We start from the raw sequence: 54,555 nt of genomic DNA, 5'->3' as shown, positions 1-54,555 counted from the left end.
TACGTCTGACGCGACCTGTCCGAAGGTCTCATTAGGGTCTGTGATCGCTTCAAAGAGTCCGTCTACGAACGATCTATCCCCGTTATCCGCGACCACGTGGCCGCGCTCTCCGAGCATCGACGTAACCTGATCCAGATCGCTCATCACAATCTCCAGTCCGCTCGCCATCGCCTCCAACACTGTTCGCGGCACCCCCTCTGCCCGACTCGGCAACACCAGCACGTCCCCGCTCCGGTACACCTTCGGCATCTCGTCGTAGGGCACGTGCCCGAGGAACGTCACCGCCTCTTCGATCCCCAACTCCGCCACTTGCGCCTCCAGGCCCTCGCGTAACGCGCCGTCGCCACACAGGTACAGCTCTGCGTCCGGGTACTCCGCGAACACCCCCGCGAACGCCTCGACCGCAAGCCACGGCCGCTTCCCATCCGCGAACCGCCCGACGAACAACACGACCGGCCCCTCCGCGTCGATCAGATCGCTCTCTGGGCCCTCCGGCGTGAATCGCTCCGTGTCGATCCCGTTCGCAACGACCTCGATCCGCGAACTCACGCCCAAGTCTCGCACGCGCTCTTTGTCCACGTCGGTGTAACAGAACACCACGTCCGCCTGATTGAACGTCCATCGCCCAAGCATCTTCAGGTAGATCGAGAACAGTCGCTCCGGCGCATTCTGACTGTACAGGCCGTGGTTCGTGATCGCCAGCGGAATGTCGCCGAGCCGCCGCTTCAGCGCCGCGAAATTTGTCACGAAGTAGCAGTGCGAGTGCGCGTGCATCACGTCGAAGTCGTCGGCGTCCGCATGCCAGAGGTACCGCCCTACCGCCGGTGAGACGTCGTTCCCGAGCAGCGTCACGCCCGGGGAGACGCGCAGGATGGTGTACCCGTGCGTCTCCTCGATCCGCGGCAGCGACTCGTCCTCCCGCGTCGTGAGTACCGTCACGTCATGGCCCATCGCGGCTTGGTCTCGCGACATCGCGTGAACGTGGTAGTCACCGCCGCCCTTCGTGTCGGGGTAGATCCACGGGGCGACACGGAAAATTCGCATTACCGACTCGTACCCGACGGCCGGGTACAAACGTACCGGTTCGGACTGCTCGCGTTTCGTCCGCCTCCGGCGTCGGTACCTCCGTCTCCGAATCACACAGACACACCACTATTTCGAGTGAAGCTCGGGGAGGAGGCGGGGCGTCACGGAGCGCGTCGGTGGTCGGGCCGCCAAAGGCGACATTTCACTTGAAACGGTGGTGTGTCTATAGCGTTCACTTGAACCATTTGAAAGGGTAGTTTTATAAACACAGTCGAGAGACGATGCCCTATGCATCGGTTCGAGCGGAAGGGGACCGTCTTCCGAAACAAGGACGCGCTGGGGGAGTCCTACCGGCCGGAGACGATCGAGGAGCGCGACGAGGAGATCGAGGAGTACATGGAGGCGCTCCAGCCGGTCGTCGACGGCTGGGAGCCGAACAACGTCTTCCTCTACGGGAACACCGGCGTCGGCAAGACGGCGGTCACCGACTACCTCCTCGGCCGACTTCAGGAGGACGTCGAGGCGTACGACGACGTCGACCTCTCCGTCGTCTCGCTGAACTGCAAGACGCTGAACTCCTCGTATCAAGTCGCCGTCGAGCTCGTGAACGAACTCCGGCCGGTCGGTGAAGAGATCAGTTCGACTGGGTATCCACAGCAGACGGTGTTCAACAAGCTCTATCAGGAGCTCGAAGCCCTCGCCGGGACGGTCTTGGTCGTCTTGGACGAGGTCGACTCGATCGGCGACCGCGACGAACTGCTGTACGAACTCCCCCGGGCGCGGGCGAACGGGAACCTCGAAGACACCGCCGTGGGGCTCATCGGCATCAGCAACGACTTCACCTTTCGCGAGCAGTTGGACCCGCGCGTTCAGGACACGCTCTGTGAGCGGGAACTTCAGTTCCCGCCGTACGATGCGCCCGAACTCGAGAACATCCTCCGGTCGCGCGCCGAGGTCGCGATCGTCGACGACGCGGTCGGCGCGGGCGTGCTGGAGTTCTGCGCCGCGCTCGCGGCCCGCGACAGCGGGAGCGCTCGACAGGCCCTCGATCTGCTCCGCCTCGCCGGCGAGATCGCGGAGAACGAAGATCGCGACGTGATCGAGCAGGACCACGTCGAACGCGCTCGCTCCCGGCTCGAACAGGAGCGGGTCCAGGAGGGGATGCGCGACCTGACCACGCACGGTCGGCTCGCGCTGCTCGCGGTCATCTCGAAGGCCGCCAAACGGGAGACGCCGTGCCGCACGCGGGAACTGTACGAGGAGTACACCGCGCTCTGTGACTCCTCGGGGGTCGACACGCTCTCACAGCGGTCGGTTCACAGCCATCTCTCGGACCTCCGGATGCTCGGGATCCTCTCCGCCGAGGAGAACCGAAGCGGGTCGCGGGGAAACTACTACAGCTACGAGCTGGACGTGCCCTTCGAGAGCGCGATCGAGGCGATGGAGGACGCCCTCCGACTCGACGCCGAGACGAACGCGATCCGCGAGATCGCGTCGATGAACGGGCTGTGACCCGGTCGGTTAAACGCGCCGATAAGTCGTTCCGACGGGGAAGGAGACACCCCGAGTAACGAGACGGGCGAGCGAGCGGGAAAGCGATACGTACGCCGAGAGAGGGACACACCACCCTTTCGAGTGAAGATCGCTAGAGCGAACACGGCGAGACGCGAACGCGAGCGATCCGGGTGTCTCGTGACCGAACACGACCGAGGGCTCACTGGCTCGCTTCACGTGAAATAGTGGTGTGTGACTCTCCCGAGACGTGACCTGAACCGCACTCAGTTCCGGAGAACCGATCGGGGTTTCACTTGAAACGATGGAGTGTCAGTGGCGCACCTCCACAGTTCCGAGCCACCCTGATCAACCGACCCGCGGCGACCGGAGTGAATCTGATCCGTCGTAACTCACGGTTCGGGATTCACGGTACCCACAACAGCTTCGCTCTGCTCTGTTGAATAGCGGTGTTGACCGAGGAGGTCAAAATTTGAGTCGGTTTGTTAACGGTTGACGCTAGTGGTCTCAAGATCGGCATCGTCTCACCATGGCTCAGAGGTCGCTATTCAACAGAGCACTTCGCTCTTGTGTAGAGCCGGGGAAAGACGATTTGCTATTTTGAACACCTGCCGCAGTCCGGCGATCTGAGCCCCAGTTGGCTATTCAATTCGCTGCTGGGTACGAATCAACGATCCCGTTCCGCGTTCTACAGAAGAGCGACGCAGATCGGCTCGATTCGACGGCCATCACGGGAGGGCTTCTGTCACGTCGACGAGCTCCCCGTCGGTCTGCCAGCGATAGAGGCGTTCTTCCCGGTCGAACAGCTCGAAGACGCCGTCTTGCATCCAGCCGAAGGGGTGGTCTTCGTCCTCGTACTCCCGCTTGAGGACGTGGCTCTTTGAGAAAAACTCCGTCGTCCCGACGAGCAGCCCCTGCTCGACGAGGAAGTCACTCGGCTCTTTTTCGGCGACGCCGACGAGATAGGTCACGATATCGGCGATCAGGCAGAACTTCTGGATGCTGTTGTCCCACTCCCCGCGGATGTCGACCATCCGGAACGCGTAGGCGTCCTGCCGGCGGTTGAGCCGGTCGACGACGAGATTTAGCCGCCGAATCGGCTCTCGGTCGTAGTTGCCCAGCACGAAGTACGATCGGTCGTTCTCGTAGACGGGCGTTAGCTCGCTCAGGGCGTGAAGGATCTCCTCGTTGTCCGCCAGCGAGATTGCTTCCTCGTCGAGTTGGTCCTTCGCACTCTTGAGGACCTCCTCGGAGACGGGCGGCTTCTCGTCGGACATGTACGAATCACCGCACCACCGTGCGATATGGTTTATGAAGTAAACCACCAACTCAATCGAGTGTTGTTTACCCTTCAGTGATTCACCCGAGAGTAAATTACTTATCGACAGAATGTGTACCGTGTCGTATGAGCACCGAACTTGGGACCAGTGATGAACTGGAGTCTCGTGAACTCGTCCACTTCGTCACCCAGCAGACGCGATTCTCCCTCATCAACAACATCCTTCAACACCCCGACCAGCTCCCGTCGATGTACGAACTCGAGGAGCTCAACCCCAGTGTGAGCGACGCGACCGTCTACAAGCATATCCAGAAGCTCATCGACGTTGGTATCGTCAAAGAAGTCGCCCTAGACGATGCCCAGCGTCGACAGGGCCACCCATGGAAATTCTACGGAATCACCGAAACGGGTCGGGAGTTCCTCGACGACCACAACCTGCTCGCCGCGGAGAAGACTCTCCAGCAGATCTACGATACTATCTCCGACAAGCCCGAGAAGATGGTCAAGTACGAGAACGCTCCACGTCCGAAAGACGCATGAAATTTTTGAGTAGTGTTACAGCCAGCAATCGCGAGAACCGTTTCTATCGTCTCACTCTTGTCTAGAACCGCGGGAAAACTGTTTGGATATTTGACACCTGTCGCCGTCCGACGGTCTGACTCGCAGTTGACGTACGCAGTTCGGTGTTGGGTACAGTTCAACGATCCCTTTCCGCGTTTCTACAGAAGAGTGACGATGTTTCTTGTAGAACCATCGTGAGCATCCTAATCAGTCCCTTCGTCAATATATTTCCAATCTTCGGTGTCTAGACGACCTTCGAGATATGCCTCGCCGTCTTCGGTGATCATGTAGACACCGTTTCCGAGATGATTAATAAGGCCCTTCTCAGCCAGTATTTTACACCGACGATGGACCTGTTGACGAGAGTATCTGATTGGACCTTCCCGCTTCATTTTGGTAGGGGAGCCAGATTCGTGTTCAGAGAGATACTCCAGAATACGGTCATCTACTGCAGTCATCCAGTTGCCCGCATATCTCATACGTGTGTTTCATACACCACAGTCTATATTACGGTCGTTTGTCTGTCTTGTACACCTCCGTTACACTAAAGTAACTGTGGTGTTTTAGAATAACCACGGAACCCGAGTGACGAACCCTCGGCTCGTGAGAAAGTGTAGAAACCCCGGCCGCGGTGTTCCAGCACCCGGCCGGGACGGGTTCTGTGTCCACTCACAGAACCATGCTAATGCTGGCAAGTGCGGGGCTTAAGCCCTACGAGACGACCGACGGATCGAACAGTACCAACTCCGGCTGCCGACTCTGTCCCAACCCGGCCGACGGCTACGACGCTGCCTTCGACGGCCCACTCTGTCGCACGTGCGCTGCGACACGCAACGTCGACGAGAACAGCCTGGAGGGCCACAATGCGTAGCCACACCACCCCGCTCGCCGATCTCTCAGCCACCCACCGCGACCTACTCTGGCTACTCTCACAGACCGGCCCCAGCGAGAGCGGTCCACTCCACCGCGCGCTCATCGACTACTACACCAACGAAATCGACCACACCCGCGTCTGTACCATCCTCGAGGAGCTCATCGAACGCGACTACGTCACCGTACACACCACCGACTCCCAGTACCGACTCACCGAATCGGGCCGTCGCGCACTTGCCGCGCGCCAGGCGTGGCAAGCTGCCACCAACACGGAGGGCGGCCGCGAATGACACGATCCGACGACCCCCACGCCGCAGCCCTTGCCCAACTCACCCGCATCACACTCGATACCGCGGACCCGATCTGTCAAGTCTGTGGCCACCCCCTCCACGACGGCGACGACATCACCGCCTACGCCTACCGCGCGGCCGGCGAACCCGTGTACGCGATCGGCTACGTCATGTGCGGATCGGATACCCACGAACACCCGACCGTCTTCACCCGCGGCGTTCGCGAGTACGTCCTCACGGGCCACATCGGGACCTGTTCGAACACCCGAACGCAGTCCACGACGTTCGTCCTCCTCGATCCGACCCCAGTCGTCACGAGTCCGACGACGACCGCCGAGCCACACGTCCACCCGGACGCCCCGACACCACGGGATCCAACCCAACCGACACGCCAGAAGCCAACCCCACTGCTCACGGCGGTTCGAGACCACGCCCGCTCTGACGGTGGCTCCCCACAGGAGGGGTCAGAGTGATGCTGGCCGCTGGAACCCACCGGCCCACCACCAGCAGGTGATCGGCTGTGCGAACACGCCAGCCTGCGGCCCGCAAGCGAGGAGTCCGACTCGTCAGCCACACCACAGAGATCTCCACTGCGGGGATCACCTGTCCAGGGGTCTCGCCCCGATTGACAGAATGGATTCCGGCGCTCCTCGCCGACCTCCGGCCCCACACCGAGCAAACCATCCGCGAGTATGCCACCGCCGATCCGTGGCACACGAGCTCCCAGCTCCTCGATGAAATCCTGCCAGCGTGGCAAGACACGGACACCCCCTGGACCGACGACATCGCCGAAGCCGTCGCGTACACCCGCGCGATCACGACGCTCGCGCTCACCTATCGCGACGAACCCACGGGTACACGTAGCAAGTACCACCAACAGCGACACGCAGACCTCACCGACACCGTCACCAGCATCGGGACGGGGCGCGGGCCAGTCAACGCCGACCTCGGCGCGCTCGCGAAAGGGCCGGTCGCACTCCATCGCGAGCTCGACGCCCACCCGACCACCTTCACCCTCTTGCTAGACGGCGACGCGTGGACCAGTCTCACGGACCGCCGCACGGGCGTCCGCGCGCTCGCGGCGATCGCCGTGCTCGCCGACGGGTTCGACGTGAGAGTCGTCGCTTCCCCCAGAGTCCAGCGACACCTCTCGAAGCGGTATCCGGACTGGACCGAATGCCATCTCGATCTTACTGTGAGCCGGGATCGGTCCCCCCACACCAACCACGCCACCCGAACTGTCGAGTCCGCCTGGAAGGCCATCTGGGATCTCGACACCGAACCCGGGAAACGCCGGCTCCTCGGGAACCTCGACGCCGAGTACGCCCGGAGCTACCGGGATCTCACCACCGATCACGCGATCGACGTCGCTGAGGGAACTATTAGCAGATACGTCCTCGATCTCGAAGCTCGCGAACTGGTCACTGTCGACCGTCGTGGCAAGCACAACACCGTCCAGCTCACCGACCGCGGCGAGCTGGCCGTTCAAGCGTGTCTCGACGACACGTATGAACTCGTCCATCCGGATCAGCGCCGACTCAAAGAGAGTCTTACTGCGACCCCTCACCGTTCCACAAGTACAGTGTCGCCCCACCGGGCGGGCGGGGAGACACCCACCATCGACGAGTGGGTGGCAACGACCGGCGATCCAGATGAAGACGCCGACTACGTCCAGTGGCTCACCGACCCGAAGAACGCTCCACCCCAGCTCCACGAGCGATTCGGCACCGTCGCCCACGACGATGCTATCACGCTCGTCGATGATCACCCACACTCGTTCGACGACGGCCGCGTCGCGTACCTCAGCCACGCCGATGATGAAACGCTCGTCGTCCTCCAGTGGGGTGGCCCAGTAGCCACCTTGGGACGTCTCGCGGGTGCCTTACTCAGCGAGAAGGCGCTCTCGAACATTCTCACCCCCTCCCGACTCGGCCGGGAGTTCGAAGCGATCGATGCGCCCGGCCAGGCGTATCCAACAGCCCGTATCCTCCGTCGTGGCCACCAAGTCGGCTGGTACAGCGACGACGAAACCACCTACGACGCGTGGCGGGAGCGAATCACAACGGTTCGAGACCGCCTCCTCGCACGGGTCGCGGAACTCACGCACAGCAACGACACCGCGGCCCGCGCCAACCTCCTCAGAGATCTCCACGGGCTGATCGCTTCTGCGACCCAGCTGTATCACGCCGTCGGGATCGATCTCACGACCACGCTTAGAGTGCCCGACACCGACGCACTCGCACGCAACACCACCCAACTACAGAATCTCTGTGGGTTCCTCGCCAAAACCGCGCCCAAACAGTCCGTCTACGGGATCCATTCGGGCTACCGCATGCTGTTCGAAGACCGGCCCGCAAAGCTGTGCCGGCGACTCCCCGCCGACACGGACCGCGACGCGACGATGGATCTCACGATGTCGTGGGTGGTTGCCGGCCCGACGATCACGGCACTCCGCGACGAGATCACGACCGCCCTCTCAGCAGAACTCACAACGGTCCGCGAGGCGATCGCCGACGGCACCGAACACGCACCGACACTCGAAATCCCGGTCGTCGACGGGACGACCTACCCCGCCATCCGGCGGGTGATCGACGAGGTCGCGATGACCCACGACGTACAGTGGACACCCCGCGAGCGCCAGCGGCTCGTGCGGCGCTGTCTGCGCTCGTTCGGCCCGGCGGACACCCACACGGCGTGTCCGTACGACGTCGTGGTGAGCCTGCTGCGAGCGCTGAACGAGTCTCGGACGCCGACGCTGGCCGCGGTCGAGCGCGCAGCGGCCACACTCCCACCGGAGCGCTTCCGGCCCGATCTCACGCCGACGGCCACGAAGCTGTACGCCACGCTGCTGCGAGCAGATCTGCCACTCGGCCGCTCGGAACTCATCGAGCGGGCGGGCATCTCCGCGAGCAGCTACGACCGTCGCCTGAGCGATGTGCGCGATCTCGATCGTGTCACGCCCGTCCAGCAAGGGGGCCACCGCCGGTGGGACACGACAGACCCGACACCACACCAGAAGACACCGCCGGTGACGGCGTGGCTTCCGCCGGACAGCGATCAGCCCGCGCCGCTGCTGGTGACGTATCGACACCCAACTACACCCGCCGGGCCGAACACCCCGGCTCTCGACCGCACGGGGAGAGCCGATCGCAGCGGATGGGACAAACGGCCACCGATCTCGATCCCCACCGAACCCGGCGGCGACGCCACTCTCACCATCCGTTCAATGACGACCACCAACCAGAGCCGACAGCCGAACAGCGACGCCCACCAGCACTCAGACGCCGGAGACCACCCAACCGACACTATGGAATCAACGACCCATCCGACGACAGCAGTCGCAACGCCACAAACAACGCTCCCCGATGGAGGTGAACAGCAATGAGCGACTCGACACTCGATCTCGAGACCGCCATCAGATGCGATCGCCCGACAGCGACCGAGGGGACCATCCAGGTCAGCACCAGCAGCACTGACGTCACTGAGGGGTCGCGTGTCCTCCTCAGCTTCGGCGATGATCGCGAGGTCACCTACACCGTGCTCACGCCAGGCGAGGCCCAAACGATCGCAACAGCGCTCGAAGCGGCAGCCAAGCAGGTAGACGACGCCGACACGCTCGAGGACCCAACCGATGAGTGACGATATCACCGATTTCACAGACGAAATCGACACCGTCGGCACACCCGACGACGCAGAGCCGGACCACGACCCAACCAACGGCCGCTGGTTCGAAACCGAAGTCGCCGACACCCTCGAGGAGTGGGGGTACACCACCGCCCGCAACGAGCAGCTCTTCGGGCTCGAGACCGACGTCATCGCGCGCCGCGACGAGTTCCGTGGTGATCCCACGGATTTCCTCGTCGTCGAATGTAAAGACTGGCACACGACACCCGTCCAGCGTGATGCCGTCGAAGCGATCGCCCTCCGGGCTGCCCTCGCGAGAGCGATGCCTGTCCTCGCTATCGCTCGCCACGTGACCGCGGGCGCGTGGCAGTTAGCCCAACTACTCGACGTCCGGATCGTCACCGAACAGGACCTCTGGAACGATCGCCTCCGACCGTTGACCAAGTGCCGACCACCACGGGACACACTCTACGCGCGGCGGGAACCGCCCATTCGGGAGCTGCGCGACCGGTTGCCGCTCCTGCTCCATCGGAAAACCAGCCTTGACATTGAAGCGCCTGTATTCCATACTGCTGGCTACGGCCCATGTTACGTCCCTGATCGCGAGGGCAACACGACGTACGTCAACGCTCGCGATAGCGAGTACGAATTCACGGAGTGAACTGCCTCGGGGTCAGGCCCCGGGGCACTCTGCCTCGAACTCTGTAGAGGTTCCAGTGGGGAGAGCCGAATACTATCGGTCACGCGGCATAACAGTTTTATATATCAGTATAGTAGTGGGTATCAAGTGAGAAAAAATGGGAAACACATCAGTCGATGAAACCCACGGAAAGGAACTGACGCTCACGGTCGATGATAGAGGGCGCGTTACCCTCCCAAAAGACGTTCGGGAGCAGTTAGGAATCGAATCGAACGATGAGCTCCCAGCGACACTTGTTGGCTCCGTCCTTGAGGTCAACCCCAAGCCGAGTTCGAAATTAGAGCTCGCAACGGCTGGCCGAGATGACTGGACGCACACGACGCCAACCGATGCAGGAGAGACGCTCTTTGGACCGATAAATAAGTGATCGACACTGATGGCTGACTTACTTCCGACAGAAGTGACGGTACTCACGGACGTGAATATACTTGCGATCGGACTCACCGAAGATCATCCAGCACACGACCATGTGTATCCGTGGATTCAACAGGCCCTCGACGGGCCAAACGTCTTGCTGGTCTTTGACTACTATCCGCTTCGAGCACAGTATCTCATGACAAACAAGTTCGGGGTGGATGCTGTAACGGCCCGAAACGCAGTCCAATCGCTTGTTCGGAGCCCAGTACGGATTATTAGTGCGACTGAGACAACCCTGTTAGAAGCGTATGAGATCAGTGCTGAACAGAACCACGACGTGTATGATTCATTTATTATGGCGCTTGCGCGAGCATACAGTGCTGACTACCTGATCACGACTGATGATGATTTCAACGAGCTATGTGAGGGTGAGGACATTACCTATACGAACCCGATTCCAAGCGAAGAGCGAGAGAAACTGACGTTCATTCAGGGATGATCGCACGGCGGGACGAGTTCCGTGGAGACCCTGACGATTTCCTCGTCGTCGAGTGTAAAGACTGGCACCAAACCCCGGGCCAGCGGGACGCAGTCGAGACGATCGCACTCCGGGCTGCCCTCGCGCGAGCAATGCCCGTGCTGGCTGTCGCGCGCTGCGTCACTGAGAGTGCCTAGCAGTTAGCGCAATTGCTCGACGTGCGGATCGTCACTGTCGACGACCTCACCAAGAAGTCGCTCCCACTACTGACCGAACGTCGACTGCCACGGGGAACGTTCTGAACCCGCCGAGAGCTGTACGTGAGCGAACTCCGAGATTCTGTTCCGCCGCTGTTGGACCGACGGAGTGATCTCGACATCGGGGCGCCAGTATTCTCCGGGGCACGCCACGGCCCGTGTTACATGCCTGATCGGACGGGTAACGATGAGTACGTCGACGCTTGCGATACTGACTACGAGTTCGGATAGCAGCGAACGCTGATGACATCCCCATCGGTGCCATAGACTTATCTAATTGTAGTACGATGGTACTACCATGAAGTACGCAAGCGTCAGTGTCAAATTCCCGGTTGAGCTGGACGCTGAGATTAAGCGGTTCCTTGATGAGACGGGTATTTACACCAATAAAAGCGAGTTCATCAAGGAAGCCTGCCGGTCGCATCTTCGCGAACTAAATGACGACACAGCGATCACCGCCCTTCGACTAGAGCAACTGCTCGCGCAGGCTGAGCAGAGCCGCCAATCAGATGGTGATATCGACGCCGAGCTCACGGCACTCGGCGAGAAAGTCGATGCAGACGATCTTGAGCAGGCTGTCGACGAGGCTCGTGAAGAAACGGCCACACAAGTGTACAGATCTGATTCGTGAAAATCCTCGATACGAATCTGTGGGTATTCGGTACACTGCGAACCAACGAACAGGCAACCGAATTACTCACGCACAAAGACATTCATGAGATTGTCCAACGAGGTTGATAATCTGTGTGTGAATATCGCCCGCAAGCGCAAGCATCGCATTCGCTCGTTCTTTTGTCGCCATCCCGTCCTGATAGTACGTATGAGCGCGATTTTCGTTCCAAAGATCTTCGAGCTCCATCGCAACCTCCTCGGTGATGAATCCAACATCTGCGCTTCGATTGATTGCGGTCGTGTGCGACTGTGGCGGCTGGGACGGATCGTGGTGACCCTCCGTGATCAACCAGAACAACAGTGTGCGTTCGATAGAGGTGAACGCAGCCTCGATTGTGAGTGTATAGTACCCGTCTTCACACAATTGTTCTGCCCCAGAGAGCAGTCGGCACGCCTTTCGGAGCTGGACGAGATCGGCACTAGCGACATCCAATCCCTCTTCGGATATCTGCCCACCGCGGCGGAAGGCGTCCTGTGCATTCGACAACCGCGGTTCAATGTCGTCGTGATCGATCGGCATCTCTACGCACCTCCGTGAGACTGAGCATAGATATCTTGCCGTAGCTCCTGAAGTTGGGGAGACGTGGTGAGAACTAGCCCTTCATCGAAAAGATCTGCGAGTTCAGATCCGTGTGAGACCGCTGTTTCTGGCGTCTCAACGAGAACCTCGAACTCGTACCGATGGCCGTCAAACGATTCGTCTTCAATATCTCGTGCAAGAGACGTACAGATGCGTCGTCCGTAGGTGAGGTCCCCATCAACGATGAAAAGAAGATCAATATCACTTCGACGGTCTGCTGTTCCGCGAGCGACACTCCCGAAGAGAATGACACCAATGAGTTCGGTAATTTCTTCGCTCTCTTGAATACGGGTCTCAAGCTCGTCGAGATAGGCCCTGACTGGCTTACGGAACTTCGACTGTGGTATCAAAAAAACTGGATCTGGTCGCTGAAGATGTTCGGTATCGATCGAAATTCGAGCAGGTCTGTGGTCACTCACAGCAATCACACCGAGTTTCTTAAGCAGTGTAAGTGAGCGCGAAACAGACGAGATATCTGCGCCCGTGATTGACGCGAGTTCCTGCTGTGTGAACTCCTCGAATGGGTTGTTCACGAGGTGGTGGAGGATATCCTGCATTGCCTGATAGCGGAAGACCCGCTCCTCTGGAAATGGAAAATCGAGGAGTACGCTCGTATTTTTCATAATACGCAATTAATTGTATGGTATGAAAACTCTTTGGGTGGCCTTCCGAGTCGGCTATCTTGAACTCACTCGTTCATCTAGGAGTTGCGTGACCGACTACCGCTTCTGAGACTATTACCCATATTTCGTGACCACACTAGCGTGGTATCTCGCCCAGCTGCTCGATGTGCGGATCGTCACCATCGACGACCTCATCAAGGAGTCACTCCCTCCACTGACCGAACATCGACCGCCACGAGGCACGTTCCACACTCTCCGCGAACCACGGGTGAGCGAACTCCGAGATACCGTACCACAGCTGTTGGATCGACGGAGTGATCTCGGCATCGAGTCGCCGGTGTTCTTCGCTAGTGGACGATGTCCGTGTTACGTGCCGGACCGAAAGGGCAACGACGAGTACGTCGACGTTCGCGACAACAACTACGAGTTCGGGTGAACTGCCTCGGATCAAGTCCCGGGGCAGTCGCCTCGAACCGCCTGTACAGTTCAGTTAAACGGGTTGTCAGCTGTCTCCAACCGCGTGATGCTGTCGATAAGGTCAAAGTCGTCGTCAAATGAATACAGGTACTCGATATTCACCCGCTCCATGTGGGCGACGATGGTCGCGTCTCCGAACGCGAGCCCTTCATAGGTCTCGAAGAGTTCCACTGCGCGATGGAAGTCTGTCTGCGCGGAGTGGACGAGTTCGAAGCCGGCCGAATTTGAGAGCCGATTGCGGAGATCAACTGCGATGTCGTGGCGCTGTCGTTCGTGAATCCAGTTCAGCGATTCTGACAACACATAGTTCGTGACCCGGGCAGTGGGAAGGTCACCTCGATCGATTGCCCGGACGATCCCTGCTGCCAGTTCGTGGCGACTGTCGGGACTTGTGTCCTTGTATTCGATGAGGATGTTCGAATCGATGAGAGCGGCCGGCATTTAGGCGTTCTCGGTGAACGCGGGATCGTCCTCGGACCCAGCGAGGTCGTGGGTTTCGAGGCCATCACCACCCATCGGGGCCTGAAGATCGTCATCTTCGAACGCGCCGTAGCGCTGTCGGACAACCTCAACCGTGAGATCCCCGCTGTCGGTGACGGTCCAGCGGAGCTTATCGCCAGCCTCAATATCAAGCCGCCGGCGGAGCGCTGCGGGGATCGTGACCATCCCTTGATCGCTGACTTTGGTTTCTTCGGGCGGACTGTCGGCTGCCATACGAACTAGTACACGCCTTGTCGTGTTACATGTTGCGCCACATGTCCAATCGGGTAGCGCCGTTTCATACAGCCTGTCGATTTTGTTCGCTAGCACGACGCGTTCGTAGATTGCCTTGACGGTGAACCGAACGGACGGGCGTCCCCACCGAACGCTTTTATCTAAGATTGATTTACAAACGTGTATGACTTCGCCGGACAGCGATGAGACGACGCTCCGAGACAAGGTGGCCGCCACGCTGGCAGATCATCCCGTTCGCGTCGGATTCCTGTTCGGCTCACAGGCACGTGGCGATTTCCATGATAAAAGTGATGTTGACGTGGCCGTCGTCTTTGAAAACACAGCCCCCGGTGACCCGAACCAGATGGACAAGCGTCTGGCACTCGGGAGTGACCTCGCACTCGCGCTTCAGACCGACGACGTTGACTTAGTGGACCTTCGGTCAGCGCCATCATCGCTCATCCGCGCAGCTTTCCGCGACGGCGACCGTCTCGTTGGTAGCGATGTCGACGCACGCCGACTTCGTGATGAGTTGCTCGCTGACGCGGACGAGGATCCGCGTTCACCGGCCAAGCGGTTCGATGACGCACTCTCGGCCATCGACGACCACCTCGCATGACACTGTCGGAAGACGATCTCGAACGGATCGTGAGTGCCGTCGAGACGATAGAGGAGAGCCTCTCGGTCCTTGTGGCGAAGCAGTCGCTCTCCCGTGAGACGTATCGGTCCGATCGAGAGCAACGCGACGTGGTTGAACGCCGCTTCGTCAAACTGACTGAAGCAACGCTTGACATCGCGAAGACACTCGTTGTTTTTGAACGGGGAGCACCGCCGGAAAGTAATCCAGCGGCGATGGTGGAACTAGACGCCGCAGGAGTTTTTCACAGGGCGACGACAACAGAGATGGTCCAAGCCGCTCGTTTTCGGAACGTCCTCGCCCACACCTACGGTAACGCCATCGATCACGACAATGTCTACGCCGCACTACAAGATCTTGAACGCTATCGGGACTTCCTACACGACGTACGTTCGTATCTCAACGAGATCGATGCGCTGTAGTCGATGAGCTATTCTGCGACCCAATTGGCGAGTTCGGGAAAACACTCGGGACAGTATTCGACCACGATCCCACGCTCGATCACGTCCGAGACAGTCTGGGCATCACGCTGTAGTTGGTCTCGCAGGTCCTCGTCGGCCTCACCGAACACATCGAATCCCAATTCACGCTCGTAGCCACAGGGAGCATTTTCGGCTCGGTGGACGATCGACGGTCCTGACTTCTGTGCCGCAGTATACTGACTATCGATCTCTACCGGTGTCGAAAGGACTTCTTCACCAACAGACTCACGTACGGCCGGTAGTTCCTCGGGCTGAATTTCACGAAGCTCCGAGACGTGATCCATCGCGGGCTCGAAACCCATCGCGTCATCGAACGATCCATAGTCACACCGCCGCACGGGCATATACGAGAGCCGAAGACGATCCGCCGCAGACCCGACTTGTTGGCGAATGGCGCGTGCCCGATACAGCATCGACGTGTACGTCTCGTGGACAGAGTCGACATTCCAGGACGCGCTCATATCGCGCCGTATCTGGACGAGAAACACCGCACCTTCGACACCGGATTCGGTCAACAGCCCACCGTCCCCCCGTTCTTTCGACAGGCGCATTTCTGTCGCGTACGCTGGGAAACACTCAGAACACGGAGACAGGTCTCGGTTAAGTGCCTCCTCATGTGTCAGATAGAGATAACGAGACTCCGTCGAGACATCAGAGTGCTGTGCTGTCGTCACTTGTATTCCGGATTCGGTGACAAGTTCGCCCGTCTCCACGGCTGGCAGATCCCCGTCTGTAATCCGCGTAGCATTGTGGAACCCATGGAACGTGTCCAACTCCGGGGATCCATCGTCATCGCACCTGTGCCACCACTCAACGGCTACAGGGTCATCCGGTGCGGGCGTGTCCTCGTTCAACGATGGCAATTCAGCCGGTTCAGGGGTATTACGTGTCATTATTGTGGGCCTCGTTCGCGGGAACTTTGAAGAGCGTCACTCGGGCTATCTGATTCACGAGCCACGCTCCGAGTGCGCGAGGGGCGATTCGAACGCCGGAGGAGGAAACCTCCTCCGAGCTCACGGCACTGTAGGAGCCGTGAACGCCCGTCTCGGTCGTGGCACGACCGCGTGATACCGAATTACACTACTCGCGCTTGACGGAAAAAGATGAGAGAACAAGGCTATACAGACTCGAAGGCCTCGATTTCATTGATGACCTGCTTCGGGTTCTCGGCGTGTTCGATGAACGAGAAGACGGTCTCTGACCACCCGGAGACGTTGTAGACGTTCTCGTAGCCTTCCGGGGTCACGAGGTCGCCGTAGGACGCAAGATCGACGAGATACAACGCGGTGTCCGTGGAGACCTCGTTCTGATACGCATCGAACGCCGCCTTCACCGTCTGGGTATCGCGCGCCGTGAATGGTGTGCTGTTCCAGATCTGCATGTCGGTGAAGACGACGATTCGCTCAACCGGCTCGCCTCGGTCACGGAGATACTCCAGTGCCTTCCAGCCGTTCGTCGAGTTCCCGACATCCTCGTCGATGGCCAGCACCGCATCTTGGCGCTGCAGTACTGGTGTGTCGACGTGCATTGGAACGGTCTGGAAGTCGTCACCGAACCCGCCAACCTCGGCACCTTGATCGGCCAGGATCGCACCAAATAACGCACCGATCTCTTTCAAGCGGAGCGTGCTATTCCTGGACAGCGCCATGTCCATCGATCCCGAGAGGTCCACAGCGACGAATGTATCTCCGAGTCCGTCGGGCACCGTCTCGACAGCGACGTCAATTGCGTCCTCCAGCCACCGTTCGACTGCTGGTGCTTGGACGTCCGCGTTCTGAAGCGCGGTGTACGCCTGATAGTACCGGAACGGGTACAGCGGCGCGTACCGGACTGCCTCCAGGTCGAGGTGATCCACGATGGTGTCTTCGTCAACGCCGGCTTCGAGCATGTTCCGGAGGTTCCGGATCGACGCGAAGATCGGCAGCGAGTACGTGTCGTCCTCGATGAGCGTCTCCCACGCGGCTCGGGTGTTGCCGCGCTCGGAGATAACCGTCTCCCACGTGTTCGGCGACGGCAACGGGTCGACGTCTGGATAGTCGTCGAGGCCGCCGCGCATGAATCGCTCGAACAGCACCTCTTGGTCGGTGTCGACGGGCGTGGGGTGGACGCGGTTGAACACGTCGTGTAGCGTCACCTCACGCCGCGACAGTTCATACTTGCCCAGCGTGTAGGCGTCGGCCATCGAGACGAGCGCGTCTTCGATGCCGCGTCGAAGCGGCCACGGGGCAGTCCCGCCAAGGAGTTGGTCGTGGACCGCGAGCGCGGTGGCCGTCTCGTCCATCCGCTGGATGATCGCCGGCGCCCATTCGCGGATGAGCGATTCGGGGGAGTCGTCCTTGAATCGCTCGTCGTTGGCTGCCAGCACGAGCAGGACCTGTGGAATGTCCCGCAGGTAGAGTTCCTGACGCGCGTACGCGGCGAGCTTCAGGACGAATTTCGGATCCTCGTCTGCCGCGGCGTCGAACCGCCGGACGACAGCAGCGAGCTGCTCGTCATCGGTTTCGTAGAACGAGTCCTCCAACAGCTGGTTGATCGTGCGCTTGTACAGTGCGAGTCGTGGGTCGGCAGGCTCGAACGCTTCTCCACCTTCGTAGTTGGTGGTTCGCGTCGCCTCCGCGACCGTTTGTTTTGGCGTGTTGAATTCCATCCTATCACTCGGAGCCGCAACAGGCGACTCCGATACCGGTGCTGCTCACACGTGCTGCGAGCAGCGAACGTCCCCGGCACGATTCGAACGTGCGACACCCGGCTTCGAAGGCCGGTGCTCTGTCCTGGCTGAGCTACGGAGACAAAGTCGTGGCCGGGAAACTGTTGCAGCCGGAACAGCGTGCTACCTGGTTACACTACGGTGGAACAGTGGGATTCCACCGCCGGGATTCGAACCCGGACTTCCGGCTCCTGAGGCGAAGGATGACTCCAACTCGACGGCCACGAGATGAGTGATGGCGACCGGGAAACTGTCGGGGCGGGACCGGTGTCAAGAGCACTCTCGTACTCTCTTTGTCCGGGATGTTCTCGATGGGTTGTGCCACCGACAGGATTTGAACCTGCGAGTTCCTGGCGAAGCAACGCCCCGACTCGACGGTCGCCACGTGCGGCCGGGCAACCGGTGGTGCGACGGGCTATGACTCCCGTTGGTGTGCTTTGCGGGCGAAGAAACGCACCACCTCGACGACCACACGCTTGGGGAACGCTGACCGTGACAGCGTCACGAATCCGTGGCTGCCCGCTATATCAGACACGGAAAAACGCTGTCAGGGCCAGCCCCCCGAGTGCTCCCGAGGGGAATCGAACCCCTGGCCTCCAGTTTGAAAAACTGGCGTCTCTCGCCAACGGAGACTCCGGGAGCGCTGTAGGGACGAAATCAAGCGCTGAGGTGCGGCGGACACGCAAAGATTATCGCCGGCGTTCGAAGCCCTCGAGTTGCCCGTGCGTGAGCGTCACTTGATACGTGACGAGTGTCTCGAGATTCTCGAAGGAGTGTTTGATCTTGAAGCGGCCGTGGTAGTCGTCTCGTTCGATCCAGCCGTCGTGGACTCGATTCAGACTGCCGGCCATGTAGCGGAGATCTTCCTCGTTGACGTCGTCTCGGCTCGCGTATGGTCTGTCTTCCGGCGGGACCGCTTCGGTGTGCCACTCCTCTTCTAAGAGATGACCATCCACCGTAATCTGAAATGTGGTCATAGTCGGTCGGTCAATACCTTTCGTCTGCCAGTCGACGTCCTCGGCAGGAGCAATGCCTTCGGGGTACTCCGGTAGGTGGACGTCGTCGTAGAGTTCGACTGTATCGAATAGTCCCATCGTTGTCCTCCATTGCGGGACCAGGAGTCGAACCCGGACCTCGGGGATATGAGCCCCGTGGACTGCCATTACCCTATCCCGCAGCACCGCAATTCGGAACTCACTCATGGATATCTCTCAGTTCTCCACAGCTGTCCGTCCCTCAGTCTCGTCGGCTGGAAGTGAGAGGTCTCGGACTGTTGGAGAATGCTCCAGCCCGGATTCGAACCGGGGGCTCGGCCGTGAGAGGGCCGTGAGTTTGGCCGCTACTCCACTGGAGCAGGGTGGCCTCTCCTGGAAGGGGTCATCGGCCAGTGGGACGGGCAGGATTCGAACCTGCGTGTTCTCATTACAGGTGAGACGAAGGAACTCTCACCGTCGCACCGGCTCTCCGGTGAAAACTCGGCGAGAGTGTGTGAATGCCAGGCTCTTCCACCGTCCCGTAGTCTCCCTGGCACGACTCGAACGTGCGTCTCCTCCTCTACAGGGAGGCGTCGTGACCGCTCGACCACGGAGAGAAATGTCGCCGCGAGGATTCGAACCTCGGAAGGACCTACGCCAGCGGGCCTGAGCCGCTTCTCGTTGACCACTTGAGTACGGCGACAGAGAATACAGGGAATCGTCTACCGGTACAGTAACCGGCATGCCGCCACCAGGACTCGAACCTGGGAAGGACTAACCACACGGTCCTCGACCGTGTCCGTTTGACCACTCTGGCATGGCGGCGCGATTCGAGAATCGCCAGCGACTCTGCGAACCACTTCGGCACGCAGCGGCCGGAGAGCGATTTGAACACTCGTGTCCTCGCGGACGCCGCGCTTCCAACGCGGTCCCTTGGCCGGGGTGGGGAAATCCCGCCAACAGTGAGACGGAGAGTCGAACTCCGAAGCCTCGCAGCTCTCGGTTTTACACCGAGCGCAGTCACCAATCTGCTTGTCTCACCACACGCCGTCGGAGCAAGCTCCAACGAGCCCCCTTCGCGTTTCTCACCGGATGCCGGAAGACGCGCCTTACTCTGCTTCTAACCCTCGCTTTCGGGGCGAGTGAGTTCACCAGCACCCAGTCACGGCAGGGGCAAATGGCGGTCACCTCGTTCCGTGAAAGTACGTGCCTTCGTCGGTGACGCAGATTCTCACACTTCCAATCGTGTCGATGGACGTTGTCTCACCGAGTGGAACGTGGCGGAACGCTTCTTCCTCGCAGTCAGGGCAGACCTTCTTTGACATCACGCCGTGTCCCGGATTCGAACCGGGAACCCGTCGCCGGGGCTGGCGTAGCAGGCCAGTGGGGTCACCATTCCCCAGACACGGCACACTGAGCCGACGAGGATTCGAACCTCGGTCCTGTGCGCCCAAGGCACAGATCGTCGTCCGCTGGACCATCGGCTCACTGGACTGCCGAGCGTTCGGCAGTCGATTCGCTATCTGTACGACTGTTTCCAACTGCGCAACCGCGACCGAGTAGTCGTGGTTGCGCGTCTCATCGCGGGGGCGTACTTCGGGAGGTTCCCGGGAATACCACACCGGCTCATGTAGGTTGCAGACCCTGCTGGGCCCAGCATCGTCGGAACGATCCAGCTGATCGCACCAACGGGCTGCCTACCTCGATGGGTATCCCCACGTGGTTTGTCCACGCGTCCACGCCGACGCCGGGATTTGAACCCGGATCACGGCCGTGACAGGACCGTATGATCGCCGGATTACACCACGTCGGCATGTCGCCCCGGCCGGAATCGAACCGGCGACTTCCGGATTCAAAGTCCGGCGTCCCTCGCCAGCGGAGACTCCGGGGCTCGACGTAGCCGCAGCTAACGCTACGGGAAAGCGTACCAGCGACTCATGATGCGTTCAGCACGCACAGAATCGCTCGTTCGTCCTACAGTCAGGAACGAACGCAGACCAAACTGCCGCGAGCCTCGTCCCCCGTGCTCGTCCGTGGCTGTGAGCCAAGCGAGTACGAGACGAAAGCAGGCGGCAATCCCGTGTTCCCCAGCCCCTGACGGGTAGTCCGCGTGGGAGCCGGGTTATGCGGGTGAGAGTGTCCGGAGAGCGCCGGAGTGCGTCGCGCTCTCGTATTCGATGGCGACGCAGGCCCGACGATTTTCGTCCGGTCTCTCCACACGCTGGTCTTGTAGGTACCCGCCGAACACGCGACCCGCGGCTAAACAAGAGCGAGCACGCCGCGGTTTGAAGCGAGTATCGACCATGTTGCGGGATTCTCCGTTTACGAGGTTTGTTTCGGACGTCTGTTACGAATTACTGTGGGAACTGTATTAAACTTAGTCAGGGTGTGGTAACTATAGACACTGTTTTGACGAATCTAGTTCGCGGTCCGATCAATTAACTACCCCACCCTACTTGACTCAATCTGACAGGTTCGCTCGTTGAGGGTGTCGCTAGAACTCGAAGAGTTCTGGCTGCTAACCAGAAGTCACAGACTTCTGGTGATGGGGCTTGTCCGTGAACTCGGCCTCGAACCCGTCCGGGTGGGCGGTGAATCCACCACTCGGCGTCACAGTTCCAGACTTTAGGGCGAGTTGACTGTCGCCCGTCCGCCGAGACGACTGTTGGCCTCGACGGACGTACCGCATCCCGATGTTTTTCGCCGCATTGTAGTCCGCGTTGGCTTCCGACTCACACTTTACGCACCGGAAGTCGATCCGAGTCGTGCGATTCTCCTCAGCTGTGAATCCCCACTCGGCACACCGCTGTGACGTGTACGCCGACCCGACTTGCTTCACCGAGACGCCGACCGCTTCGGGTTTGTATTCTACCTGCTCGTACAGGGTTCGGAACGCCCACTTGTGACCCCACGACGCACCCGTTCGGTTGCGGATGTCTGTCAAGTCCTCAGACGCAGTCACGAACCCGCTATCGACGGTGGGGCCGTTGTGGCTCAGCCTGAAACACAGGTCGTACTCGAAGAGATCAACCGTGGAGATACTCTTGGCGCAATTGCGCCACATATTGTATGTCCCAGCCTTTGGTTTCGACGTAGTAGCTGAGCACTGCGTCGACGTATTCTATGGGCAGGATCTTGTGAGTTGCGAGGATACAGAGCATGTGTGGTGTCGTGAAGAGTGTGTTGCGGTCGTCAAGAGCGAGATTGATGAAAAGGTAGTTGGTGGTGTTGAATTCGTCCGTGATGAAGAGCTCTGCCTCCAACTCGTTAGCCAGCCAGACACCTTCGGCTTCCCCCTGATCAAGCCCATAGTCGATCGGCTCGTCGGCTCGGTTGTCGACATCGTGTGTTGTGATATGACGGGCAGCTTGGAGGACGAGATCGGCGGCGGCAGCTAGGAGGTCATCATCCCCCGTGGCATCGGCAACCTCGCCAAGGACACTCGCTGGTACGTGGATGTCGTACCCGGTGAGGAGTGTTTTGAGCGGGTCCCCGCCAGAGGGAGCCTTCGGCCGCCCGTCAACGACCGGCGTAGCGAGATTCAACAGTACATTCGTATCGACGACGGCAACGGCGTGCTCCGACATCGTCAGGGATGCGACTCGTCATCAGAATCAGCCGAATTTGAGTCCGTCCATTCGGAGATCTCGCCGTCGTAGAAGGTATCGTCACTCGGGAGCCCATCCTCGAGTGTGGGTATAGCGGGCGTCCGATCGATCGACTCTCGGAGGAGTTTTAATCGCAGTGCCTCCTCACGGCCCAGAATTGCTTCGACGGTGTCGTAATCGACCCGGCCGTCGTAGTAGGCGTCGCTCAGCCGTCGCTGGAACTCCTCGTCGTTTACAAGCTCTTCGAGTTCGTCCTCGAGTGCGTCGATGATGAGACGGGTACGAGAGATATCGAGGATTTCAATCGCGCTATCGGCGCGCTCGACGAGAGACTTTGGGGCGTTAAAATCGACGCGTGTTTTTTCCTCAGCCATCACGCTATGTGTAGGGTCTACACACGCATAATTTCTTTGCCGTTCAAGCGAGTGGATCTTGACATCCTCCTCCGGGTAATCGATTCACGGGCGGTACGAGGCGGATGCCCCGACTCTTAGGGTCGGGAAGGAAGCCGACAACCGCTTACACAAACCACGCCACGATGGCAGTCTGACTCCTGATTATTAAATAACTACGACATAACATGTAAAAACAGTGGAGTACCGTCGTACTGCCGTCATCAACTCCATCGGCACCGGTTACACACCACAAGTCGTGTGGACAGTGCGACCAGCCGACTCGGAAAGGCAGAATCCTTATGATTGCCTGACCAGAATTCTCGAATCATGCAAGCAGTCGTACTCGCGGCCGGCAAGGGCACGCGCCTCCGCCCGCTCACGGACAACAAGCCGAAAGGGATGGTCGAGGTCGACGGCAAACCCCTTATCACCCACTGCTTTGACCAACTCATCGAGCTCGGCGCGGACGAACTCATCGTCGTCGTCGGGTACATGAAAGAGCAGATCATCGACCACTACGGCGACGCCTACGAGGGCGTCCCGATCACCTACACCCACCAGCGCGAGCAGAAGGGGCTCGCCCACGCCCTCCTCACCGTCGAGGAGCACGTCGACGACGACTTCATGCTCATCCTCGGCGACAACATCTTCCAGGCGAACCTCAAGGACGTCGTCCGTCGCCAGCGCGAGGAGCGCGCGGACGCCGCCTTCCTCGTCGAGGAGGTCCCCTGGGAGGAGGCCTCCCGCTACGGCGTCTGTGACACCAACCAGTACGGCGAGATCACCGACGTCGTCGAGAAGCCCGAGGACCCGCCGAGTAACTTGGTGATGACCGGCTTCTACACCTTCTCGCCGGCGATCTTCCACGCCTGCCACCTCGTCCAGCCCTCGAACCGCGACGAGTACGAGATCTCAGATGCCGTCGACCTCCTCATCCAGTCGGGCCGCACTATCGACGCGATCGGCCTCGACGGCTGGCGCATCGACGTCGGCTACCCCGAGGACCGCGACGAGGCCGAGCGCCGGCTTCAGGGTGACGACCCCGACACGGACGGCGACGACGAGGACGCCGAAGCGGTCGTCGAGTCGGACGCGTAACCAAACAGGATAAATCGCCCGTCCCCGAACCCCAACCTAATGCGTGTGAGTATCGTCGGCAGCGGCTACGTGGGGACGACCGTCGCGGCCTGCTTCGCCGACATGGGCCACGAGGTGGTGAACGTCGACATCGACGAGGAGGTCGTCGCGGCGATCAACGACGGCCGCGCGCCGATCCACGAGCCGGGCCTCGACGACCTCCTCGCCGAACACGGCGGCGACGCGCTCACGGCGACGACCGACTACGCCGCCGTCCGCGACACCGACATCACGTTCCTCGCGCTGCCGACCCCCGCGAACGACGACGGGAGTATCGACACGTCGATCATCGAGGCGGGCGCCGAGGCGCTCGGTGACGCCCTCCGGACGAAGGACGGCGACCACGTCGTCGTGACGAAAAGCACCGTCGTCCCGACGACCACCGGGGAGACGCTCGCCCCGATCCTCGCCGAAGCCTCGGGAAAGGAATTCGGCGACGACCTCCACGTGGCGATGAACCCAGAGTTCCTCCGCGAGGGGACGGCCGTCGCGGACTTCCAGTCGCCCGACAAGGTCGTGTTCGGCACGCGGCCCGACGACGCGGTCGCGCTCGACGCCCTTCGTGGGGTGTTCGAACCGCTCCTCGACGCCAGCGACGCCGCGGTCGTCGAGACGGGGATCGCCGAGGCGGAGATGATCAAGTACGCCAACAACGCGTTCCTCGCGAGCAAGGTCAGCCTCATCAACGACATCGGGAACGTCTGCAAGCAGTTCGGCGTCGACGCCTACGAGGTGGCCGACGCGGTCGGCCTCGACGACCGCATCGGCGAGCGCTTCCTCCGCTCCGGCTTAGGGTGGGGGGGAAGTTGTCTGACGGGCGATCAGCGCATTCTAGCGAAGGACGAGACGGGTACGAGACATCTCACGCTCGGCGAGTTCTTCGACGAGTACGTTTCCGACGGGACCGTCGACGACGTTTCGGTACTCAGTCGGTCGGAACAGGGCGAGTTCGCGTTCAAGCCCGTCGAGGTGGCGACGCGCCGTCGGTACGACGGTCCGCTACACACGATCCGGACGAAAATGAACAAACGGGTGACCGTTACTCACGATCATCCGATGCTCACGCTCGAGGGGAACGATACCGCGGTCAAGCCGGCTGCGGAGCTCGAAGCGGGAGATTCCGTACCGGTGTTGGCCGATCTCCCGAGCGATCCCGTTTCGGAGTTTGACCTCATCGAGATCGTTGCCGAGTCGCCCGACTTCGAAAACGATCGGGTGTATCTGAAACCGTCGACGCCGTTGGAGGCGAACAAAGACGAGGTGTACGAGGTGCTTCGCGCGTACAACCGTCAGTTCGACTATGACAAGCTCTCCGATCTCGTCGGGGATAACTACCTGCCGCTCGACGCGTTCCTCACCTACGAGGAGGAGTTACCGGTCGACAGGGAAGACCTGTCTCTCTACACGACGCGGGGCGGTGGGCAGACGTACGTGCCAGCCATACTCCGCGTAGACGAGCGGTTCTGGCGGTTCATCGGGTACTATCTCAGCGAGGGTCACATCAACGACGACACCTCCGGACACGGCTCGACCACCAGAAGACGGATTCAGTTGAGTTTCCATCCAAGCGAGGAACCGGAGTACGTCCGCGATGTCGAGTCGTACTACGAGGACCTGGGTATTCGGTATCAAACGAGGCAACAGGAAACCACGATGGCTGTCACTATCTCCAGCCGGGTTTTCGCCGCGTTCCTCGAGTGGCTCGGCTGTGGTACCGGCTCCTACTCCGCGGCGATCCCCGACGGCGCGTTCCAAGCGACGGCCGACGAACGCGTGGCGTTGCTTTCGGGACTGTTCCGCGATGACGGGCATATCGAGTACACCAATCACTCGAACGCCGTTGTCTACGACTACGGCTCCGTTAGCGAGGAGTTGATCGACGGGATGACGCTGCTACTCCACAGTCTCGGCATCGTCCCGAGCTACAAGACTTCGCAGTCGGCGAAGTCGACGCTGCCGGCCCACTTCCTGCGCGTGAGCTCGAAACGCCAGATCGCGGCGCTGAAGGAGCTGTTCCTGCCCGAAGAGCAAGACCGGATCGACGATCGGCTCGCCTCATACGATCGGGACATCGCACCGACGGGGCACACGGCGGACGGCGGATTTACCTCAGTTCCGGTTCGCGATGTCACCGTCGAGGAGACGACGACGGACGTTTACTCGCTGGAAGTCGCCGAGGACCACACGTTCGTGACGACCGACGGACTAGTCGTTCACAACTGCTTCCCGAAGGACACGAATGCGATAATCGCTGCCGCGAAGGAGACCGGCTACGACCCCGAGTTGCTCGAGGCCGCCGTGCGCGTGAACGACGGCCAGCCGGAGCGACTGCTCGGACGGCTCGACGATCACGCCGACGTGCGCGGCGAGCGCGTCGCCGTCCTCGGGCTCTCGTTTAAGCCGGGCACCGACGACGTCCGGAACTCCCGAGCGATCCCCGTCATCGACGGGCTCCGGGAACGCGGCGCGACCGTGGTCGCGTACGACCCGGTGGCGACGGAGAGCATGCGCGAGCACTTCCCGGACGTCGAGTACGCCGACTCGGCGGCGGCCGCGCTCGACGGCGCGAGCGCGTGCGTCGTCTGTACGGACTGGGACGAGTTCGCCGCGCTCGAAACGGAGTTCGACGCGATGGACGCCCCGATCGTCGTCGACGGCCGGCGGATCATCGAGCGACGGGACGGCCTCACCTACGAGGGGCTCACCTGGTAGCGATCACCCGGACCGGCGACGCCATAGGCCGCTCACGACGAGGAGCGCCCCGACGCCGCTGCCGGCGAGCGACCCGGCCAAGAGGAGATAGCCGATATCGACGACGACGCGAACGAGGTAGATCGACCCCTCGTACCCGACGAAGTAGTGGTTCGTCACGTCGTTGCGGTACACGAACCGAGTACCTTCATCCGACGGCCCGCGGTCCGAGTAAATGCGGTCCGCCGAGCCGACCGCCCCCCTGACTGCGGCCTGTTCTTCCGGAGACAGGGCCTTGAACTCGATCGGCTCGATCTCGCTCGGCGAGTACGCGTCGAGCGACGCCGCCATCGCCTCCTCGGTGGGTGCCTGCGCATCGATCGACGTCTCGTAGGCGGGTAGCCCGAGGTACGCGCCGCCAAGACACGCGAGTAGGCAGCAACAGCCGAGCGCGACGCGGAGGGAGACTCGCGTTCGGTTGAACTGGACCATGCTCACTGGACCGGCGCCTCGATCTCGCCAACCCGCCGCATCCGATAGAACCGAACCCTGCGCGTCAGTACGCGCCAGCACACGGCCGCGACGGCGGCCCCGACCGCGTTGGTGAGCAGGTCGCCGAAGTCGGCCGTGCGCGCGTCGAGCGTCGACTGGAGCAGCTCGATACTCCCGCCGTAGCCGACGGCGAGCAGGAACACGACGCCCAACACGGTTCGGTCGCGCCACGGCGAGTCCTGAAACGCGTACGCGAGCGTCACCGCGAGCCCCGCGTACGCCAGCCCGTGGAGCCACGTGCCGTACGGGAACACGCCGAGGGGGCCGGTCCGTATCACGCCGCTTCCCGGCGGCGTGAACACCGAGTAGTAGAGGATCGTCGACGCGACCGCGGCGACACCGGCGAGGCGGAGCGGCCGCGGCACGAGCGGGAGTCGGAGCCGACGCATCGTACCACGCTCCTCTGTGGGCGCCGACAAAAGGGTACGGATCCGCGCAGTTGAGCGCACGCCGAACGAATACGCTTTTTACGCGCGCGCCGGTCGTCGTTGGTAATGCCGGATTCGGAGGGTACCTCCACAGAGCTGATCGACGACGAGGGGCGGCTGTTCGGCCGCGTCAACGTCATCGACGCGCTCGTCGTGTTGCTGATCGCCGCCGTCGTCGTCGCGGGCGCCGCGTTCGTGCTCACCGACGACCCGGCGCCGCCGCCGGAGACGGACACCACGTACGCGACGATTGACGTTGGCACCGTCTCGCCGTACGTTGTCGACGCTATCGAGGAGGGTGATGCCTACGACTCCGATAGCACGTCAACACTCCGGATAACAGACGTTCATCTCACGCCACAGGACGGTCAGATTCGCGTCATCCTCCGCGTAGCGCTTGAAGGCGAACCCAACGAGCAAGGAAGTCTCACGTACGCAGGGGCCCCACCACGACTCGGACGGACGCTCGATATCACGACCGACCGCTATCAGGTCAACGGCCAGATTCGTGACGTCGGCGACAGCGACGCATTGGCTACCGAACAACAGCGCGTGTTGCTCTCGAGTCAAGTCGATGCGGGCACCGCGCAGGCGGTGACCCCCGGTGACGAGATTCGCCTCAGCGACCGCACCGTGGCCCGCATCAACAACGTCACCACCTACACGACCAACCGATCGACCCAACGACAGCTGTTCGTTGAAGCGACGCTCGCTGGGCACCGCCAGCAGGACCGGCTCCGGTTCGGCGGCAGTCCAGTCAGGCGGGGACAGAGCGTAACACTTCCCACAAATGAGTACACACTCGACGCGCGAATCGAACAGGTCAGCCACGATATCGACATGGACGCGACAACGACCCGGACCGTGACGCTCCGGATGGAGGAGGTTCGCGAGGACTTCGCGGACGCCATCGAACCGGGGATGGTCGAGCGGACCGGCGACACCACCGTCGCTCGCGTCACCGGCGTGGAGACGGAGCCGTCGCTCATCATCACCACCGGCGAGAACGGCAGCGTCAACGTCGTGGACCACCCGGTGAACCGCGAGGTAACGATCACCGCGGACCTCCAGCTCCGAGAGATGCCGAGCGGCCTCGCGTTCAAGGGCGACCAGATCCGGCAGGGGTCGACCGTGGCGCTCGATCTCGGCACGGTTACTGTGGAGGCGACGGTCGTCACCGTGGGGCGGTAACCACGTCCAGGTCCGCCACAGTCGCAACACACATGAGCACCCACCCGAAGATCGATTCAGATGAGTGACGAGACGGAGGCGGGTACGCTGGCCGGAGGCGTACGGCGGGCGGCCCGCGAGTCGCGTCTCGGTCGCCTATCGCGGCGCACCGCCGACGCCGTGCGCGACTCGTACCTGTACCGCTGGCTCACCGCGGAGCCGGACCCGGATGTGATCGTGATCGATCTCCGGGAGACGTGGACGGTCGGCCCGTTCATTCGCCTCCTCGATGCGGTCCTCGACCGGCTCCTCCCCGCGCTCGACGACTCTCGCCTGGCGGCCGCGGTCCGGGCCGGCGTGCGGCAGACGTTGGCGGCGCCGGCGGTCGCCGTCGGGCTGGCGCTCCTCGCGGCGGGCCTCGCCCTCGGACTGGCGAGCGTCGCGGCCGGAACGCTCGGGACGACTCGCCTCGTCGTTGCGGGCGGCCTCGTCGCCGCCGGCGTGCTCGCCACCCGCGAGCGCCGAAGCTGGGCGGCGCTGCGCGAGACGCGTCCGGTCGAGCTCCTCGTCGCCGCGCTCGAACCCCCGGAGCCGCCGGAGGGAACGGCCGCCGACGCGAACGCGACTGAGACCGGACGGGAGCACCGCTCGACGGACGGGGACGCGAACGCGGGCGGTCCCGACGCGGGCGGTCCCGACGGGACGGAACCGTCCGAGCCGGAGCCGTCGGTCGACGGGCGGACCCGCTCCGACCGCTAGGCCAAACGGGGGCGCTTAAGTGACTGCCCGCGCCCGATTCGGGTAGTGACCACTACGGAGCTGCTCGTTGCGATACTCGCCGGGATCGTTCAGGGCGTCGTCGAATGGCTCCCCGTCTCGAGTCAGGGGAACCTCTCGCTCGTGCTCACGCTCGTCGGCACCGACCCCGCGGTCGCCGTCCAGCTCGCCTTATTCCTCCAGCTGGGGACGACGCTGTCGGCCGCGACGTACTACCGCGCGGAGATCGAGACCATCCTCAGGGCGATCCCCGGATGGCGCCCCGCGAGGGCGTACGACGCGGACCACGCGATCGCGACGTACGTCGTCGTGGCGTCGCTGTTCACCGGGGTCGTGGGGATTCCGCTCTATATCCTCGCCGTCGACCTCGTCAGCGAGCTCACGGGCGGCGTCTTCGTCGCCGCGATCGGCGTCCTCCTCGTGATCACCGGGCTCCTCCAGCGGGCCTCGGACAGCGTCAGTATGGGCGGCCGCGAGACGCCGTCGCTCGTCGATTCGATCCTCGTCGGGGCCGCACAGGGTTTCGCCATCCTCCCCGGGATCTCCCGGTCGGGCGTGACCGCGAGCGCGCTGCTGTTCCGGAGCTACGACCCGCCGACCGCGTTTCGGCTCTCCTTCCTGCTGTCGATTCCCGCGAGCGTCGGCGCGGCCGCGCTCACCGTCACGAGCGCGGGCGGCCTGCCGGGGATCGCGCCGGTGCCAGCGGCGGTCGCGCTCGGCGTGAGCGGCGTCGTCGGCTACCTGACGATCGACGCGCTCATGCGCGTCGTCGAGCGCGTCCCGTTCGCGACGGTGTGTTTCGCCCTCGGCGCGCTCGCGATCGTCGGCGGGGGCGGGATCGCGCTGCTCGTGTGATCTCTCAGGCGCGTTCACCGTCTCGATCGGCTTGGCGATACGTCTCAAGTCACCGACGCGGCGACGCGCCCGGGGCGTCGAATCACGCTAGGCGGTCGAGATCACCGCGACGCTCCCGATGCATGATACCGGCAGCGAACACGCGGAGTTTCGACACGAGTTCCGACTCGGACCCGTACGTCTCCACGCGCAGGTCCCATCGGACTCTCGCGGAGCGTATCATCGCACTCGTCACGTCGTCCTCGTGAACGAAGCAGAATCGGTCACCGTGCGTTTCCGAAAGCGCTTCGAGAATGCTTCCGGCCTCCTCCCCGACCCCGAAATTGTGCCCGAGAAACGGGAGAACGAACGCGGTCGCGTTGCTACAGCGAGCGTACTCGATGCTCTGTGTCGCGGCGTCCACGTCCTCCGTACTCACGTCGACGTCGAGCGCGAGAAACGCGTTCACTCCGGGACGCACGCGAAGGGCTCCCTGAACGCGTCGCAAAAGCGCCTGTGCAGCGTCGATTTCGTCTTTGTTCCGGAACAGCCGCCGGAGCGGTCCCGGGAGATCCGCGACGTCTATTTCCCGCTGTTCTCCCTCGCCCAGCACGTAGTTGAGGTTGAACGATTTGTACGGACCCATGAGGTAGAAGAGGAACCGGTCGTACGCCACGTCTCCCAATCGGTCGGCGATGAGATCCCGTGTGATCTCGACGGTCATACGCCGCCGTCCAGCCGCAGGTATATAAAAAACAGTGTTTTTGAAGAATACTGGCTTGAGAACTACTAAACGTCTCTCAGCCGTAGGCTGCGATGAGATGGCGACGAATCATACGGTCGAGGGTGACTCCCCGGAGGATCCGGAGGACCTCCTCCCGGACGAGAGCGTTCTCACGCTCGACGAGTACCTGGCGATGCACGCTGCCGTCGGACACCGCACCCGATACGAGATACTCTACCGACTCGTCCACGGCGGGGACATGAGTCCGACGGAACTCGAAGAAGCAACCGGCGTCGACGACAGTACCGTACATTATCACCTCAACGAGCTCGTGGACGTCGGGCTCGTGGAAAAACGGCAGCGTACCGACCGCGGACAGGACGGTCTGTATACGTACTACCGGGCGACAGTCTTCGGAGAGGTGACGCTCACGAGCGGCGTCGACGAACTGATCCGCGGCGAACGAGCGTTCGGAACCATGTACGACAGTTCGGCCGAGCATTGACATCCTCCGCGGCTAACCGGCCGCTCCGCGCTCTGACGGTGCGCCACTCGCTCAACGCGAGCCAGACCGACTCGACGTCGTCGTACTCCGCGTGGTCGAGGGCGTCCACGTCGGTCGGTGATTCGGCGTCGAACCGCTCGCGAAACGCCGACTCGCGCTCCGTGAGTTCGGCGAGTCTGTCGTGGAGTTCGTCGCGTGACAGGTCCCCGAGTCGGTTCCGGAGCCGCCACTCGAAGTACGACTCGTTGCGGACGTACGTGAGCGGCGACTCCGAGACGCGTTCGACGACGCCGATGTCGGCCAGCCGCTTAAGATGTCGCCGCGCGGTGTCCGGGGCACACGAAGCGCGCTCCGCGATCGCCGATACCCCCCCCGGCTCGTACAGCTGGAGCGCGATCCGGTACGCCCGCTCGTCGGCGGGGTCGGCGTCGAGATCCGCGCCGAACCCTTCGGCGAGTGCGAACTCCTCGCCCGGTTCGTCGGCGGGGATGCTCATCAGTAGCGGAAACGATTATATAATTCCGGTGTCGTCGAACTATTTGCGCTACAGAGGCGGCGAACAGCAGATTCGATGAGCTTCGATCCGTCGCCTCAGTCGGCGCTCGCTCCCGCCGCCGTGTGAGACGCGGGCTGGCCCGTCTCGGTATCGGCGCCGCCCTCGGACTCCGCCTCGGCCGCCAGCGTCCCCACGTTCGCGAACACGAAGCCGGCGAACCCGACCCGAAGCAGGAGGTCGAGGTACTCTAAGGTCACCGCCGCGGAGAACTGATCGAACAGCCCGGCGATCTGTAACATCGCCCACGCGATCAGGACGCCGAACGCGAACAGCGCGAGGTTCCGCGTCTTCTTGTAAAACAGCTCCCGGGCGGGCGGCTGCCGGGCGGCCACGCTCGCTACCGGGCCGAAGAACAGCCCGAGCAGGACGAGGTAGCCGACGAGGATCGCGAGGGTGCCCGCGGTCGCGAGCGGTCCCGCGAACACTTCGGCGAAGTCGTAGCCGAGCCGTATCGCGACGGTGAGCGCGACGATCCCCCAGACGTACCGCCGGCCCGCCCCCGAGACGAACGCCGCGAACCCGAACAGGAAGGGGTACGCGACGTAGTCGGAGAGCAGCTGCCCCGCCTCCAGCGTGCCGCTCCCGACCGAGAACGCCCCGATCCCGGCGCCCCACGTCCCGATCCCGACGCCCGCGAGCGCCACGACCGCGACGAACGGGTAGCAGTACCGCCGCAGCTCTGCCGGCTTGCGCCGCGCCAAGGCGAGCAACACGACCGCGGAGACCGCGTAGATCCCCGCCGAGGCGAACCGCACCGTCGACGGCTCAATCATCGGCGCTCACCTCCGCGTCGGCGGCGGCCGGGCTCGCGGCGGCCGCGACCCCTCCGCCGGCGCTCCCCGCGTCCGCTCGCGTGTCGAACTGCGCGAGCCGCTCGGTGAGCGACGCGGTCCGCTCGGCGAGCGCCGTCGCCGTCTCCGCGAGGTCGCGGACCGTCCCGGCGGTGTCGTCGGCGGTCTCGGCCAGCGTCCGCGCGCGGTCGGCCGCGTCGGTGGCCGAGTTGTGGACCTCCTCGACGCGGGCCGCGACCGACTCGATCCCCTCGGCGCCCTCGTCGGTCGCGCGGGCGATGTCCCCCATCGCGACGTCGACGTCCTCGACGGTGCCGGTGAGTTCCTCGATCGCCTCGCCCGCCGCCCGGACCGCGGCGGTCGTGTCGTCCAGTTCCGTCATCGTCCGGTCCATCTCTCCGGCGACCGCCGACACGTCGTCGGTCACCTCGCCGATCGTCGACTCGATTGCCGTCGTCGACTCGCGCGTCTCCTCGGCGAGCCCCTTCACCTCGTCGGCGACGACCGCGAATCCGTCGCCGTCACCACCCGCTCGCGACGCCTCGATGGAGGCGTTCAGCGCGAGGATGTTGGTCTGCTCAGCGATGTCGGCGATCACGTCGGTCGTCTCCGCGACGCCGTCCATCCGGTCGTCGAGCCCGGCGACGAGGTCGTCGAGCTCTGCCAGCAGGTCGCCGATCTCGACGATCGCCTCGACCGCCTCGGTCGCGCGCTGCTCGCCCTCCTCGCCGAGCTCGGCCGCGGCGCTCGCGTCGCCGGCCACCTCGTCGGTGGTGGAGGCGATCTCCTCGACAGTCGCCGAGAAGTCGTCGGTGTCGGCGGCCGTCTCGCGCAGCCGGTCGGTCTGCTCGTCCAACTCGTCGGCGAGCGTTCGCATCTCGTCGGCCACCTCCTCGTTCATCGCGGCCACGTCGTCGGCCTCGGCGGCCATCTCCTCGCTCGTCGCCTCCACGTCGCCCGCGAACGTCTGGATGTCCTCGATCGTCGTCGAGAGCCCGCCGGTCATCTCGTTGTACGCGGCCGTGATGCGCTCGATCGCGTCGACCTCGCTCTCCTCGGAGAGCTGTCGGGAGAGGTCGCCGTCGGCCGCCCGCTCCATCGCGCCGCCGATCTCGTCGGCGTGTTCGAGCAGCGTGTCGGAGAGCTCCTCGGCCTCCTCACGGGCCGTCTCCGCCTCCGACTTCGCGCGTTCGGACTCGGCGACCGCGTCCCGCAGCGACCGCCGGGTCTCGTCGAAGGCGTCGAAGAGTCGCCCGATCTCGTCGCCGCGATCGGAGCTGGCGCTCGCGTCGAACTCGCCGCGGCCGACGGCCTCGGCCGTCTGCGTCAGCCGCCGGAGCTCGACGGCGACGTTGCCGACCATGACGATCCCCAGCAGGCCCAGGTTCAGGGTGAGGACGACGCCGATCCCCATGAGCGACGCGGTCGCGGCCTCCGGCGTCCCGACCGTCGCGACGTGGCCCGCGAAGAGGCCGACGAACCCGAGCGTAACGACGAGGGTCGAGAGCACCGCCGCCCCGACGCGTCGACCGTACCGCCCGGTGATTACGTTCAGCATGTATGATCGGAGAGTAATAACCACCTTACTTAGGAGTACAGGCGTGATTACCCGAATCGATAATCAGAGCGGCGAGCGTGCGAGCCGCGGGCAGAGCGGTCGGCGATCGGAAACCGAGCGACTGCGAGCCGGCGACGCGCCGGGGCGCGGGCTTTTCCCTCGGCCGTGCCACCCGTATCCATGCCCAGCGTCAGCGAGACCTACATCGAGAACCGCCAGCGCGTCCAGCCCACCCACACGAACAACTACGCGTCGGCCCACGGGGGGAACGTCGTCAAGTGGATGGACGAGATCGGCGCGATGTCGGCGATGCGCGCCGCGGGCGAGACCTGCGTCACGGCCAAGATCAACGAGCTCGACTTCAAGCGGCCGGTGCCGCAGGGGGACACCTGCGTCATCGAGTCGTACGTGTACGCGGTCGGGCGGACGAGCCTCCGGACGCGGATCCGCGCGTACCGCGAGTCGCCGCGGACCGGGGAGCGCGAGCTCACCACGGAGTCGTACTTCGTGTTCGTCGCCGTCGACGCCGACGGGGAGCCGACGCCCGTCCCGGACCTGGAGGTCGCGGGCGAGCGCTGCCGCGAACTCCGCGACGAGGCGCTCGCCGCGGAGCCCGACGAGGACCGCTGAGCGGCCGAGACGACCGATCCAGACGAGGACCACCGAACGTGCGGGCCGACCGCCGCGCGCGCGACGCTCGACGCGTCAGCGGCTGATCCGGTCGGCGCCGTCGATGACGGACGCGACCTCCGCGCGGGTCGTGACCGCGAGGTCGCCGTCGGTCGTCCGCTTCACGGCCGCCGTCGCCGACCCCCACTCCAGGGCCGCGGAGACGTCGCCGCCCCGCAGTCGCTCGGCGACGAACCCGGCGACGAACGCGTCGCCGGTGCCGATCGCGTCGAACGTCTCCGCCTCGAACACCGTCTGCTCGTACACGTCGCCGCCCGTGAGCGCCGTCGCCCCCTCGTCGCCGCGGGTGACCACCACGGTGTCGAGGGCGTGGTCGGTCGCGAGGCCGTGGGCGACCTCGACGGCGTCGCCGTCGCGGTCCAGCACCGCCCGCGCATCCCGGTGCGGGACGAACAGGGTGTCGACGTGCTCGAACAGCGTCTCGTACGCGTCGCGCGCCTCGTCGGGCCCCCACAGCTTCGACCGGTAGTTCAGGTCGAACGAGCGGGTGGCGCCCGCCTCGCCCGCGCGGCGCAGGAGCGCGGTCGTCGTCTCCGCGGCGGCCGGCGACAGCGCCGGCGTGATCCCCGTCGTGTGGAACCACTCCGCGCCGTCGAGCGGCGCCGCGGGGAGCTCGTCGGGCTCGACGGTCGTGATCGCGGCGTCGGCGCGGTCGTAGATCACGTTCGTCCCGCGCGGGGCGCCGCCGTGTTCGAGGTAGTACGTCCCGACCCGACTCTCGTCCGGGTCCGCCCACGCGACTTCCGGGCTGACCCCGTGACTTCGGAGCTCGCTCGTCACCCGCCGGCCGAGCGGCGAGTCCGGGAGCTTCGACAGCCACGCGGCGTCGACGCCGAGCCGCGCCGCGCCGACCGCGACGTTGCTCTCCGCGCCGCCGGCCTGGACAGCCAGCTCGCGCGTCGTCTCGAGCCGGTCGCCGCGCGGCGGCGACAGCCGGAGCATCGTCTCGCCGAAGGTCACGAGGTCAGTCATCGGCGCCACCCCACACAACAGGTCTCGAACGTGTTCATACCCGGTGCTACGCTCGACCAATTATAAGAACGGGTGATCGGCGGCGGTCGTCACTCGCGGTCGAGCGCGAACGTCACGCGCTCCCCGCCGACCGTCGCCGTGAGGGCCCCGTCTCGAACGGTCGCCCCCGACGCGCGGTCCGACCCCCCCGTGAGCGTCGCGGCGTCGCCGAGCAGGTCGCCGTCCTCGGCCGAGACGACGGCGAACACGGCCGCGCCGTGCGGCGGCAGCTCGCGCTCGACGACCGGACCGGCGACAACCGAGCCGGAGAGCCCGTCCCAGACGACCCGGTCCGATTCTGGTCCCCCCCTCCACCCGTGCTCGCGCGCGTCGAACCTGACGGTCGACGGCTCGTCCGCCCAATTAAACAGGGCGACGGTCGTGGCCCCGTCGCCCGGCCGGTCGCAGACGACTCGCGACGGGAACCGCTCCTCGTCGAGTCGCCCGACCTCGCCGCCGGTCGCGGGCGGGATCGTCCGTTCGAGAAGCCGGCGGCCGGCCGCACCGATCTCCGCGAGCCGGTCAGAGAACACGTTCACGCCGCCGGTCGCGGCGACGAGCGCCGCGAACGACTCACGCTCGGCCGCGGTGAGGTCGCTCGTGTCTCGGACGAGCTGGCAGTCGGGGTCGTTGAGCCACCACCGCCGGTGGAGAAAGTTTCGGGTGAGTGTGTTGCGGACGGCGTTTTTCAGCCCCGGCTGACTCCCCGACTCCCCCGGCGTCTCCCATGTCGGGTCAGTGTCCGGGCCGACCCGCATGGCGTCGAAGAGCCCGACGCTCGGGGCCATCGGCGCGCCGCAGCCGAGGAGGAACGCGTCGTCGCCGGCCGCCTCGGCGATCGCTTCCACGCCCCGCCGATACGCCTCGATCCGGGTGGCCTCGGGGTCGTGCCGCTCGCCGGGGAGTGCCGCCGCGAAGAGGAAGTCGAGCTTCAGGTAGGTGAATCCCCACTCGTCGACAACCGTCGAGACGGTCTCGCGGAGCCAGTCGAGGACCTCTGGGTGCGTCGTGTCGAGCCCGTACAGCTCGGACCCGGCACGGAAGCCGCCGTCGACCGGCGTTCCCGGACCGTCGCCAGCGCCGTCCGTCGGCTCCGTGACGAACCAGTCCGGGTGGTCGGCATACAGGTCAGCGCCGGCCTCCACGTAGAACGGCGCGAGCCACAATCCCGGGCGGTACCCCGCGGTCGCGATGTCACCCGCAACGGCGCTCATATCCTCGAACCCGTCGGCGATCGACCGCCAGTCACCGAACGCCTCCATGTAGCCGTCGTCGACTTGGACCACGTCGACCGGGATCTCCCACCCTCTGAGTTCCGCGAGGTTCTCCCGCACGTCCGCCTCGGTGACATCGGTGAAGTAGTGGTACCACGAACACCACCCGGTCGGCGCGCGCTCGGGTACGCGGGCGTCCATCCGCTCGCCGACGCGGTCGGCCAGCGCGGCCAGTCCCTCCCGCAGGTCGCGGTCGGCGTCAACCCACAACGGCGGTAGCTCGGTCCGCTCGCCGGGCGCCAAGCGCGTCCCCTCCAGCGGACACACCGCGCGCAGCGTCGCGACCCCGTCGGCGTCGTCGGCCACCTCGAACCGCGTGCAGAACCGGTCGTGTTCGAGGAACCCCGCCGTGACGCCGCGATCCCCCTCGACGAGCCCGGTCAGGTAGCTGCTGACCCGGTCGTCTGTCGACGCCGCGAGGTCGTTCATCATCGGGGCGTTGTCGGGGTCCTCGATCGGGAACCGCTCTCCGACGGAGAGCGTCCCCGTCGGCGTCCACGACTGGTACCCGTGCCGGTACACACGCGCGTCAGCGCCGAACGCGGTGTCGAACGCGCACGTCACGTCGCCGACTCGGACCGGTTCCTTGCCGGCGTTCTCGACGGTCACGGTCGCGGTCACGCCGCCGCCCTCCGTCGACAGCGACACCGCTGCGACCCGCACCCGCCCGTCTTCCCCGTCGGTCGCCGCCGCGTGGAGGCTCCCGACAAGGAGGTCGCCGGCGTCGTCCGCGACCGTGACCTCGCGGTCGGTCGGGTCGTACGTGACTGCGGTGGTGTGCGCCCTGCCCTCGTTCATATCACACCCTCTCCGTGCCCCCACAAATACCCTGCCACGCGAGCGCCCCGTCGGGCGGAGGCCGACCGCCGTCGACTCCGCCTATCCGAACGCTTAGGTGACACGGTCGACACGGTGAGCCATGCGAACCGGAGTCTGTTACTTCCCGGAACACTGGCCGAGCGAAGAGTGGGAACGCGACATCGCCGCGATGGCCGACGCCGGCCTCGAATACGTGCGGATGGCGGAGTTCTCGTGGGGAGTTCTTGAGCCCGAGCGCGGGGAGTTCGACTTCGGGTGGCTCGACGAGGCGATCGAGCTCGTTGGCGACCACGGGATGGAGGCGGTGTTATGTACGCCGACGGCGACGCCGCCGAAGTGGCTAGTCGACGAGCGGCCGTCGATCCGGCAGGAAGAGCCCGACGGCACCGTCCGTCAACACGGCAGCCGCCGCCACTACTGTTTCAACTCCACCGCCTACCGCGAGGAGACGGCACGGATCGTCGAGCGGGTCACCGAACGGTACGCCGACTCGCCGCACGTCGCCGGCTGGCAGACGGACAACGAGTTCGGCTGTCATCGGACCGTCCGCTGTTACTGCGACAACTGCGCCGAGGCGTTCCGGACGTGGCTCGCGGACCGCTACGGCGACATCGACCGGCTCAACGAGGCGTGGGGGAACGCGTTCTGGAGCCAGCAGTACGGCTCGTTCGAGGAGGTCGACCCGCCGGGGCCGACCCCCGCGGAGCACCACCCCTCACGGCTGCTGGCGTACGCGCGCTTCGCCAGCGACTCGGTCGTCGAGTACAACCGCCTCCAGGCCGACCTGATACGCGAGGCCGACCCAAACTGGTTCGTTACTCACAACTTCATGGGACGGTTCCCAACGCTGAACGCCTACGACGTGAGCGCGGACCTCGACCGCGTCGCCTGGGACTCCTACCCGACGGGATTCGTTCAGGACCGCTACGACGGGGAGGCGTCGCCGGACCAGCTGCGGGCCGGCGACCCCGACCAGGTGGGGATGGACCACGACCTCTACCGGAGCGCGCTCGACAGGCCGTTCTGGGTGATGGAACAGCAGCCGGGCGACGTCAACTGGCCGCCGCACTGCCCCCAGCCGGGCGAGGGCGCGATGCGGCTGTGGGCCCACCACGCCGCCGCTCACGGGGCCGACGCGGTGCTCTACTTCAGGTGGCGGCGCTGTCTCGAGGGGCAAGAGCAGTACCACGCCGGCCTCCGGAAGGCGGACGGCTCGCCCGACCGCGGGTACGCTGACGCCGCGCGCGCTAGCGAAGAGTTCGCGGCGCTCGACAGCGCCGACCACGTGGACGCGCCGGTGGCGGTCGTCTTCGACTACGACTCCCTGTGGGCACTCGACGCGCAGCCCCACGCCCCGGAGTTCGACTACTGGGCGCTCCAAGAGGCGTTCTACGGCGCCGTCCGCGGTCGCGGCGTCCAGGTGGACGTGGTCCCGCCGAGCGCCGACCTCTCCGGATACGCCGCCGTCGTCGCGCCCGCGCTCCACCTCGTCACCGAGGACCTCGCCGACCGGCTGACCGACTACGTCGCCGGTGGCGGGGAGGTCCTCTTCGGACCCCGAACCGGCGTGAAGGACGCGGAGAACAAGCTCCGACCGACGTCGCAGCCCGGCCCGCTGACCGACCTCGTCGGCGCGGCCGTCGACCAGCACGAGTCGCTGCCGCGGCGCCTCGAAACGGCGGTCCGGCGGGCGGACGGTCCCACGGACGACGGGAGCGATGCCGACGACGGCGCGGCGCCGTCCGCCTCGTTCCGGACTTGGGCCGAGTGGCTCGACCCGGACGCCGCTGAGGTCCGGTACACGTACGAGGTCGACGGGCCGGCGGACGGTCGACCGGCGGTCGTCGCCAACGCGGTCGGCGACGGACGCGTCACCTACTGCGGGGTCTGGCCCGACCCGGACCTGGCGGACGCGCTCGCGTCGGCCCTGCTCGACCGCGCGGGTATTCGTTACGCCGATCGGCTTCCGGACGGCGTCCGCGTCGGCTACCGCGGCGGCCACACGTGGGTGACCAACTTCACGGGCGACCGGCTCCGACTGCCCGGGATCGACCCCGACTCGCTCGCGGTCGACGACGCCGACCGGGACGCCGTCGACGCGGCGGGTGACGGCGGCGAGGACTCGCGCGCTGACACCGCCGTTGTGGGGTCGTACGGAGTCGTCGTCATCGAGGGCGACCGCGTGGACGGTCTGCGGGTCGCTCAGCCGTAGTCGGACACGTCAGTCGAAACATACGGCTCCGCTGAATCCCATTCTTAAACCTTTTCGCCTGAAACAGCCGGTCGTTGAAGAGTGCTACCTGATCGATAGCGGGAGTGAGTGTTGCAGATCGGTGGTGCGATTGACATCCTCCTCCGCGTAAACGCGGAGGAATCCTGAGCGTTGGAGATTTCAGGTTTACAGTTCCACCGAACCCCCACACGGTGAGAATCCGTGTGGGGTTCACGGACTGTGACGGGCGGGACTGCTGGGAGTGCCAAGCCCCCGGTACTCCTATCCTCTATCGTGTTCGGACTCCCGGAGTTGTTTTTGCCTCGGGGAGTCCGGCAGACTTCGCTGGACTTGGAGTTACTTTCTGTGGTGCGTACAGCAGTCGGGCACTACATCGGTTCATTGTAAGAACCGACCGTTCACCCAACTGGTTCCGATTACTGTCTCATTGCTTGGGGCGGACAGGCCGCCATCGTAGGACTAACGGGGGTCGCTCTGTTCCCAGTCTGATTCCTACCTATACGTTGGATTGCCTGTCACTTTAAAATGCGGATTGCCAAATCTCAGTGTGGCTATTGTAGCGTAGATTGACTCCGAGTTGTCGGATTCATCCTGCGGCTGAAGCCGCAGGTATTCTCCTTGATCTATATAAGATATTTAAATAGGCGTGCGCCACGGCGTCGATCGTTTATAAATGGACGAAGCGGTCGGCGCGCGCCCGGGAGCGGGCCGGAGGCCCGCGAGCGGCGCCGCGCGAGGGAGTCGGTGGCGGGCGGAGCGAAGCGACGGCCGCCAGCGACGAGGATGGGGAGGTTTGAGGCTGCGGTGCTGTTCCGGGGCGGGAATCGAAGGGGCAGCCGCGAAACCGCCACAGGCGACGCAAGCACCGCAGGGAGGGAGTGGCAACGACCGACTGAGGACCGCAGCGAGCGCATCGAGTCCTCGCGACTGGGGCTTTGGAGGTGTTCGCCGCGTCGTCGAGCGCCTATAAACAGCTACCAGCAACACCACTTGATCGCTTATAAACGACCGCACTCGCGACCTGCGATACGCACTCCCGCCCTCACCCGTTGCCGTCCCCGTATTGATTACGGCGATTCACAGTGTGTGATCGTCGGAGCAGTTCAACAGCCACCAATTCGGAATCTTCCTCGACCGGCTACTCCGAGCGCTCTCGCGCCCGGTAGTCCGGGAGGGTGTCGTCCTGCATCACCGCGCTGCGGCCGCCGTCGACGAGGAGGGCGGCGCCCGTGACGAAGGCGGCGTCCTCGCTCGCGAGGAAGGAAACGGCCCCGGCGACGTCGGCCGGCGTGCCGATCCGGCCGGTCGGGTGGATCGACTCGACCTCCTCGAACCGCCCCTCGGGGAGCTCGTCGCGCGTCCGCTCGATCTCGACCCAGCCCGGAACGACCGTGTTCACCCGGACCCGGGGGCCGAAGTCGACGGCGAGCGACCGCGTCATGCCGTTGATCCCCGCCTTCACCGCGTTGTATGGGAAGTGCGCGGGCATCGTCGCGTACGCGTGGTTTGACGAGACGTTCACGATCGCCCCCCGGTCCATGTGGTCGAGCGCCTCCCGCGCCGCGAGCCAGTACGCCCGGAAGTCCGTCTCGACGACGAACGCCCAGTCGTCGAGCGTCGCCTCGTCAGCCGCGGTCTCGGTCTGGACGCCGGCGTTGTTTACGAGCACGTCGAGCGAGCCGTACTCTTCGACGGCCGCCTCGGCGAGCGCCGCCACGTCGTCCGGGTCGCGCATGTCGGCGCGGACGAACATCACGTCGCCGGCGGGCGCGCGGTCGGCCGACTCATCTGGGGACAGGTCCGCGATCCGGTCGACGACGGCCTCACCGGCCTCGACGGTGCGGCCGCTGACGACGACGTTCGCGCCCTCGGCGGCCAGCCGCTCCGCGATTCCGGCACCGATTCCGCGCGTCGACCCCGTGACGATAGCGGTCTTCCCGGCGAAGCGTCGGGGCACCGCGTGGTCGGTCGGTGATTCGTGTCGGCGGGTCATCGCTCTCTCCCGCGTCGCCGCGTTTGTGTCAGCATCCGGATCACCACTCCGCCACGGAGCCGTCGTCGTGCCGCCAGACGGGGTTGTGCCAGTCGACGTTGCCGTGCTGTTCCCGGACGTGCTCCTCGTCGATCTCGATCCCGAGCCCGTCGCCGCCGGGGATGTCGACGAAGCCGTCGCGGTACTCGAACACCGCCGGGTCGGCGAGGTAGTCCAGCACGTCGCTCGTCTCGTTGTAGTGGATGTCGAGCGACTGCTCCTGGATCAGCGCATTCGGCGTGCAGGCGTCGACCTGAATGCAGGACGCGAGCGCGATGGGCCCGAGGGGGCAGTGCGGCGCAATCGACACGTCGTACGCCTCGGCCATGGACGCGATCTTCTTCATCTCGGTGATCCCCCCCGCGTGCGAGACGTCGGGTTGGATCAGGTCCACGGCGTCCGCCTCGAGCACCTCCTTGAAGTCCCACCGCGAGTACATCCGCTCGCCGGTCGCGATCGGGATCGTCGTTGACTGCCGGATCCCCGAGAGCGAGTCGTTGTGCTCGGGCAACACCGGCTCCTCGATGAACATCGGGTCGTAGGGCTCCAACGCGGCCGCGAGCCGCCGAACCATCGGCTTCGACACGCGCCCGTGGAAGTCGACCCCAATGTCGACATCGTCGCCGACGGACTCCCGGACGGCCGCGATCCGGTCGACCGCGTCGTTCACGGTGGCCGGGGTGTCGATCGGCCGCAGCTCCGCGGTCGCGTTCATCTTCAGCGCCGAGAACCCCGCGTCGACCTTCTCGCTGGCGGCCTCGCCGACGTCTGCCGGCCGGTCCCCGCCGATCCACTGGTAGACGCGGATACGGTTGCGCGCGCGGCCGCCGAGCAGCTCGTGGACTGGCGCGCCGAACTGCTTCCCCTTGAGGTCCCACAGCGCCTGGTCGACGCCGGCGATGGCGCTCATCAGCACGGGGCCCCCGCGGTAGAACCCCCCGCGATACATCGCCTGCCAGTGGTCCTCGATCCGCGTCGGGTCCTCGCCGAGCAGGTAGTTGTCGAGCAGCTCCTCAACGGCCGCGACGACCGTGTGCGAGCGCCCTTCCACGATCGGCTCCCCCCAGCCGACGGTACCGTCGCTCGTTGTGAGCTTCAAGAATAGCCAGCGAGGCGGTACTTCGAACAGCTCGTAGTCGGTGATGTACATGATCGCTTAGTTCTGTGTCGTTCCGACGACAGCGCTGTCGACGGAGTCCGTTTTGGTTTTCAGCGCGTCGCCGGTCTCGACGTCGAACAGGTACAGCGCCGCCTCGTCGAAGTCGAACGCGACCTGTGACCCCTCCGCCGGCCGGACCGTTGGGCTGACGCGGGCGGTGAGCTCGTGGCCGCCAATCTCCATGTAGAGGAAGTTCTCGTTCCCCATCGGCTCCACGACCGTCACGTCGGCCGCGTTCCGACCCGATTCGACGACCTCGATGTCCTCCGGCCTGACACCGACACTGACCCGTTCGTGTCCGTCGACCGGCTCCGAGTCGTCGAGCTCGTACGCGAACCCCCCGGGACCCGCAAGGGTACCGTCTTCCACGTCGGCCGTAAGGAGGTTGATGCTCGGCGATCCGATGAAGTCGGCGACAAACCGGTTCACAGGCGAGCGGTACACCTCCTCCGGCGACCCGACCTGCTGGAGTACACCGCCATCCATCACGGCAATCCGATCGCCCATCGCCATCGCCTCCGTCTGGTCGTGGGTGACGTACACCGTCGTCACGTCAAGGTCGGCCTGTAGCTCCTGTAGCTCGGTCCGCATCTCTGAGCGGAGCTTGGCGTCGAGGTTGCTGAGCGGCTCGTCCATCAGGAACACAGACGGCTCTCGAACGATCGCCCGTCCAAGGGCCACGCGCTGCTGTTGCCCCCCGGAGAGTGCCTTCGGTTTCTCGTCGAGCAACTCGCGTATCCCGAGCATTTCGGCGACGTCCTCAACTTTCGCTTCGATCTCGTCGCCGGTCAGCTTCGTCGAGAGCTTCAGCCCGAAGCCGATGTTACCCCGGACGGTCATGTGCGGGTACAGCGCGTAGTTCTGGAACACCATGGCCACGTCCCGTTCGCTGGCCCGGTACTCCGTGACATCCTCGCCGTCGAACCGTATCGTCCCCGCCGTCGCGTCCTCAAGACCGGCGAGACAGCGGAGCGTCGTCGACTTCCCGCAGCCGGACGGCCCGACCAATACGAGGAACTCGCCGTGGTCGATATCGACGGAGAGGCTCTCCACGGCGACCACGTTCTCGGTTCCGGAGTCGTACACCTTGTCTAATTCCGTGATGTTGATTCCTGACATTGGTTACTCTTTGAGCGACCCCGCGAGGATGCCACTGACGAACTGTTTCTGTAGCACTAAGAACAACACGACCATCGGAACGATGGCAAGCGTCGCCGCCACCATGATCTGGTCGTAGTAAATCCGCTGGAACCCGGTCAGCTGCGCCAGTCCAATGGGGATGGTGTACATGTCTGCCGACTCGAGGATCACGAGCGGGTACAAGAACAGGTCCCACTGGAACAGGAACAGGATGATCGCCAGCGCGGCCAGCGACGACCGCATTGTCGGTAAGGCGATCCGATAGAATATCTGGAACTCCGTCGCGCCGTCCATCCGGGCGGATTCGAGCAGCGCGTCCGGGATCGATTTCATGTTCTGCCGCATGAGGAAGATTCCGATGGGGTTGGCCGCCCACGGGAGGATGATCGCCCGGAAGGTGTTTGTCCAGTCCAGCTGTGCCATCAGCAGGAACAGCGGGATGACGAGCAGCTGGATCGGCAACACGAGCGTCGCCAAGATCGTATAGAAGATCGGTTCCTTGTACTTGAACTCGTACTTGGCGAACGCGAAACCACCCATCGAACACAACACGAGCGAGAGCAGCGTGTAGACGACGGCGATGAAGACGCTGTTCCGGATCGTACGGACGAAGTCGAGCCGCTCCTGTAGTGCCGCGAAGTTGTCGAGGAATGCGGTGCCGGGAATCAACCGCGGCGGGAACTGGAGGAACTGCTCCTGTGGGAGCGTCGCCGCCACCAGCATCCAGTACAGCGGTACCATCATCACCACAACCATCGTGATGACGAAGGCGTAGGTGAGGAACCGCCAGACCGCGTCCTTCCGGCGTTGATCGCGCATCAGTCCTCACCCCCGAGCTTGATCTGGATGATTGAGAAGATGCTAACGACCACCACGAACACGACCGTAAGCGCACTCGCATAGCCGAGGTTGAAGTTGACGAACGCCTGCCGGTAGATGTACTGGACGATCGTGATTGTCGCGTTCGTCGGGCCGCCGCCAGTGATGACGTACGGCTCGGCGAACAGCTTGAACGTCCCAATCGTCGACAACACGACGACGAATAGCAGCACCGGTTTTAGCTGCGGGAGCGTGACGTAGCGGAACTTCTCCCACCGGTTCGCTCCGTCGATCTCAGCCGCCTCGTACAGCTGCTGTGGGATCGTCTGGAGACCAGCGAGGAGGATAATCATATTGTACCCCGTCCACCGCCACGTCACCGCGGCGATGATCGTGTTCCGAGCCCAAAACTCACTGGTCAACCACGGTATCGGACCGAGCCCGACACCGGAGAGGACGTAGTTCAGGAATCCCAGCTGCTCGTTGAAAAGCAGCAGGAACACCGTCGAGTACGCGACGAGGTTCGCCGAGACCGGCAGCGCGATCGCGGTGCGGAACACTCCCTTGAGACGCATGAACGAGGCGTTCAGCGCGAGTGCGAGCGCAAGTGCAAGCCCAATCATAAGCGGGACCTGAACCGCGAGGATGTACGAGGTGTTGAACATCGACTGCCAGAACAGATCGTTGCCGAGCAGGCGGGCGTAGTTCCCGAGCCCGACGAAATTCAGCTGCGCGATCTGTGGAATCTCGACGTACAGCGGGCCGAGGTCGATCCAGAACAGCGATCCTTCGCCGACGCCCTGATACTCGAAGAACGACAGATACAGCGTGTAAAACACCGGGAAGGCGAGAAACAGCCCGAACAGTACGAAGAACGGTGCGATGAACAGGTACGCGACGCGCGGCAGCGCCGGCATCGCCGCCGTCAGATCCTGCCTGGCGAACCGCACTCTGTCCCATCCCGGTCGCGCCGCTCGTCTGAGCCGTCTCCCGACGCTCTGTATCCTCGCCCGGGCGCGTCGGCGGTACGTCTGCTCGACGCGGTCGTTTGTCTCGTCAGAAGTGGCCATTCGATCGGTCCCTCCGAGTTACGCGAGGTCCCGATCGGTGTTCTCGGCGACAGTCTCCGCGGCCGCCTGGACGGCTTCTTCGGGCGACTGCTCGCCGTTGATCATCCGCTGCAACTCGGTCTCGATGGCCTGTGACACCTCTGGCGTGTCCGCGGTAAACCGGTATCCGGGCGCGTCCTGTGCGACCTCAGCGAAGAGCGCTCGTGCGGGCTGACCGTCGTAGAAGTCCAGTTCCTCGTCGAAAACCGGGTCGTCGTAGGTGGTCTCCAGCGCCGGGAAGAGACCGTACTCGTCATACATCGCCAGCTGCATCTCCTTGGTCGCCAGCGAGAACTCCATGTAGTCCCACCCACGCGCATGGGCCTCGTCGGACACCTGGTCGGCGATCATAAGGTTGGAGCCGCCCCAGTTCGACGCGCGCGGCCCGCCCGACTCCAGCGCGGGGATCTTGAACACTCCCCAGTCGCCCGCGGTGTCGGGAAGCTCGGCCCGCAGAGTCCCTTCCATCCACGCCGCCGAGGGGAGCGAGGCGATCGTCGCGTCGCCGTAGGCGCTGAACCAGGCGGACGTCCATCCTTCAATGTTGGCCGCGATATCGGCGTCATAGATCTCCTTTATATTGCGGGCCACACGGAGCGACTTCTCGTTGTGGATGTTCACCTCGCCGCTCTCGAGGAAGGGCTCGCCGGACAGCTGGCGGAACTGATACCGCCAGACGCCGGAGAGGTCCCCCTCAGGGAGGTTGAGCATGTACTGGTCATCCGGGAGCTTCTGGCCCTCCTCGATGAACTCCTCCCACGTCTCGATGCTGTCCGGGTCGATATCGTGTTCGTCGTACACCGACCGGCGGTAGTACACCGCCGTGGGACCGGTGTCCCACGGGAGCGCGTAGATGTCGCCGTCAACGGTGAGGGCCTCCCACTTCCCGGAGACGAAGTCGTCCTGAACGCCCGCTTCCTCGATCTCGTCGGTGAGCGGCGCGACGGAGCCCGTGTCGATGAACGACGGGCCGTCGACGGACTCCAACATGGAGACCGCCGGCGCGCCGGAGCCCGAGAGCAGGTTCGTCTGGAGTCGGTCCTTCATCGCGGACCGACCGAACTCCTCGACGGCAACCGTCGCGTCGTTCTCGGACTCGTACTCCTCGGAGGTTATCATCAGCGCTCGCGCGGCAACATCCCACCCCCACACGTTGATCTCCGACGCCATGCCGTTGCCGCCGTCGCTCTCGTCGCTGCCGTCGCTCCCGTCACTGCCGTCGCTCCCGTCGCCGCCGTCTCCCCCACTTTCTGGGTCGCCGGTTCCGATACACCCTGCGAGTCCCGCGAGCCCCGCGAGTCCCGCGCCTTTCATGAGTCTACGTCGCCCGTATTGGGCGTAGTTTGGTTTGTTAGTCATGATCGAACCTGACTATCAGTCTCTTGCGTTACAGCTATATAAAATTACTGGGCATTTGTCCTAAAAACGGCTCAGAACCGCTTCATTTGTGTTTTCACGAGATGAACAGAGGCGGTATATATGCGTTTTTTCGAATTTGTTCCGTCCGAACCCAATAGTGTGAGCATAATGTAATTAATTTATAGACTACAACCATAATATAATACTCTTATCCGTGACTGTGTTCTCCTATACTAAACAAGTGTTATACCGCTGTCTCTCATACCACTCTCAGAAACGATGGGAGATACGGACACCATCACTGTTCAGGCGACGGAGACGTCCATGCAGATCGTCGAGGAACTATACGACCGTGACGGCGCCGGAGTCACCGAGTTAGCCGACGCGATGGACGTCTCGAAAAGCGCGGTTCACAACCACCTCTCGACGCTCCGTACGCTCGGTTACGTGAAGAACACCAACGGGACCTACGAGCTCACCCATCGATTCCTGCGGATCGGGTTCGGGACGAGAGAACGCAATCCCGTCTATCAGGCGGCGCAAAGCGAGATACGAAAACTGGCGCGGAACACAAACGCGGTCGCGAACCTCGTGGTTCCGGAGAACGCGGACGCCGTCTATCTACATCGAATCGGCGCCCGAGACCACCCGATCTCGATCGGTGGGAGCGTCAAACTCCATGCCGCCGCGGCCGGCAAGGCGATCCTCGCGTTCCGGTCGGCGGACGCGGTCGACGAGTACGTCGGCCGTCACGGCCTCGACCCGAAAACCGACCGGACAGTGACCGACCGGGCGACGCTCCGCTCCGAACTTCGGTCTATCAGGGACCGGAACATCGCGTTCGACCGCGGCGAACTCGACCCGGACTGGCAGTGCGCCGCCTCCCCCGTCGTCGTCGACGGCGACCCTGTGGGCGCGGTCAGCGTTTCCGGCCCGTCAGACGAGATGCAGGGGAAGCGGTTGGAGGAAGACACAGCCGGACTCGTCTCCAGCGCCGCGAAGACTATTGAACTCGAACTGTTGTGACGCGGCGCGACCGCGCTCAACACGGTTTAATTTAATACCCCTCCCCGAAAGATACTCGCCATGCGAACCGACCGACTCGACCGGATCACGGACGCCGGCGTGATCGCCATCCTCCGCGGCGTCGGCGTCGAAGAGGCCCCGGCGGTCGCCGACGCCGTCACCGACGGCGGCGTGACGGCCCTAGAGGTGACGGCGGACACGCCGGACGTGACGGCCGCGATCGAGGCGGTCGCCGAGCGCGTCGACGACGCCGCGGTCGGGGTCGGCACCGTCCTCGACGCGGAGACCGCCCGCGCGGCGCAGCTCGCCGGCGCCGAGTTCGTCGTGACGCCGACGGTGAACCGGGAGGTGATCCGGACCGCGAACCGGTACGGGACGCCGATCGCGGCCGGCGCGTACACGCCGACAGAGGCGATCGAGGCGTTCGAGGCCGGCGCGGACTTCGTGAAGTTGTTCCCGGCGAAGACCGGCGGTCCCGCCCACGTCGCGGCGCTCGGCGGGCCCCTCTCGCAGGTCCCGCTCGTCCCGACCGGCGGCGTGACGGCGGACGACGCCGGCGCGTACGTCGAGGCTGGCGCGGCGGCGGTCGGGGTCGGCGGCGCCATCGTCGATCACGACGCGATCGAGGCGGGGGCGTACGACCGGATCGCCGCGAACGCGCGGGCGGTGGTCGAGGCCGTGTCGGCCGCGCGGGAGTGAACCGGGTGGCTCCGACTCGACGAGGGGAGGTCCCGACCCGACACGCACATATGCCGCCGCGAACGTCGTTCGGGTATGCGTAAGTCCGGACGGGTGTTCCTCGCCGGCGTCGCGGCGGCGGGCGTCGCGGTCGGACTGTTGCTGTTGGTCGGGGCGCCGACCTCGCTGGTCCCGACCGGCGCGCTCGGCGCGGCGATCCCCGTGGCGCTGACGTACGCCGTGATGACGGCGGCCGACGACGACGCTCAGTAGTCGCCGAGCACGCCGAGCCGCCGCGCTCGGCGCGTCGCCAGCTGGAAGACGAGGTATCCTCCGGCGAGGTAGCCCCCGGCGACCGCGACGAGCAGCGCCAGGTCGGCGGGCGGGAACTCCCACAGTCGGGTCCCGTCGACCATCGCGCGCTGGAGCATCGCGCTGCCGTGCGCCAAGGGGAGGACGCGCGTCCACGGGAGATCGAAGACGGGCGCCGAGATCAGCCCGACGAACCCGAACTGGAGGAGGTTGAGCCAGTTGCCGATCCGCTTGTACAGCACCGTCACGCCGCCCGCGGCGAAGCCGAGCCCGAGGACCGAGACGATCGACAGCCCGGCGACGGCGACCACCGTCACCGGCGCGAGGCTGAGCCGCGTCCCGGTCGCGAGGAGCATCACGGCGAGGATCACCGCGCTCGTGAGGAAAGTGCGCACCACCTTCGCGACCCCCTTCAGCAGGGCGACGGGCGCGAAGCCGAACGGCGTGGTGATGTGGCGTTCGAGGGTCCCCCACTGCACTTCGCTGCCGATGTCGTTCGACACCGAGGAGTACGCGCCCACCGACAGCGTCCACAGGAAGTAGCCGACGACGATCCCCTCGATCGAGTCCGCCAGCGCCTGTCCGGCGAGCAGCTGCCCGCCGAGGAACAGCGCGGCGAAGAAGAACAGCGACACCACGATCCCGCCGATCGCATTGGCCGGGTACCGCACGAAGATCAGGAACTCCCGATAGAGGACCGCCCGCGCCAAGTGGTAGTAGGTGGCCGGCCGGGGCTCGTCGTCCGGCCGCACTCCGTCGCCGGGTTCGGCCGCGGCCGCGCCGCCCGGATCCTCCGGCGGGCTCGTGTCCGCGCTCATCGCCGGTCACCCCCGGACGGGGCGCCGAGGTCGCTCCCCGTGCGTTCGAGGAACACCTCTTCAAGATCGGGCTGGACCGTGCGGATGTCCGAGACGGTGACGCCGGCCGCCCGCAGCGCGTCGGTCAGGTCGTACAGCCGGTCGCCGCCGGCCGCAACCGTCACCGCGGGCGGGCGCGCCTCGCGGTCGACGTCGAGGACCTCGAACGCCTCGCGGAGGCCCGCGACCGCCTCGGCGTCGAGGTCCGGGCTGGCCACGCGCACCGCGTCGCTCGCGGCCGCGCCGAGCAGCGCCTCCACGCTGTCGTCCGCGACGATCCGCCCGTTCGACAGCATGACGACGCGGTCGCACACCGCCTCGATCGTCGTCATGTCGTGGCTGCTGACGACGATGGTGAGCCCCTCCTCGACCGCCAGCCGGCGTAACTCGGCCCGGAGCGTCCGCGCGCTCTCTACGTCGAGCCCGAGCGTCGGCTCGTCGAGGAAGACCAGCTCCGCGCCGCCCGCCAGCACGCTCGCCAGCGACACCTTCTGTTTCATGCCGCGCGAGAGGTCCCGAACGGGCGTGTCCGCCTTGTCGGCCAGGTCGAGCCGGTCGAGCAGGCGGTCGTGACGCGCCGCCACGGAGTCGGGGTCGACTCCGCTGATCGTCGCGAAGTACCGGAGGTTCTCCCGGACCGTGAGCCGCCAGTAGTCGTTGCGCGCGCCCTCCAACATCGCGTCCACGTCGGCGTAAGCTGCGCGGCGGCCGTCGCCCACGTCGTTGCCGAACACCCGGACCGACCCCGCGTCGGGGACGACGATGCCCAGCGCGCACTTGATCAGCGTCGTCTTGCCCGCGCCGTTCGGTCCGAGCAGCCCGACGACGGAGCCGCGCTCGACCGCGAGACTCACGTCGTCGACCGCCGTCACCGCGTCGTCGCCGTCGCCGAACCGCTTCGTGAGCCGCTCGACCGAGAGGGCGGGCGGGCCGGTCAGCCCGTCCGTCGACGCGTCGTCGTCCGCGCTCCGGGTCTCGTCGCGCTTGCGGGGACCATCGCTCGCGCTCGCCGCGCTCCGTGCCATTGATCCGGGGTACGAGCCGAGCGGGCATATATCTGCGCTCGCGCCCCAACGCGGACATGGACCTCGACCAGTTCGCGGCGGACGCCCCCGACGACGACGCGCCCGGCGACGCCCGCGTCTGCGTCGTCGCGACCCAGCCGGACACCTTCGAGCGCTGTCGCGCCGGCTTCTACCCCGCGCCGCGCTCGTACGACCGCACCCGCGCCGACTTCGCGTATCTGGCCTTCTACCGCACCGCGCCGGTGTCGGCGATCACCCATTACGCCCGCGTCGACGCCCGCACCGAGCAGACGCGCGGCGAGCCGGGGCCGATGGACGAGGACGACTGGGCGGCGCTCATCGACCCGTTCTCCGAGGAGCGCGTCGTGGTCGTCTTCGAGCTCGACGAGCTCGTCCCGCTCGATCGGCCCGTCGAGAACGACCTGAACGGCATGCGCGGCGCGTGGTACTGTACCGTCGGCGACCTCCGCGAGGCGGCCACGCTGTCCGCGCTGCGCGAGTCGTCCAAGGCGTAGGCCATATCACCCGCCGTCGGCGCGGACGGACGGCGTCACCGTGGAGTCGACGCGCGCGACGCGGTCGTGGTCGCCCGGGGGCGTCGCGGCGTACCCGGGATGGAGACACGCGAACAGCGCTTCTAAGGAATCGACGAGCCGGTGGCTCGGGCGGTTGAACAGCCCGTTGCCGTCGACAGCGTAAGCGCGGTCGCGGCGGACCGCTGCGAGGTCGTCGAAGCCGGGCCGCGCCGCGAGGTCGCCGACCGCGTCGACGGCGCGCTCGCGGTCGAACCCGCAGGGCGCGACGACGAGCGCCTCGGGGTCGGCGTCGGCGACCGCCTCCCACGCCACCGGTTCCGAGGGGCCGTCCGGCTGGAACGCGGGGTCGCCGCCCGCGAGTTCGACCATGTCGCGAACCCAGTGGCCCGCGCGGATCGGCGGGTCGGTCCAGTCGAGGACGGCGACTCGGGGGCGGCCCTCGTCGGCGACCGCGCGCTCGGCGCGCTCGCGGACCGCGTCGACGCGATCGCGGAGGTCGCCCCGGAGCGCGCTCGCGGCGTCGGTCGCGTCGACCGCCTCGCCGATCCGCACCACGTCGTCGAGCGCGTCGGCGAAGGAGTGCGGGTCGCACGCGAGCACGTCTGGCGCGGGGTCGAGCCGTTCGGCGGCCGCGCGGACCTCGCTCGCGTCGACCGCGCAGACGTCGCAGGTCGCCTGCGTGACCAGCAGGTCGAGGTCGAGGGCCGCGAGCCGCTCCTCGTCGAGGTCGTAGACCGCGCCGTCGACCGCGCGCATCTGTTCGTCGATGTCGGCGGCCGAGCGGTCCGCGTGGTCGACGACCGTGCTCGTCAGCGTCGGTAACTCGCGGGCGGCGGGCGGGTGGTCGCAGCTGTGAGAGACGCCGACCGGCTCGACGCCGAGCGCGAACAGCGTCTCCGTGGCGGAAGGCAGCAGTGAGGCGACGCGCATGCCCGAAAGAACGCGCTCGACGGGCAAAAGCGAGGGGGCCGGCCCGCGCTACTGGGCGGGGAGCCACGCGAGGAGGGGCCGCGAGACGACGTGGCCGGCGTACAGCAGCGTCGCGACCGCCAGGGCGGCTGACGCCGCCTGGAACCACCGCGCCGTCGGGGCGTCGAGCGTGTTTAGCAGCGTGACGGCGAGCAGGGTACTCAGGAGGACGAACCGCGCGTCGCGCCGGTCCGTGCCCGGCCGTGGAACGGAGCTGGTGAAAATGGTCGGTGGTTTCGTGGCCGACGCGACGCCTACTCCGTGACGGCCTCAGCGGTCGCCGTCGCGTACGCGGCCGCGAGATCGCCGTTCGGCAGGGCGTCGAGCGCGGCCCCGCAGCCCCACCGGACGCGGTCGCGGCGCTCGCCGGCCGGGAGCTTGTTCGTCGCTACCGTCTCGGCCGTGTCGAGGGCGGCCCGCGCAGTCGGCTCGTCGCCCTCGGTCGCCGCGGTCGACGCCGCGACGAGCAGCTGTTCGAGGCTCGCTCGCACGTCGTGAGGGACCTCGTCGGCGTCGGTCACGAGTTTGCTTCCCTGTCGGGTGTCTCGCCGAGCGTCGCGAGCGCGAACTCGGTGCTGCTGCCGAGCGGGTCGGTCGCGGTCGGCGTCTCGACCTCGGTGAACCCCGCGGCGCGGAGCTGGTCGAGCGTGCGCTCGCGGCCAGGTGCGGAGAAGAACATCTCGCCGCCCATCCAGCCGCGCCGGACCGTCTCGAAGCGGCCGCCCGGCAGCGTCGTGAGGAGTCGCCCGCCGGGACGGCGGACGCGGGCGAACTCCGCGTACACCTCGGGGTGGCGCTCCCGCTCGACGTTAAACCCCGCGTGGTACGCCGTGCCCGCGTCGCATCGGTCGGCCGCGACCGGGAGCCCCCACATCTCGCCGTGGCCGAGCCGGGCCCCGGGCACGGCCTCTCGGGCCGTCTCCGCCACCCCGCGACCCGTGTCACCCCCCACGCTCTC

Annotated in this window: 55 protein-coding genes, 13 tRNA genes and 3 pseudogenes (1 of these 71 only partly in view); 26 read left to right on the top strand and 45 right to left on the bottom strand. The window is 64.7% G+C overall.

The annotated features are described in order from the left end of the window. Positions 1 to 1,044, bottom strand: partial view of a glycosyltransferase family 4 protein gene (locus tag B9G49_RS04005; RefSeq protein ID WP_086215500.1) — the 5' portion only. Its footprint begins 69 nt before the window's first position; 1,044 of the gene's 1,113 nt are visible here — the first part of the coding sequence; its start codon is at positions 1,042 to 1,044; the stop codon falls past the left edge of the window. A 270-nt stretch (positions 1,045 to 1,314) separates the two neighbouring features. Here B9G49_RS04005 and B9G49_RS04000 point away from each other — a divergent pair, with 270 nt between their 5' ends. After that, the gene (locus B9G49_RS04000) at positions 1,315 to 2,538 is read left to right on the top strand and encodes an orc1/cdc6 family replication initiation protein (RefSeq protein WP_086215499.1); all 1,224 of its coding nucleotides are present in this window, start codon (positions 1,315 to 1,317) and stop codon (positions 2,536 to 2,538) included. Positions 2,539 to 3,266: 728 nt separating this feature from the next. Here the strand turns inward: B9G49_RS04000 and B9G49_RS03995 are convergent. Further along, positions 3,267 to 3,815, bottom strand: coding sequence for a hypothetical protein (locus B9G49_RS03995; protein WP_086215498.1), 549 nt, complete (start codon positions 3,813 to 3,815; stop codon positions 3,267 to 3,269). A gap of 128 nt (positions 3,816 to 3,943) precedes the next feature. On the opposite strand from B9G49_RS03995, the gene B9G49_RS03990 reads away from it, so the two are divergent. Continuing rightward, on the top strand, positions 3,944 to 4,357 hold the full coding sequence (locus B9G49_RS03990; RefSeq protein WP_086215497.1) for a helix-turn-helix transcriptional regulator: 414 nt from the start codon (positions 3,944 to 3,946) through the stop codon (positions 4,355 to 4,357). Between the two features lie 224 nt (positions 4,358 to 4,581). Here B9G49_RS03990 and B9G49_RS16940 read toward each other — a convergent pair whose 3' ends face one another. Further along, entirely contained in the window at positions 4,582 to 4,857 is a 276-nt protein-coding gene (locus B9G49_RS16940; RefSeq protein WP_086215496.1) for a helix-turn-helix domain-containing protein, read from the bottom strand. Between the two features lie 384 nt (positions 4,858 to 5,241). Here B9G49_RS16940 and B9G49_RS03980 point away from each other — a divergent pair, with 384 nt between their 5' ends. The 8 genes from B9G49_RS03980 to B9G49_RS03940 all read left to right on the top strand — a co-directional run bounded on the left by B9G49_RS03980 (position 5,242) and on the right by B9G49_RS03940 (position 11,588). Then, complete coding sequence (locus B9G49_RS03980; protein ID WP_086215495.1) at positions 5,242 to 5,541, top strand: PadR family transcriptional regulator; 300 nt, start codon at positions 5,242 to 5,244, stop codon at positions 5,539 to 5,541. Next, positions 5,538 to 6,014: a hypothetical protein gene (locus tag B9G49_RS03975; protein WP_086215494.1), complete on the top strand. Its 477-nt coding sequence runs from the start codon at positions 5,538 to 5,540 to the stop codon at positions 6,012 to 6,014. Before B9G49_RS03980 ends, B9G49_RS03975 begins: the two co-directional genes overlap by 4 nt. A 47-nt stretch (positions 6,015 to 6,061) precedes the next feature. Further along, positions 6,062 to 8,926, top strand: coding sequence for a helix-turn-helix transcriptional regulator (locus B9G49_RS03970; protein WP_086215493.1), 2,865 nt, complete (start codon positions 6,062 to 6,064; stop codon positions 8,924 to 8,926). Continuing rightward, entirely contained in the window at positions 8,923 to 9,180 is a 258-nt protein-coding gene (locus B9G49_RS03965) for a hypothetical protein (protein ID WP_086215492.1), read from the top strand. Before B9G49_RS03970 ends, B9G49_RS03965 begins: the two co-directional genes overlap by 4 nt. Continuing rightward, positions 9,173 to 9,826, top strand: coding sequence for a restriction endonuclease (locus B9G49_RS03960; RefSeq protein ID WP_086215491.1), 654 nt, complete (start codon positions 9,173 to 9,175; stop codon positions 9,824 to 9,826). The genes B9G49_RS03965 and B9G49_RS03960 overlap by 8 nt, the downstream gene beginning before the upstream one ends. Positions 9,827 to 9,962: 136 nt before the next feature. Beyond that, on the top strand, positions 9,963 to 10,232 hold the full coding sequence (locus B9G49_RS03955) for an AbrB/MazE/SpoVT family DNA-binding domain-containing protein (RefSeq protein WP_086215490.1): 270 nt from the start codon (positions 9,963 to 9,965) through the stop codon (positions 10,230 to 10,232). Positions 10,233 to 10,241: 9 nt separating this feature from the next. Continuing rightward, the gene (locus B9G49_RS03950; protein ID WP_086215489.1) at positions 10,242 to 10,721 is read left to right on the top strand and encodes a PIN domain-containing protein; all 480 of its coding nucleotides are present in this window, start codon (positions 10,242 to 10,244) and stop codon (positions 10,719 to 10,721) included. Between the two features lie 534 nt (positions 10,722 to 11,255). Next, complete coding sequence (locus B9G49_RS03940; RefSeq protein WP_086215488.1) at positions 11,256 to 11,588, top strand: ribbon-helix-helix domain-containing protein; 333 nt, start codon at positions 11,256 to 11,258, stop codon at positions 11,586 to 11,588. A gap of 66 nt (positions 11,589 to 11,654) precedes the next feature. Here B9G49_RS03940 and B9G49_RS03935 read toward each other — a convergent pair whose 3' ends face one another. Both B9G49_RS03935 and B9G49_RS03930 read right to left on the bottom strand, forming a co-directional pair. Beyond that, on the bottom strand, positions 11,655 to 12,149 hold the full coding sequence (locus B9G49_RS03935; protein ID WP_086215487.1) for a hypothetical protein: 495 nt from the start codon (positions 12,147 to 12,149) through the stop codon (positions 11,655 to 11,657). A gap of 2 nt (positions 12,150 to 12,151) precedes the next feature. Next, on the bottom strand, positions 12,152 to 12,832 hold the full coding sequence (locus B9G49_RS03930) for a nucleotidyltransferase domain-containing protein (protein ID WP_086215486.1): 681 nt from the start codon (positions 12,830 to 12,832) through the stop codon (positions 12,152 to 12,154). A 127-nt stretch (positions 12,833 to 12,959) separates the two neighbouring features. Between B9G49_RS03930 and B9G49_RS03925 the strand changes: the two genes are divergently transcribed. Continuing rightward, positions 12,960 to 13,268, top strand: coding sequence for a hypothetical protein (locus tag B9G49_RS03925; RefSeq protein WP_198943805.1), 309 nt, complete (start codon positions 12,960 to 12,962; stop codon positions 13,266 to 13,268). A gap of 50 nt (positions 13,269 to 13,318) precedes the next feature. Here the strand turns inward: B9G49_RS03925 and B9G49_RS03920 are convergent, their stop codons facing one another. Both B9G49_RS03920 and B9G49_RS03915 read right to left on the bottom strand, forming a co-directional pair. Beyond that, positions 13,319 to 13,750 (bottom strand): type II toxin-antitoxin system VapC family toxin, encoded by a 432-nt coding sequence (locus B9G49_RS03920; RefSeq protein WP_086215485.1) that lies wholly within the window; start codon positions 13,748 to 13,750, stop codon positions 13,319 to 13,321. After that, a complete protein-coding gene (locus tag B9G49_RS03915) occupies positions 13,751 to 14,023 on the bottom strand; it encodes an AbrB/MazE/SpoVT family DNA-binding domain-containing protein (protein WP_086215484.1) in 273 nt (90 codons plus the stop codon). 184 nt (positions 14,024 to 14,207) lie between these two features. Between B9G49_RS03915 and B9G49_RS03910 the strand changes: the two genes are divergently transcribed. Beyond that, entirely contained in the window at positions 14,208 to 14,642 is a 435-nt protein-coding gene (locus tag B9G49_RS03910) for a nucleotidyltransferase domain-containing protein (protein ID WP_086215483.1), read from the top strand. Further along, positions 14,639 to 15,082 (top strand): DUF86 domain-containing protein, encoded by a 444-nt coding sequence (locus tag B9G49_RS03905; RefSeq protein ID WP_086215482.1) that lies wholly within the window; start codon positions 14,639 to 14,641, stop codon positions 15,080 to 15,082. Before B9G49_RS03910 ends, B9G49_RS03905 begins: the two co-directional genes overlap by 4 nt. Positions 15,083 to 15,090: 8 nt before the next feature. On the opposite strand, the gene B9G49_RS03900 is transcribed toward B9G49_RS03905, so the two are convergent. The 19 genes and pseudogenes from B9G49_RS03900 to B9G49_RS03825 form a co-directional block, all read right to left on the bottom strand. Then, positions 15,091 to 15,996: a hypothetical protein gene (locus B9G49_RS03900; protein ID WP_233125154.1), complete on the bottom strand. Its 906-nt coding sequence runs from the start codon at positions 15,994 to 15,996 to the stop codon at positions 15,091 to 15,093. Between the two features lie 112 nt (positions 15,997 to 16,108). Then, positions 16,109 to 16,232 (bottom strand) — tRNA-Gly (locus B9G49_RS16490). A gap of 27 nt (positions 16,233 to 16,259) precedes the next feature. After that, positions 16,260 to 17,789 carry a TROVE domain-containing protein gene (locus B9G49_RS03895; RefSeq protein ID WP_086215480.1) on the bottom strand — a complete coding sequence of 510 codons (1,530 nt, stop codon included), beginning with the start codon at positions 17,787 to 17,789 and terminating at the stop codon, positions 16,260 to 16,262. Positions 17,790 to 17,857: 68 nt separating this feature from the next. Then, a tRNA-Arg gene (locus tag B9G49_RS03890) sits at positions 17,858 to 17,932 on the bottom strand. Positions 17,933 to 18,415: 483 nt separating this feature from the next. After that, positions 18,416 to 18,491: transfer RNA gene (locus tag B9G49_RS03885), tRNA-Glu, on the bottom strand. A 47-nt stretch (positions 18,492 to 18,538) separates the two neighbouring features. Continuing rightward, a complete protein-coding gene (locus B9G49_RS03880) occupies positions 18,539 to 18,943 on the bottom strand; it encodes a hypothetical protein (protein ID WP_086215479.1) in 405 nt (134 codons plus the stop codon). A gap of 12 nt (positions 18,944 to 18,955) precedes the next feature. Beyond that, positions 18,956 to 19,026 (bottom strand) — tRNA-Met (locus B9G49_RS03875). Between the two features lie 104 nt (positions 19,027 to 19,130). Beyond that, positions 19,131 to 19,203 (bottom strand) — tRNA-Glu (locus B9G49_RS03870). A 34-nt stretch (positions 19,204 to 19,237) separates the two neighbouring features. Then, positions 19,238 to 19,364, bottom strand: a tRNA-Thr gene (locus tag B9G49_RS16485). Between the two features lie 4 nt (positions 19,365 to 19,368). Continuing rightward, a tRNA-Tyr gene (locus B9G49_RS03865) sits at positions 19,369 to 19,440 on the bottom strand. Between the two features lie 3 nt (positions 19,441 to 19,443). After that, positions 19,444 to 19,526: transfer RNA gene (locus tag B9G49_RS03860), tRNA-Leu, on the bottom strand. Positions 19,527 to 19,566: 40 nt separating this feature from the next. Next, positions 19,567 to 19,648 (bottom strand) — tRNA-Leu (locus B9G49_RS03855). A gap of 502 nt (positions 19,649 to 20,150) precedes the next feature. Further along, positions 20,151 to 20,233: transfer RNA gene (locus B9G49_RS16480), tRNA-Ser, on the bottom strand. A 4-nt stretch (positions 20,234 to 20,237) separates the two neighbouring features. Continuing rightward, positions 20,238 to 20,310: transfer RNA gene (locus tag B9G49_RS03850), tRNA-Pro, on the bottom strand. Positions 20,311 to 20,562: 252 nt separating this feature from the next. Then, positions 20,563 to 20,636 (bottom strand) — tRNA-Asp (locus tag B9G49_RS03845). Between the two features lie 3 nt (positions 20,637 to 20,639). Next, positions 20,640 to 20,715 (bottom strand) — tRNA-Gln (locus tag B9G49_RS03840). Between the two features lie 626 nt (positions 20,716 to 21,341). Continuing rightward, a pseudogene (locus B9G49_RS03835) lies at positions 21,342 to 21,785 on the bottom strand (zinc ribbon domain-containing protein); the annotation flags it as partial. Positions 21,786 to 21,849: 64 nt separating this feature from the next. Next, positions 21,850 to 22,410 carry a hypothetical protein gene (locus B9G49_RS03830; protein WP_086215478.1) on the bottom strand — a complete coding sequence of 187 codons (561 nt, stop codon included), beginning with the start codon at positions 22,408 to 22,410 and terminating at the stop codon, positions 21,850 to 21,852. Between the two features lie 2 nt (positions 22,411 to 22,412). Then, positions 22,413 to 22,805 carry a hypothetical protein gene (locus B9G49_RS03825; protein ID WP_086215477.1) on the bottom strand — a complete coding sequence of 131 codons (393 nt, stop codon included), beginning with the start codon at positions 22,803 to 22,805 and terminating at the stop codon, positions 22,413 to 22,415. Positions 22,806 to 23,153: 348 nt separating this feature from the next. Here B9G49_RS03825 and aglF point away from each other — a divergent pair, with 348 nt between their 5' ends. The 3 genes and pseudogenes from aglF to B9G49_RS16925 all read left to right on the top strand — a co-directional run. Further along, entirely contained in the window at positions 23,154 to 23,924 is a 771-nt protein-coding gene (gene aglF, locus B9G49_RS03820) for a UTP--glucose-1-phosphate uridylyltransferase AglF (protein ID WP_086215476.1), read from the top strand. Positions 23,925 to 23,963: 39 nt separating this feature from the next. Continuing rightward, positions 23,964 to 26,177, top strand: a pseudogene (locus B9G49_RS17135) (nucleotide sugar dehydrogenase); the annotation flags it as partial. A gap of 3 nt (positions 26,178 to 26,180) precedes the next feature. Next, positions 26,181 to 26,675: pseudogene (locus tag B9G49_RS16925) on the top strand (UDP binding domain-containing protein); the annotation flags it as partial. Positions 26,676 to 26,678: 3 nt separating this feature from the next. On the opposite strand, the gene B9G49_RS03810 reads toward B9G49_RS16925, so the two are convergent. Together B9G49_RS03810 and B9G49_RS03805 are read right to left on the bottom strand one after the other, a co-directional pair. Continuing rightward, positions 26,679 to 27,152, bottom strand: coding sequence for a hypothetical protein (locus B9G49_RS03810; RefSeq protein WP_198943804.1), 474 nt, complete (start codon positions 27,150 to 27,152; stop codon positions 26,679 to 26,681). Beyond that, positions 27,149 to 27,595, bottom strand: a complete 447-nt coding sequence (locus tag B9G49_RS03805; RefSeq protein ID WP_086215473.1) for a VanZ family protein — start codon at positions 27,593 to 27,595, stop codon at positions 27,149 to 27,151. Before B9G49_RS03805 ends, B9G49_RS03810 begins: the two co-directional genes overlap by 4 nt. 105 nt (positions 27,596 to 27,700) lie before the next feature. On the opposite strand from B9G49_RS03805, the gene B9G49_RS03800 reads away from it, so the two are divergent. From B9G49_RS03800 to B9G49_RS03790, 3 genes are read left to right on the top strand one after another with little or no spacing between them, the layout of a single operon-like run. Beyond that, complete coding sequence (locus tag B9G49_RS03800; protein WP_086215472.1) at positions 27,701 to 28,825, top strand: DUF4330 family protein; 1,125 nt, start codon at positions 27,701 to 27,703, stop codon at positions 28,823 to 28,825. Positions 28,826 to 28,885: 60 nt separating this feature from the next. Further along, positions 28,886 to 29,563 (top strand): hypothetical protein, encoded by a 678-nt coding sequence (locus B9G49_RS03795; protein ID WP_086215471.1) that lies wholly within the window; start codon positions 28,886 to 28,888, stop codon positions 29,561 to 29,563. Positions 29,564 to 29,608: 45 nt separating this feature from the next. Beyond that, entirely contained in the window at positions 29,609 to 30,436 is an 828-nt protein-coding gene (locus B9G49_RS03790; RefSeq protein ID WP_086215470.1) for an undecaprenyl-diphosphate phosphatase, read from the top strand. 82 nt (positions 30,437 to 30,518) lie between these two features. Here B9G49_RS03790 and B9G49_RS03785 read toward each other — a convergent pair whose 3' ends face one another. Beyond that, positions 30,519 to 31,139, bottom strand: coding sequence for a hypothetical protein (locus B9G49_RS03785; protein ID WP_086215469.1), 621 nt, complete (start codon positions 31,137 to 31,139; stop codon positions 30,519 to 30,521). A 97-nt stretch (positions 31,140 to 31,236) separates the two neighbouring features. On the opposite strand from B9G49_RS03785, the gene B9G49_RS03780 reads away from it, so the two are divergent. Beyond that, positions 31,237 to 31,644 (top strand): winged helix-turn-helix domain-containing protein, encoded by a 408-nt coding sequence (locus tag B9G49_RS03780; RefSeq protein WP_086215468.1) that lies wholly within the window; start codon positions 31,237 to 31,239, stop codon positions 31,642 to 31,644. Here the strand turns inward: B9G49_RS03780 and B9G49_RS03775 are convergent. The 3 genes from B9G49_RS03775 to B9G49_RS03765 form a co-directional block, all read right to left on the bottom strand. After that, positions 31,568 to 32,140, bottom strand: coding sequence for a winged helix-turn-helix domain-containing protein (locus B9G49_RS03775; protein WP_233125153.1), 573 nt, complete (start codon positions 32,138 to 32,140; stop codon positions 31,568 to 31,570). The genes B9G49_RS03780 and B9G49_RS03775 overlap by 77 nt on opposite strands. 95 nt (positions 32,141 to 32,235) lie before the next feature. Continuing rightward, positions 32,236 to 32,973 carry a bacteriorhodopsin gene (locus B9G49_RS03770; RefSeq protein WP_086215467.1) on the bottom strand — a complete coding sequence of 246 codons (738 nt, stop codon included), beginning with the start codon at positions 32,971 to 32,973 and terminating at the stop codon, positions 32,236 to 32,238. Beyond that, positions 32,966 to 34,549 (bottom strand): methyl-accepting chemotaxis protein, encoded by a 1,584-nt coding sequence (locus tag B9G49_RS03765; protein ID WP_086215466.1) that lies wholly within the window; start codon positions 34,547 to 34,549, stop codon positions 32,966 to 32,968. The genes B9G49_RS03770 and B9G49_RS03765 overlap by 8 nt, the downstream gene beginning before the upstream one ends. Positions 34,550 to 34,729: 180 nt before the next feature. Between B9G49_RS03765 and B9G49_RS03760 the strand changes: the two genes are divergently transcribed. Beyond that, positions 34,730 to 35,179 carry an acyl-CoA thioesterase gene (locus B9G49_RS03760; RefSeq protein WP_049931896.1) on the top strand — a complete coding sequence of 150 codons (450 nt, stop codon included), beginning with the start codon at positions 34,730 to 34,732 and terminating at the stop codon, positions 35,177 to 35,179. Positions 35,180 to 35,254: 75 nt separating this feature from the next. On the opposite strand, the gene kdgK1 is transcribed toward B9G49_RS03760, so the two are convergent. Both kdgK1 and B9G49_RS03750 read right to left on the bottom strand, forming a co-directional pair. Beyond that, a complete protein-coding gene (gene kdgK1, locus B9G49_RS03755) occupies positions 35,255 to 36,211 on the bottom strand; it encodes a bifunctional 2-dehydro-3-deoxygluconokinase/2-dehydro-3-deoxygalactonokinase (RefSeq protein ID WP_086215508.1) in 957 nt (318 codons plus the stop codon). An 89-nt stretch (positions 36,212 to 36,300) separates the two neighbouring features. Next, a complete protein-coding gene (locus B9G49_RS03750) occupies positions 36,301 to 38,322 on the bottom strand; it encodes a glycoside hydrolase family 36 protein (protein WP_086215465.1) in 2,022 nt (673 codons plus the stop codon). Positions 38,323 to 38,443: 121 nt separating this feature from the next. Between B9G49_RS03750 and bga the strand changes: the two genes are divergently transcribed. Then, positions 38,444 to 40,555, top strand: coding sequence for a beta-galactosidase Bga (gene bga, locus B9G49_RS03745; RefSeq protein WP_086215464.1), 2,112 nt, complete (start codon positions 38,444 to 38,446; stop codon positions 40,553 to 40,555). A gap of 1,159 nt (positions 40,556 to 41,714) precedes the next feature. Here bga and B9G49_RS03740 read toward each other — a convergent pair. From B9G49_RS03740 to B9G49_RS03715, 6 genes are read right to left on the bottom strand one after another with little or no spacing between them, the layout of a single operon-like run. Continuing rightward, positions 41,715 to 42,569 carry an SDR family NAD(P)-dependent oxidoreductase gene (locus B9G49_RS03740; protein ID WP_086215463.1) on the bottom strand — a complete coding sequence of 285 codons (855 nt, stop codon included), beginning with the start codon at positions 42,567 to 42,569 and terminating at the stop codon, positions 41,715 to 41,717. 40 nt (positions 42,570 to 42,609) lie between these two features. Further along, positions 42,610 to 43,758, bottom strand: a complete 1,149-nt coding sequence (gene dgoD / locus B9G49_RS03735; RefSeq protein ID WP_049931892.1) for a galactonate dehydratase — start codon at positions 43,756 to 43,758, stop codon at positions 42,610 to 42,612. A 6-nt stretch (positions 43,759 to 43,764) separates the two neighbouring features. Continuing rightward, on the bottom strand, positions 43,765 to 44,886 hold the full coding sequence (locus B9G49_RS03730; RefSeq protein ID WP_086215462.1) for an ABC transporter ATP-binding protein: 1,122 nt from the start codon (positions 44,884 to 44,886) through the stop codon (positions 43,765 to 43,767). Positions 44,887 to 44,889: 3 nt separating this feature from the next. Beyond that, entirely contained in the window at positions 44,890 to 45,726 is an 837-nt protein-coding gene (locus tag B9G49_RS03725) for a carbohydrate ABC transporter permease (RefSeq protein WP_049931890.1), read from the bottom strand. Beyond that, on the bottom strand, positions 45,726 to 46,796 hold the full coding sequence (locus tag B9G49_RS03720) for a carbohydrate ABC transporter permease (RefSeq protein WP_049931889.1): 1,071 nt from the start codon (positions 46,794 to 46,796) through the stop codon (positions 45,726 to 45,728). The genes B9G49_RS03725 and B9G49_RS03720 overlap by 1 nt, the downstream gene beginning before the upstream one ends. 18 nt (positions 46,797 to 46,814) lie before the next feature. Beyond that, positions 46,815 to 48,149 carry an extracellular solute-binding protein gene (locus B9G49_RS03715; RefSeq protein ID WP_086215461.1) on the bottom strand — a complete coding sequence of 445 codons (1,335 nt, stop codon included), beginning with the start codon at positions 48,147 to 48,149 and terminating at the stop codon, positions 46,815 to 46,817. Positions 48,150 to 48,473: 324 nt separating this feature from the next. Between B9G49_RS03715 and B9G49_RS03710 the strand changes: the two genes are divergently transcribed. The 3 genes from B9G49_RS03710 to B9G49_RS16475 all read left to right on the top strand — a co-directional run bounded on the left by B9G49_RS03710 (position 48,474) and on the right by B9G49_RS16475 (position 50,171). Continuing rightward, positions 48,474 to 49,220, top strand: a complete 747-nt coding sequence (locus tag B9G49_RS03710) for an IclR family transcriptional regulator (RefSeq protein WP_049931886.1) — start codon at positions 48,474 to 48,476, stop codon at positions 49,218 to 49,220. Between the two features lie 60 nt (positions 49,221 to 49,280). Continuing rightward, positions 49,281 to 49,919 (top strand): bifunctional 4-hydroxy-2-oxoglutarate aldolase/2-dehydro-3-deoxy-phosphogluconate aldolase, encoded by a 639-nt coding sequence (locus B9G49_RS03705; protein ID WP_086215460.1) that lies wholly within the window; start codon positions 49,281 to 49,283, stop codon positions 49,917 to 49,919. A 75-nt stretch (positions 49,920 to 49,994) separates the two neighbouring features. Beyond that, positions 49,995 to 50,171 (top strand): hypothetical protein, encoded by a 177-nt coding sequence (locus B9G49_RS16475; protein ID WP_155120039.1) that lies wholly within the window; start codon positions 49,995 to 49,997, stop codon positions 50,169 to 50,171. On the opposite strand, the gene B9G49_RS03700 is transcribed toward B9G49_RS16475, so the two are convergent. Next, a complete protein-coding gene (locus B9G49_RS03700; protein ID WP_049931883.1) occupies positions 50,165 to 51,028 on the bottom strand; it encodes an ABC transporter permease in 864 nt (287 codons plus the stop codon). The genes B9G49_RS16475 and B9G49_RS03700 overlap by 7 nt on opposite strands. Then, complete coding sequence (locus B9G49_RS03695) at positions 51,025 to 52,092, bottom strand: ABC transporter ATP-binding protein (protein ID WP_086215459.1); 1,068 nt, start codon at positions 52,090 to 52,092, stop codon at positions 51,025 to 51,027. Before B9G49_RS03695 ends, B9G49_RS03700 begins: the two co-directional genes overlap by 4 nt. A gap of 56 nt (positions 52,093 to 52,148) precedes the next feature. Here B9G49_RS03695 and B9G49_RS03690 point away from each other — a divergent pair, with 56 nt between their 5' ends. Next, positions 52,149 to 52,607 (top strand): hypothetical protein, encoded by a 459-nt coding sequence (locus B9G49_RS03690; RefSeq protein ID WP_086215458.1) that lies wholly within the window; start codon positions 52,149 to 52,151, stop codon positions 52,605 to 52,607. A 6-nt stretch (positions 52,608 to 52,613) separates the two neighbouring features. Here B9G49_RS03690 and B9G49_RS03685 read toward each other — a convergent pair whose 3' ends face one another. The 3 genes from B9G49_RS03685 to B9G49_RS03670 form a co-directional block, all read right to left on the bottom strand. Continuing rightward, complete coding sequence (locus B9G49_RS03685; RefSeq protein ID WP_086215457.1) at positions 52,614 to 53,558, bottom strand: ABC transporter substrate-binding protein; 945 nt, start codon at positions 53,556 to 53,558, stop codon at positions 52,614 to 52,616. A 293-nt stretch (positions 53,559 to 53,851) separates the two neighbouring features. After that, positions 53,852 to 54,118, bottom strand: a complete 267-nt coding sequence (locus B9G49_RS03675; protein WP_086215456.1) for a hypothetical protein — start codon at positions 54,116 to 54,118, stop codon at positions 53,852 to 53,854. After that, positions 54,115 to 54,555: SAM-dependent methyltransferase (locus tag B9G49_RS03670; RefSeq protein WP_143414680.1), on the bottom strand; the 441-nt coding region annotated here is incomplete at its 5' end. The genes B9G49_RS03675 and B9G49_RS03670, both read right to left, overlap by 4 nt.

The sequence above is a fragment of the Halorubrum sp. SD683 genome, assembly GCF_002135045.1.
GTDB lineage: Archaea > Halobacteriota > Halobacteria > Halobacteriales > Haloferacaceae > Halorubrum > Halorubrum ezzemoulense.
This window is presented reverse-complemented; position numbering and strand designations above follow the sequence as displayed.

Excerpts from the sequence above, each read along its gene's own strand:
- B9G49_RS03795 (WP_086215471.1), top strand. The coding sequence starts at position 28,886 with ATGAGTGACGAGACGGAGGCGGGTACGCTGGCCGGAGGCGTACGGCGG.
- bga (WP_086215464.1), top strand. The coding sequence starts at position 38,444 with ATGCGAACCGGAGTCTGTTACTTCCCGGAACACTGGCCGAGCGAAGAG.
- B9G49_RS03830 (WP_086215478.1), bottom strand. The coding sequence starts at position 22,410 with ATGTCGGAGCACGCCGTTGCCGTCGTCGATACGAATGTACTGTTGAAT.
- B9G49_RS03800 (WP_086215472.1), top strand. The coding sequence starts at position 27,701 with ATGCCGGATTCGGAGGGTACCTCCACAGAGCTGATCGACGACGAGGGG.
- B9G49_RS03710 (WP_049931886.1), top strand. The coding sequence starts at position 48,474 with ATGGGAGATACGGACACCATCACTGTTCAGGCGACGGAGACGTCCATG.
- kdgK1 (WP_086215508.1), bottom strand. The coding sequence starts at position 36,211 with ATGACTGACCTCGTGACCTTCGGCGAGACGATGCTCCGGCTGTCGCCG.
- B9G49_RS03760 (WP_049931896.1), top strand. The coding sequence starts at position 34,730 with ATGCCCAGCGTCAGCGAGACCTACATCGAGAACCGCCAGCGCGTCCAG.
- B9G49_RS03965 (WP_086215492.1), top strand. The coding sequence starts at position 8,923 with ATGAGCGACTCGACACTCGATCTCGAGACCGCCATCAGATGCGATCGC.
- B9G49_RS03825 (WP_086215477.1), bottom strand. The coding sequence starts at position 22,805 with ATGGCTGAGGAAAAAACACGCGTCGATTTTAACGCCCCAAAGTCTCTC.
- aglF (WP_086215476.1), top strand. The coding sequence starts at position 23,154 with ATGCAAGCAGTCGTACTCGCGGCCGGCAAGGGCACGCGCCTCCGCCCG.
- B9G49_RS03950 (WP_086215489.1), top strand. The coding sequence starts at position 10,242 with ATGGCTGACTTACTTCCGACAGAAGTGACGGTACTCACGGACGTGAAT.
- B9G49_RS16940 (WP_086215496.1), bottom strand. The coding sequence starts at position 4,857 with ATGAGATATGCGGGCAACTGGATGACTGCAGTAGATGACCGTATTCTG.
- B9G49_RS03765 (WP_086215466.1), bottom strand. The coding sequence starts at position 34,549 with ATGCTGAACGTAATCACCGGGCGGTACGGTCGACGCGTCGGGGCGGCG.
- B9G49_RS03705 (WP_086215460.1), top strand. The coding sequence starts at position 49,281 with ATGCGAACCGACCGACTCGACCGGATCACGGACGCCGGCGTGATCGCC.
- B9G49_RS03960 (WP_086215491.1), top strand. The coding sequence starts at position 9,173 with ATGAGTGACGATATCACCGATTTCACAGACGAAATCGACACCGTCGGC.
- B9G49_RS03955 (WP_086215490.1), top strand. The coding sequence starts at position 9,963 with ATGGGAAACACATCAGTCGATGAAACCCACGGAAAGGAACTGACGCTC.
- B9G49_RS16475 (WP_155120039.1), top strand. The coding sequence starts at position 49,995 with ATGCGTAAGTCCGGACGGGTGTTCCTCGCCGGCGTCGCGGCGGCGGGC.
- B9G49_RS03685 (WP_086215457.1), bottom strand. The coding sequence starts at position 53,558 with ATGCGCGTCGCCTCACTGCTGCCTTCCGCCACGGAGACGCTGTTCGCG.
- B9G49_RS03905 (WP_086215482.1), top strand. The coding sequence starts at position 14,639 with ATGACACTGTCGGAAGACGATCTCGAACGGATCGTGAGTGCCGTCGAG.
- B9G49_RS03730 (WP_086215462.1), bottom strand. The coding sequence starts at position 44,886 with ATGTCAGGAATCAACATCACGGAATTAGACAAGGTGTACGACTCCGGA.
- B9G49_RS03720 (WP_049931889.1), bottom strand. The coding sequence starts at position 46,796 with ATGGCCACTTCTGACGAGACAAACGACCGCGTCGAGCAGACGTACCGC.
- B9G49_RS03740 (WP_086215463.1), bottom strand. The coding sequence starts at position 42,569 with ATGACCCGCCGACACGAATCACCGACCGACCACGCGGTGCCCCGACGC.
- B9G49_RS03775 (WP_233125153.1), bottom strand. The coding sequence starts at position 32,140 with ATGAGCATCCCCGCCGACGAACCGGGCGAGGAGTTCGCACTCGCCGAA.
- B9G49_RS03880 (WP_086215479.1), bottom strand. The coding sequence starts at position 18,943 with ATGGGACTATTCGATACAGTCGAACTCTACGACGACGTCCACCTACCG.
- B9G49_RS03715 (WP_086215461.1), bottom strand. The coding sequence starts at position 48,149 with ATGAAAGGCGCGGGACTCGCGGGGCTCGCGGGACTCGCAGGGTGTATC.
- B9G49_RS03750 (WP_086215465.1), bottom strand. The coding sequence starts at position 38,322 with ATGAACGAGGGCAGGGCGCACACCACCGCAGTCACGTACGACCCGACC.
- B9G49_RS03805 (WP_086215473.1), bottom strand. The coding sequence starts at position 27,595 with ATGCGTCGGCTCCGACTCCCGCTCGTGCCGCGGCCGCTCCGCCTCGCC.
- B9G49_RS03910 (WP_086215483.1), top strand. The coding sequence starts at position 14,208 with ATGACTTCGCCGGACAGCGATGAGACGACGCTCCGAGACAAGGTGGCC.
- B9G49_RS03690 (WP_086215458.1), top strand. The coding sequence starts at position 52,149 with ATGGACCTCGACCAGTTCGCGGCGGACGCCCCCGACGACGACGCGCCC.
- B9G49_RS03895 (WP_086215480.1), bottom strand. The coding sequence starts at position 17,789 with ATGGAATTCAACACGCCAAAACAAACGGTCGCGGAGGCGACGCGAACC.
- B9G49_RS03935 (WP_086215487.1), bottom strand. The coding sequence starts at position 12,149 with ATGCCGATCGATCACGACGACATTGAACCGCGGTTGTCGAATGCACAG.
- B9G49_RS03980 (WP_086215495.1), top strand. The coding sequence starts at position 5,242 with ATGCGTAGCCACACCACCCCGCTCGCCGATCTCTCAGCCACCCACCGC.
- B9G49_RS03990 (WP_086215497.1), top strand. The coding sequence starts at position 3,944 with ATGAGCACCGAACTTGGGACCAGTGATGAACTGGAGTCTCGTGAACTC.
- B9G49_RS03975 (WP_086215494.1), top strand. The coding sequence starts at position 5,538 with ATGACACGATCCGACGACCCCCACGCCGCAGCCCTTGCCCAACTCACC.
- B9G49_RS03915 (WP_086215484.1), bottom strand. The coding sequence starts at position 14,023 with ATGGCAGCCGACAGTCCGCCCGAAGAAACCAAAGTCAGCGATCAAGGG.
- B9G49_RS03995 (WP_086215498.1), bottom strand. The coding sequence starts at position 3,815 with ATGTCCGACGAGAAGCCGCCCGTCTCCGAGGAGGTCCTCAAGAGTGCG.
- B9G49_RS03780 (WP_086215468.1), top strand. The coding sequence starts at position 31,237 with ATGGCGACGAATCATACGGTCGAGGGTGACTCCCCGGAGGATCCGGAG.
- B9G49_RS03920 (WP_086215485.1), bottom strand. The coding sequence starts at position 13,750 with ATGCCGGCCGCTCTCATCGATTCGAACATCCTCATCGAATACAAGGAC.
- B9G49_RS03930 (WP_086215486.1), bottom strand. The coding sequence starts at position 12,832 with ATGAAAAATACGAGCGTACTCCTCGATTTTCCATTTCCAGAGGAGCGG.
- B9G49_RS03770 (WP_086215467.1), bottom strand. The coding sequence starts at position 32,973 with ATGATTGAGCCGTCGACGGTGCGGTTCGCCTCGGCGGGGATCTACGCG.
- B9G49_RS03940 (WP_086215488.1), top strand. The coding sequence starts at position 11,256 with ATGAAGTACGCAAGCGTCAGTGTCAAATTCCCGGTTGAGCTGGACGCT.
- B9G49_RS03725 (WP_049931890.1), bottom strand. The coding sequence starts at position 45,726 with ATGCGCGATCAACGCCGGAAGGACGCGGTCTGGCGGTTCCTCACCTAC.
- B9G49_RS03785 (WP_086215469.1), bottom strand. The coding sequence starts at position 31,139 with ATGACCGTCGAGATCACACGGGATCTCATCGCCGACCGATTGGGAGAC.
- B9G49_RS04000 (WP_086215499.1), top strand. The coding sequence starts at position 1,315 with ATGCATCGGTTCGAGCGGAAGGGGACCGTCTTCCGAAACAAGGACGCG.
- dgoD (WP_049931892.1), bottom strand. The coding sequence starts at position 43,758 with ATGTACATCACCGACTACGAGCTGTTCGAAGTACCGCCTCGCTGGCTA.
- B9G49_RS03695 (WP_086215459.1), bottom strand. The coding sequence starts at position 52,092 with ATGGCACGGAGCGCGGCGAGCGCGAGCGATGGTCCCCGCAAGCGCGAC.
- B9G49_RS03700 (WP_049931883.1), bottom strand. The coding sequence starts at position 51,028 with ATGAGCGCGGACACGAGCCCGCCGGAGGATCCGGGCGGCGCGGCCGCG.